This window comes from Limnohabitans sp. (assembly GCF_030158565.1).
GTDB lineage: Bacteria > Pseudomonadota > Gammaproteobacteria > Burkholderiales > Burkholderiaceae_C > Limnohabitans_A.
In genome coordinates, this window is sequence record NZ_JAOASQ010000057.1 from 1 (window position 1) to 56,706 (window position 56,706).

Consider the following 56,706-nt stretch of genomic DNA (forward strand, 5'->3'; position numbering starts at 1 on the left):
AGGCGTGATCCACGAGGAAATCGCCCGCGCCGACCTGAGCTTTTCTTACCTGAACTTGCTGGCATCCCTTAACAGCCAGATCCTTTACAAGTACGGCAATCCCGACGTGGTGCGCCCCTGGCTCGACAAGATCCGCGAAGGTCGCGCCATTTGCGCCATTGCCCTGACCGAACCACGCGGCGGCTCGGACGCGGCCAACCTGCGTTTGCGGGTCGAACGCGACGGCGACTTCTACGTCATCAACGGCGAGAAAACCTCCATCTCGGCTGCTGACCAGGCCGACATCACCGTGGTCTTTGGCCGCACCGGCAAGCCCGAAGACGGCGCACACGGCGTCACGGCCCTGCTGGTGCCCATGGACACGCCCGGCCTGAGCACCAGCCGCTTTGACTGCCACGGCCAGCGCTCGATCGGTCGCGGCTCCATCTTTTTCGAAAACGTGCGTGTGCCCGTCAGCCACCGACTGGGCGACGAGAACAAGGGTTTTGTGCAGGTGATGCACGGCTTTGACTATTCCCGCTCGCTCATTGGCCTGCAATGCCTGGCCGTGGCCCGCGCTGCGCTGGATGAAACCTGGGAATACATCACCCAGCGCCAGGCCTTTGGTCAGCCGTTGTCGGCTTTCCAGGGCGTGACGCACCCGCTGGCCCAGTACGACACCGAGGTCGAAGGTGCGCGCCTGGTCTGCCTGCAAGGCCTGTGGCTAAAGGACCAGGGCTTGCCTCATTCGGCCGAAGCCGGCATGGCCAAGTGGTGGGGCCCCAAGCTGGCCTACGACGTGATTCACCAATGCCTGCTGTGCTTTGGCCACGGCGGCTACGACCGGGGCCTGATGGAGCAACGCCTGCGCGATGTGCTGGGCTTCCAGATCGGCGACGGTACGGCCCAGATCATGAAAACCATCATTGCGCGCACCCGTGCGGGGCGCAAGAACGTGCCCGCCTGACATCCAAAAAAACATTTCACCCCCAAGGAGACAAACATGGAATTCGATGCCGTTTTATTGCCCGCTCGCCGTGCTGCGATGATCGCCCAAGGCCTGTGGCACGACCGCACCATCAACGGTGAGCTGGACGCCTGCGTCGCGGCTTGCCCCGACAAGCTGGCCCTGACCGCCTACCGTGTGGAAGCCGGAGATGTGCGCCGCTTCACTTACCGCGAGCTGGCGCAAATGGCCGACCGCGTGGCAGTGGGCTTGACGCGACTGGGCGTGCAAAAGAACGACATCGTGGCCTGCCAGTTGCCCAACTGGTGGCAATTCACCGTGACCTATCTGGCCTGCTCGCGCATCGGTGCGGTCATCAACCCGTTGATGCACATCTTCCGTGAGCGCGAACTGAACTTCATGCTCAAACACGGCGAGGCCAAGATCATCATCGCGCCCAAGACTTTCCGGGGTTTTGACTTCGAACAGATGATCACCGCCATTCAGCCAGGCTTGCCCGAGCTGAAGCACATCGTGGCGGTGGACGGGCAAGGCGCCAACAGCTTTGAAGCGCTCCTGAGCGGCCCCGAATGGGAAAAGCAAGCCGATGCGGCGGCCATTTTGAACGCGCACCGCCCCGGCCCCGACGACATCACCCAGCTCATCTATACCTCGGGCACCACGGGTGAGCCCAAGGGCGTGATGCACTCGGCCAACACCGTGATGGCCAACATCATTCCTTATGCTGCACGACTGCAACTGGACGCCGAAGACGTGGTGCTGATGGCCTCGCCCATGGCCCACCAAACGGGGTTCATGTACGGCCTGATGATGCCCATCATGCTCAAGGCCAGCGCGGTGCTGCAAGACATCTGGGAGCCCAAAAAGGCAGTGGAGGTCATCAACACCGAAAAAGCCAGCTTCACCATGGCCTCGACACCTTTCCTCACGGACCTGACGCGTGCGGTCGTCGACAACAAAACGCCCGTGCCCACGCTCAAGACCTTCCTGTGCGCCGGTGCCCCCATCCCCGGCCCGCTGGTGGAGCAGGCCCGCGCTGCGCTGGGCACCAAGATCGTGTCCGCCTGGGGCATGAGCGAAAACGGTGCTGTCACGCTCATCCAGCTAGACGACCCGGACGAGCGTGCTTTCACCACCGACGGTGTGGCGCTGCCTGGCGTTGAGCTCAAGGTGGTGGAATCGGATGCCTCCGGCCCAGCCCTGCCAGCCGGTTCGCCTGGCAAGTTGTATGTGCGTGCGTGCTCCAACTTTGGCGGCTACCTCAAGCGCGCACATCTGAACGGCACCGATGCCGAGGGCTGGTTCGACACCGGCGACCTGGCCAGCATGGATGCACAAGGCTACATCCGCATCACCGGCCGCAGCAAGGACGTGATCATCCGGGGCGGCGAAAACATCCCCGTGGTCGAGATCGAATCCTTGCTTTACCGCCACCCTGCCGTGGCCTTGGCGGCCATCGTGGCCTACCCCGACGAGCGACTGGGCGAGCGTGCTTGCGCCGTGGTGGTGCCCAAGCCTGGCCAAAGCTTTGACATGCCCACCATGGTGACCTACCTGAAAGAGCAGAAGGTCGCGATCCAGTACATCCCCGAGCGACTGGAAGTGCGTGAGGCCATGCCCTCCACCCCCTCAGGAAAGATCCAGAAATTCAAGCTGCGCGAGGATTTGCGCAACGGTGCAGCTTAAGTCCTAGCGCTCAACTTTTCATCACACCCAACAAGAGACAAACCATGAAAACCTCGACACATTCAAAACTTCGTCGCAGCATGACGATGGCCGCAATTTCAGTGCTGGGCTTGAGCGCCAGCCTGAGCAGCCAGGCCCAGTCCTGGCCGAGCAAGCCCGTACGCATCGTCGTGGGATTTGCGCCCGGTGGCACCACCGACGCCATGGCGCGACTGGTCGCGCAAGGCTTGGCTGAAAGCCTGGGTCAATCGGTGGTCGTTGACAACAAACCCGGAGCCAGCGGCAACATTGCTGCGGCTGAGGTGTCTCGCGCCACCCCCGATGGTTACACCTTGTTCATCTCGCCCACCTCGGTGGAAACCGTCAACCCGCACTTGATCAAATCCACCCTGCTTCCTTCTCGGGACCTCACGCCCGTCGCCGGCGTTGGCAAATCGCAAATGTATTTGGTCACCAAACCCCAAAGCACCGCCAAGGATGTGCGCGAACTGGTTGCACAGGCCAAGGCCGGAAAAATGGCCTACGCCTCGGCTGGCGCAGGCACGCCGCCCCACCTCGCTTGCGAGCTCTTCAAGCAAGCCACAGGCACCAACATCCTGCATGTGCCCTACAAAGGCGCAGCGCCAGCCTTGCAAGATGTTCTGGCAGGACAAGCCGACATGGTGTGCGACCCCGGCATTGCCTTCCCTCACATCCGCACCGGCAAGGTCAAATTGCTGGCTGTGGTGAGTGAGAAGCGCTCGCCCTTCTTTCCTGATGTGCCCACCGTGGCGGAGCAAGGCTTCAAAGGGGCCAATCTGGACATCTGGTTCGGCATGTGGGCGCCCAATGGCACACCGGCGGAGGTCATCGCCCGTTTGAACCGCGAAGTTGGCAAAGCATTGGCCTCCCCCACGCTCAAGGTCCGCTACGCCGACCTGGGTGGTGAAAACGTTGCCTTGGACACCGCCGAATTCAAGGCCCTGCTGGCCAACGAAGGCAAGGTGCTGGGCAATCTGATCCGCGACCAGAAAATCACCGTCGAGTGAGCAGGAAAGCACGATGTCCGAGTCCCCCATCCTGACCGCACGGCAAGGCCGTGTCGGACTCATCACCCTCAATCGCCCGGCGCAACTCAATGCCCTCAACGACGCCCTGATGGACGCGCTGGGTGAGGCTCTGCTCGGCCTGGACCAAGACCCGGACATCGGTGCCATCGTCATCACCGGCAGCGACAAGGCTTTTGCCGCCGGTGCCGACATCGCCGTGATGGCCGACTGGACCTACATGGATGTGTACCAGAGCGGCTTCATCACCCGCAACTGGGAAACCATTCGCCAGGTGCGCAAGCCGGTCATTGCCGCCGTGGCCGGTTACGCCATGGGCGGCGGCTGCGAGCTGGCCCTGGCCTGCGACATCATCTTGGCGGCAGAGTCTGCGCAATTCGCATTGCCTGAAATCAAGCTCGCCATGCTGCCAGGCGCAGGGGGCACGCAGCGCCTGCCTCGCGCCATTGGCAAAGCCAAGGCCATGGACATGTGCCTGTCGGCCCGCATGTTGTCGGCACAAGAAGCCGACCGCTATGGCCTGGTCTCGCGCGTGGTGCCAGACGCCGATCTGCAAACCACCACACTGAAACTGGCCACACAAATTGCGGGCTACTCATTGCCCGCCCTCATGGCCATCAAGGAATCTGTCAACCGCGCCCACGAGAGCAGCCTGAGCGAAGGCATCCTGTTCGAGCGGCGTGAGCTGCATGCCCGCTTTGCCAGCGACGACGCGCACGAAGGCATGCACGCCTTCCTGGGCAAACGCAAACCTGTTTTCCAACACCGCTGAACCGACTTTGACCATGGCCCTCGACACCGAATCTTTTGAACTCCTGCTGCCCACCCTCCAGCGCTTCATCCAGGAGCGCCTGATCCCTGCCGAAGACCACCTCGAAGAGCACGACGATGTGCCACTGGACATCGTGCAGGACATGAAAGACATGGGCCTGTTTGGCCTGACGGTGCCCGAAGAATTTGGCGGCATTGGCCTGTCGGTCAGCCAGGAAGTACTGGTCAATTACGAGCTGGGCCGCACCGCGCCCGCCTTCCGCTCTGTCTTTGGCACCAACATCGGCATCGGCTCGCAAGGCATCCTGATGGACGGCACGCCAGAGCAAAAAGCCACGTATTTGCCCCGCGTGGCCAGCGGCGAGCTGATCATGTCCTTCGCACTGACCGAGCCCGATGTCGGCACCGATGCCGCCTCGCTCAAGACCCGAGCGGTGCTGGACGGCGACCATTACGTGCTCAATGGCACCAAACGCTACATCACCAACGCACCCCGCGCCGGTGCCTTCACGCTCATGGCGCGCACCGGTGGCCCGGGTGCGGGCGGGGTGTCGGCCTTCATCGTTCCGGCCGACCTGCCAGGCATCACCTTGGGCAAGCCCGACAAGAAAATGGGCCAGCGCGGCACCAAGACCTGTGACGTGATTCTGGAAAACGTGCGTGTGCCCGCCGCCAACATCATCGGTGGCGTGCCCGGGCAGGGCTTCAAGACCGCCATGAAGGTGCTTGATCGTGGCCGCTTGAACATTTCTGCCGTTTCTTGTGGCTTGGCCTCGCGCATCCTCGACGAAGCTCGCCGCTACGCCCGCGACCGCAAACAGTTCGGCAAACCGATTGGCGAGTTCCAGCTGATCCAGGCCATGCTGGCCGACAGCCAGGCCGAATTGCTGGCAGGCTGGTCCCTCGTCAAGGACGTGGCGCACCGCTTTGACGGCAAGCCTGCGCATGTGTCCGCCCCTGAAATTTCCATGCAAGTGTCTTGCGCCAAATTGTTCTCCACCGAGATGGTCGGACGCGTGGCCGACCGGGGCGTGCAGATTCATGGCGGTGCGGGCTACATCAACGAATACCCGGTGGAGCGCTTTTACCGCGACGCCCGCTTGCTGCGCCTGTATGAAGGCACGACCCAAGTGCAACAAATCATCATCGGCCGCGAGCTGCTGCGCACAGCGTGAACGCAGGCTTCACACACATTTTTAAATCGGAGTGAGCTCATGAAAATTCTTGTTCCCGTCAAGCGGGTGGTGGACTACAACGTCAAAGTGCGCGTCAAGTCCGACGGTTCCGGTGTGGACATTGCCAACGTCAAGATGAGCATGAACCCCTTTGACGAAATCGCCGTCGAAGAAGCCGTGCGCCTGAAAGAAAAAGGCCTGGCCACCGAAGTGATCGCTGTGTCCTGCGGCGTGAGCCAGTGCCAGGAAACCCTGCGCACCGCCATGGCCATCGGTGCCGACCGCGGCATTTTGGTCGAGACCCCAGCCGATCTGGATCTGCAGCCCCTGGCCGTGGCCAAGCTGCTCAAGGCCTTGGTCGCCAAAGAGCAACCCGGCCTGATCATTTTGGGCAAGCAAGCGATTGACGACGATTGCAACCAGACGGGCCAGATGCTGGCTGCTTTGGCCGACTTGCCCCAAGCGACGTTTGCCTCCAAGGTCGAGATCGTGGACGGCAAGGCCCAAGTGACCCGCGAGATCGACGGCGGCCTGGAAGTGCTGTCCATCAGCTTGCCAGCGGTGGTGACCACCGACTTGCGTCTGAACGAGCCGCGCTACGTGACGCTGCCCAACATCATGAAGGCCAAGAAAAAGCAGCTCGACACCTTCAAGCCAGAAGACCTGGGCGTCGATGTGGCACCCCGCATCAAGACCCTCAAGGTGATGGAGCCTGCCAAGCGCAGCGCCGGCATCAAGGTGCCCGATGTCGCCACCTTGGTGGACAAGCTCAAGAACGTGGCCAAAGTGATCTAAGGACTGAAGAACATGACTTCCCTCGTTATTGCAGAACACGACAACGCCTCCATCAAAGGCGCCACCTTGAACACCGTGACAGCCGCTGTGGCTTGCGGTGGTGACGTGCACGTGCTGGTGGCTGGCCACAACGCCGCTGCCGCCGCGCAAGCCGCAGCGCAAATCGCTGGTGTGTCCAAAGTGATCCACGCCGACAGCGAAGCCCTGGCCCATGGCCTGGCCGAGAACGTCGCAGCACAAGTCTTGGCGATCGCTGCCAACTACAGCCACATCTTGTTCCCCGCCACTGCGGCTGGCAAAAACGTGGCCCCCCGCGTGGCGGCCAAATTGGATGTCGCGCAAATCAGCGATGTGACCCAAGTCATCTCGGCCGACACCTTTGAGCGCCCGATTTACGCAGGCAATGCCATCGCTACGGTGCAGTCCACCGACGGCACCAAAGTGATCACCGTGCGCACCACCGGCTTTGACGCCGCAGCCGCCACCGGTGGCGCAGCAGCCGTTGAAAGCGCAGCCGCCCAAGCCGACAGCGGCAAGAGCAGCTTCACGCGCAGCGAGATCGCCAAGAACGACCGCCCAGAACTCACCGCAGCCAAGATCATCGTCTCCGGTGGCCGCGCTTTGGGCAGTTCGGAAAAGTTCAACGAAGTGATGACGCCGCTGGCCGACAAGCTGGGTGCAGCGATTGGCGCCAGCCGCGCAGCAGTGGATGCTGGTTATGCCGCCAACGACTTGCAAGTGGGCCAGACCGGCAAGATCGTTGCACCTCAGCTGTACATCGCCGCAGGCATCTCGGGTGCGATCCAGCACCTGGCGGGCATGAAGGACTCCAAGGTGATCGTGGCGATCAACAAGGACCCAGAAGCCCCGATCTTCAGCGTGGCGGACTTTGGCCTGGAGGCCGATCTGTTTGCCGCTGTGCCTGAGCTCTCGGCCGCTTTGTGAGTTTGAATGCCCCATGCTGAATAACATGGGCGCTTTCCGTCTGGCACACAAGTCCTCACGGAGCAAGCCTTGCGAGCGACGCTCAAAAATGGGTCTGCGCTTCACTGCCCATTTGTGCGAGCGACTTGGCTCGGTAGGCTTTGGGTGTCATGCCGATGTGTTTGCGAAAGAAACGGCTGAAATAAGCATCGTCCTCAAAACCGAGTTCGGACGCCAATTGCTTGATGGGCAAAGCGGTGTAGACCAACTCGCGTTGCGCTTCCTGGATCAAACGGTCATTCATGACCTGCAAGCTCGATTTGCCCAAGACCTCACGGCACAGGCGCGAGAGTTGCCCGACCGTCACACCGACCTGGTTGGCGTAGCTTTGCAAGGAATGGTCGGTGCGGAAATTTTTGTCGATCAAGCTGCGGAATTTTTCGATTTGCCTCGACTTGCGCGAAATGCTGTAGTGGGTTTGGGTGTCGCCCAGATCGGACAATTTGCAAATGCGGTGCACTTGCACCATCAGCGCCAACAACAAAGACGTCCCCGCGGCCACCTGGCCTTCAGCCGGTGTGTGCGATTCTTGCTCCAGCGCCAAAAACAAAGGCATGAGCTGGTCGATGTAGCGCATCTCCGACTGCAAAGAGAGCAAACGTGGCGTGCGTATGGTCTCGAGCAAAGGCGGCATCATCAAGGCAGCCGCCGATTCCAGCGCCTTTTGCATAGCCGTGACCACCGGGCCATTGGTATCTTGAGAAAACCGGAACCCGTGCACATGACCTGCCGGGATCAACATCACGCAGGGCGCATGCAGTGTTTGCTGAACATGCTCAATCTGCACATCCACATGCCCCTCAGTGAGGTAAAGCACCTGGATGAAGGAGTCGTGCCGATGGGGATGGATCAGCCAGTTGTACAAGGTCGAACGCTGTGGAATCCATTCGAAATTGAATGCCGCCGATTCTTCATGTCGGCTCGAATCGCCATACAAATCGTAACTCGGGATAACCCTAGAAACCGCCATTTTCACACTCCAGTTCGCACGAATTGTCCTGTTCTTCGAACGAATCGTCAAAAAAATTTTCGACCCTCATTCCAACAATCTTGGGCAGAGAACAGGAACAAGGACATGGTCATGAGTGGAGACAAAAACTGGCTTGAACTGCAGGGCCGCGTGTGCGTGGTCACCGGTGCGGCTAGCGGCATCGGCGCATCGGTGGCCCAGCGTTTGACGCAAGTAGGTGCACGCGTGGCAATGCTCGATCGCGATGCACAAGGCTTGCAGCGCATGCACGATCAGTTGCAAGCACAAGGCGCGCAAACCCTGGCGGTGAACTGCGACATCAGCGATGCGGCCAGCGTGCAGGCGGCCTCAGAAAAAGTCCAGTCCACATGGGGCACCGCCTACGCACTGATCAACAACGCGGGCCTGCTGCGTTCTGGCGGCTTGGCCGATGTGAGCCTGGACGACTGGAACGCCGTGCTGGCGGTCAACCTGACCGGCTACCTGCTGTGCGCCCGCGCCTTCGGTGCGGCCATGCGTGCAGCCGGTGAAGGCTGCATCGTCAACGTGGCCTCCATCTCGGGCCTGTTCCCGCAAAGCCACAGCGGTGCCTACAGCGCCAGCAAGGCCGGCGTGCTGCAGATGTCCCGCCAACTGGCCGTCGAATGGGGCCCACAGGGCGTGCGCAGCAACGCGATCTGCCCCGGCATGATCCGCACCGCTTTGTCGGCCAAGTTTTACGAAGAGCCTGGTTTTGAGGCCAAGCGTTCAGCCGTCACCGCCAGCCGCCGCATCGGCGAGCCGCAAGACATCGCCGATGTCGCGATCTTTCTGGCCAGCCCCCGTTCGAGCTATGTCAACGGTGCCGAGCTCGTTGTCGACGGGGGCATGTCCTGCATGTTGATGGACATGGTGCCGCGTCCTGGCTTCAACCAAACCGCTTGAGGAAACAAAAATGACAAACCATTCCGAATGTGATTTGCTGGTGGTGGGCTCTGGTGCCGCAGGCTTGTCTTGCGCCATCACGGCCAAAAAACGGGGCCTGGATGTGGTGGTGATCGAGAAAGAACCCGTGTTCGGCGGCACCACCGCCCTGTCGGGTGGCGTGCTCTGGGTGCCCCTGAACGCGCATGGCCGCAAGCAAAACCCGCAAGACACGCTCGATGCGGTGCGCACCTACATGATGCAAGAGACCGGCACTTACTACGACGAAGCGGCCGTCGCCGCTTTCATGGACCAGGGCCCCAAGATGGTCGACTTCTTTGAGCGCGAAACCGAGATGAAATTCATCCCCACGCTCTACCCGGATTACCACCCTGACGTGCCTGGCGGCGCGCCGATTGGCCGCTCCATCCTGGCGCAGCCCTACGACATCCGAGGTCTGGGCAAAGACATGCCGCGCTTGAAGCCCCCGCTCAAGACCATCACCTTCATCGGCATGATGTTCAACTCGTCCAATGCGGACCTCAAGCACTTTTTCCAGTTCACGAAATCACTGACGTCCTTTCTGTACGTGGCCAAACGGTTGGTCAACCACCTCAAGGAACTGGCGTTGTACCAACGCGCCATCAACGTGACCAGCGGCAATGCGCTGGCCGCGCGTCTGGCCAAATCGGCGCTGGACCTGGGCATTCCGATCCTGACCTCGACACCGGCCAAACGGGTGTTGACCGAGAACGGCCAAGTGGTCGGTATGCAGGTGGGTGGCGAAGGCGGTGAGCGCGACATCCGCGCACGCCGTGGCGTGGTGCTCGCTTGCGGTGGCTTTCCGCAAGACGTGCAGCGCATCGCCAAGGCTTATCCGCACCTGCAAAGTGGCGGGGAACACCTCTCACCTACCCCCGAAACCAACACAGGCGATGGCGTGCGCATGGCCGAGACTGCAGGCGCCGATGTGGACTTGCGCTTCAAGGATGCAGCCGCCTGGATGCCCGTGTCCAAAGTGCCCTATGACAACGGCGAATTTGGTGTGTTCCCCCACTTGCTGGACCGTTACAAACCCGGCGTGATTGGCGTGCTGCGCAACGGCAAGCGCTTCACGAATGAATCGAACTCGTACCACGATGTGGGCGTGGCCATGATCGAAGCCTGCAAAGGTCAAAAAGAAACCGTGATGTGGCTGGTCTGTGACAAGACCACCTTGGGCAAATACGGACTGGGCTTCGTCAAACCCGCGCCCATGCCCTTTGGCAAATACATCCGCAATGGTTACCTCTTTGAAGGCAAGACCTTGGCCGATCTGGCCCAGGTCACCGGCATCGATGCGGCGGGTCTGGAAGCCACCGTGCGCGAATACAACACCGGTGCTGTCAAAGGTGTGGACGAACAACACGCCCGTGGCACCACCGCCTTCAACCGCTACCTGGCCGACCCCAACCACCAGCCCAACCCCTGTGTGGCACCGGTTGAAAAAGGTCCGTTCTATGCGGTCAAACTGATGATGGGCGACCTCGGCAGCTTCGATGGCATCCAGACCAGCGTGGTGGGTGAGGTCAAGAAAAGCGATGGCTCGGTCATCCCGGGTCTGTACGCCGTGGGCAACGACCGGGCCAGCATCATGGGTGGCAACTACCCGGCCGCAGGCATCACGCACGGGCCCAACATGGTGTTTGCCTATGTGACGGCCAACCACATCGCCGACAAGGCGGGGGCCTGACATGCGCACGCTCATCAAGCCTTTGGTGGACCACCGCATTTACACGATTGCGCTGCGCAAGATGCCGGAGTTTCTGGACGTCTTCAACCGCCTGGCCATGCCCATATTGGTGGACACGTTGGGCCACCCCATTGGCTTTTACACCAGCTTGGTGGGGCCGCAAAACCAGTTTGTGCACCTGTGGGGCTATGACGATTTGGCGGACTACGAACGCCGATGCCGTGCACGCGACAGCCATCCGGACTTTGCTGCTTACTTGCAGGCTTCGGCACACCTGATCACGGCGCAAGAGACGCGACTGATCCGCAGCGCCACCATGCCGGGATGGAGCGTTGCATGAGCGCCGCACCTGTGGCCATCGTCACCGGCGCCGCTGAGGGCATCGGCTGGGCCACGGCACAGCAGCTGGCCCATGCGGGTTGGAGCGTGGCCTTGTTCGATCTGAACGGTGCGCTCGCGGCTGAACGTGCGCAAGCCCTAGGTGCCCAGCACTCGGGCTGGGCCTGCGATGTGACCGATGCGGACGCGGTGAAAGCGCAGGTGAGCGATGTGGTGGCACGCCATGGCCGCATCGATGGACTGGTCAATAACGCCGGTATCGCCGACCAAACGGCCCCGACATTGAAGCAGGACATCGACGCGTTTGACAAAGTCTTGGCTGTGCATTTGCGAGGGGCCTTTGTGATGTCGCAACACGTGATTGCGCAGATGAACCAGCAAGCGCGTGATGCCCACGGCAACCGAGGCGCCATCGTGAACATCGGCTCCATCGCCAGCTTTGGCGGCATTCCCGGTCGCAACGCTTACTGCGCGGCCAAAGCCGGCGTGCTCGGCATGACCCGGGCTCTGGCCACTGAATGGGCGCGCCGAGGCATCCGCGTGAATGCCGTGGCACCCGGTTATGTGAAGACCGCCTTGGTCGCCAGCCTGACCGAACGCGGCGCGATCGACGCCCAGGCGATTGCCCGCCGAACCCCTATGGGACGCATGGCCGCCCCCGAAGAAATTGCCCAGGTGATCGCCTTTTTGGCCTCACCCCTTGCCAGCTACATCACCGGTGCGGTGTTGCCAGTCGACGGTGGCTGGGCCGCCTTGGGTGCGCCCGAGGCGGCACTTGGCCCTCTTCAAGAAGATTAAAAAAGGAGACAACCCAGATGTTGACGATCAATTTATTCAACGGCCTGGTCTACGGCGCATTGCTCATCGTGATGTGCTCGGGACTGGCCCTCATTTATGGCCTGCGCCGGGTGGTGAACTTCGCCCATGGCTCGCTGTACATGTTGGGCGCTTACCTGGGCTATTCGATTTCACTGCACAGCAATTTCTGGGTGGCATTGGTCGCTGCACCCGCCATCATGGCCGTGTTCGGAGTCTTTCTGGACCGCTATGGGTTTCGCTTGCTCCAAGACCGCGACCCACTCACGGTGGTGCTGGTCACTTTCGGCTTGCTGCTCGTGATTGAGGATCTGGTGCAAACCACTTGGGGCAAAAGCAACTTGTCCGTGCCGGTGCCTGAAGCCCTGGCTTTCAGCGTCGACTTGTTGGGCACGCCTGTGCCGGCCTATCGCTTGTCTGTGATCGTGATCGGTTTGCTGGTGGCGCTGGGCTTGAGTCTGTGGTTGCGCTTTTCCAAGGTGGGTTTGTTTGTCCGTGCCGCCAGCACCGACCCTGTGACCACCTCCATGCAAGGCGTGAACACCGACTTTCTGAGCGCAGGCGTTGTGGGCCTGGGCACGGCGCTGGCGGGTCTGGCCGGTGTGGTGGCTGCGCCCTTCCTGTCCTTGTCGCCAGCCATGAGCTCTGACGTGATCATCGACTCCTTTGTGGTGGTCGTGATTGGGGGCTTGGGTTCTTTGGCAGGAGCCTTCATCGCGGCACTGGTCTTGGGCATGGTGCAGGCCATTGGCGCGGTGTACCTGCCCGATGCCGCCGTGTTGCTGCCCTTCGTGTTCATGATCGGCATCCTGATCTGGAAGCCCTCCGGTTTTGCCGGCAGCCGTACTTAAGCAGGAGTGGATCAACATGAGTTTGAAGAATTCTTCTTTGGGTGCCCTTGCAGCCTTGGGTCTGGGGGCCGTGGTGGCCTTCGGTGTGTCGTCGAGCACGCTCTTGTCGCTGCTCACCCAGTCCATCATTTATGCGGTGTTTGCACTGGGTGTAGGCGTTTTGCTCAAGCAAAACGGCATGGTCAGCTTTGGCCACGCCTTGTTCTTCGGCGGGGCCAGTTACCTGATCGGCATCTTGCTGCAGCTGCAGCTCATGTCGGCCGAACTGGCCATTTTGGTGACCTTGCTGGCCGTGACGGCGGCAGCCTTCCTGATCGGGCTGGTGATCGTGCGGGTGCCGGGCGTGGCCTTTGGCATGTTGACACTGGCCATCGGTCAGATGTTTTTCCTGTCGGCATCACGCGCCCGCGGTTTAACCGGCGGCGCTGACGGCATGAACATCGATTGGCCGTCGCGTCTGTTTGGTTTTCCGATGTCGCAAATGCTCAAACCCGCCACGATGTTCTTGGTTTGCTGGAGCACCCTGGTGGTGGTGATGTTCCTCTTGGCATGGCTGATGCGAACCCGCTTTGGCGGCATCACCGAGGCGGTGCGCGACAACGAAGAACGCGCACGCTTCATTGGCATCACCACCTTGCTGCCTCGCGCTGCGGTCTATGCATTGTCCGCCTTGGTGACCTCAGTGGCCGGCGTGCTCTCGGCCATGAACACCGGCTTTGTCTCCCCCGAAAGCATGCACTGGAGCCTGTCGGGTGTGGCTTTGATGATGGTGGTTGTGGGTGGCTTCAAGGCGCTGTGGGGGCCTGCAGTGGGTGCGGTGGTTTATTTCATGTTCAAAGACATATTGGGTGAACACGCCACGCACTGGATGACAATTTTCGGCATGGCCCTGATCGCGGTCATCGTGTTCTCGCCCACAGGTGTGGCGGGATTGTTTGACCGCTGGGTTCTGGGCAAGAAGCCCTCGATCAAGGTCGGCGGCCACTGAGTGGGAGAACAAGATGACAAATTACGTATTGCAAGCAGACGACGTGGCCATCCACTATGGTGGTGTCAAAGCGGTCGATGGCGTGGCCATCACGCTTGAAAAAGGCCAAATCCGAGGCCTGATTGGCCCCAATGGCGCAGGCAAATCTACCGTGATCGACGCGATCACCGGCAGGCGCAAGCTCACCAGGGGCAAAGTCAGTTTGCTGGGGCAAGACGTTTCAGCGCTTGGCGTGGTTGAACGGCGCATGCGCGGCTTGTCGCGCAGCTTTCAGCGCACCAGCATCTTCGGGCAAATGACCGTGCACCGCCAGATTGAGCTGGCCTCACACAAGATGGGCGTCAAAGATTCCGCTGCCGACGCCGAAGCGGTACTCAAGGAACTGGACCTGTGGGCGCTCAAAGATTCGACGGCCGAAGATCTGGGCTACGGCGAGCAGCGCCGACTGGATCTGGGACTGGCTTTGGTGGGTCGCCCCACAGTGCTGCTCCTCGACGAGCCGATGGCGGGTCTGTCGGTCAAGGAATCTCTGGATCTGGCGCAGCATTTGAAAAAACTCACCGCCAGCTGGGACGTGTCGGTCTTGCTGGTGGAGCACGACATGGATGTGGTGTTTGGCATCTCCGATGTGGTGACGGTGTTTGAGTTGGGCCGTGTGATTGCCAGCGGCGCGCCAGCTGAAGTGCGCGCCAATCCACGTGTACGTGAAGCTTATTTGGGGAGCGCAGCATGAGCGCCTTGTTGAGTCTGAAAAACGTCCACGCCTACTACGGTGCGGCGCACATCCTGCACGGCCTGGATCTGCATGTGAACCCGGGTGAGCGGGTGGCCCTCATCGGGCGCAACGGGGTGGGCAAGACCACGGTGGTCAACACCATCCTGGGGCTGGCCAGTCTGCAAGATGGGCATGTGGCTTTTGGTGGCAAAGAGCACACCAAGCTGCGCGCCTACATGGCGGCGCAGCATGGCATAGCGGTGGTGCCGCAAGGTCGGCGCATTGTGGCCAACCTGACGGTGGAAGAAAACCTGATCCTGGGCGCCGCCGTGGGCCGCAAGGGGCCTTGGTCAGTGTCCGAAATCTACAAAATTTTCCCGATCCTGCAAGAGCGCGCCCACACACCGGGCACGGCGCTGTCGGGCGGCCAGCAACAGATGTTGGCGGTCGGGCGTGCGCTGATGGCCAATCCAGCCTTGATCTTGCTCGACGAGCCCACCGAAGGTCTGGCCCCCGTGATCGTGGACCAGCTGGCCGTCATCTTCAACCAGGTGGCTGACCAAGGCACGGCGCTTTTGTTGATTGAACAAAACATGAGTCTGGTCGTGCGTGTGGCTCGGCGTTACCTGGCCATGGCCAAGGGCGCCATCGTCGCGCAGGGCGAAGTCGTCAATTCCCGTGATGGTCTGCATGCACTTGAAAACCACGTCATGGTCTGAGCGTCCCATTTTCCCCAACCGATGTCCGGACGGTTTCCGGCAAATTCCCACAAAAGGAGACAAGCATGTTCAAAATGAAAACCATCCAGCGTTCCCTCGTCGCTGCGGCCCTGATCGCTGCGCTGCCCATGGCGGCTGTGGCACAAGGCAAAGAGCCGGTCAAGGTCGGCCTGGTGTCGTCCAAATCGGGCGTTTTTGCTCAACAGGGTGAAGAGGTCATGCGCGCCATCAAGTTCGCCATCGACGAAGCCAACGCCAAAGGTGGCGTGGACGGCCGCAAAATCGAAGTGAAAGAAGCCGACGACGAAGGCACACCGGATGCGGGTCGTCGCGAAGCTGAAAAACTCGCCCGGGATGGCTACAACCTCTTGATCGGTGCGATCCCCTCCTCCATCTCTCTGGCCATTGCCCAGAACCTGGACCGCTGGGATGCCGCTTACTTTGTGGTGGCCAGCAAGTCTGACAAGTTGACCGGCGACACCTGCAAGCCACGGAGCTTCCGCACCAACCACTCCGACGCGATGGACATCGCGATGATCAACGCTTGGGCCAAGAACATCAAGGGCAACAAATTTGCCGTGATCGCTGCCGACTATGTCTGGGGTCGTGACTCTGGCGAGTCGTTCAAAAAAGCGGCCGAAGCTTCCGGCAAAAGCGTTCCATTGAGCTTGTACGTGCCCATGGGCACCAAGGACTTCTCGCCCTACATCGCCCAACTCAAGGCCGCCAATGTGGACGGGATTTGGGTGGCCGAAGTCGGTCGTGACGCCATTGCCTTCGTCAAGCAAGCCGAAGAGTTTGGCCTGATCCCCAAGACACCTTTGATCGGTCACTCTCTGATCTTGAACTTCATGATCAATGCGACCGGCAAGGCCCTGGAAGGCACACCTGGCACAACCGGCTACACGCCCGACATTGACACGCCCAAGAGCAAGGCTTTTGTGGCCGCCTGGAAAGCCAAGTTCAACCGCCTGCCCACCGACAACGAAGGTCAGGCCTACAACGGAGCCCAGGTCATGCTGGAAGGCGTCAAGCTGGCCAAGAGCAACAAACCTGAAGAGGTCAGCAAGGCCCTGCGTGGTGCCCAACTGGACACCATCTATGGCAACGTGACCATGCGTGCGGCTGACAACCAACTGGTCTTGCCCAACTACGTGGGTCGCGCCAAGATGGCCGATGGTGTTTTGCGCCCTGTGGTCGAGCAAACCTTCCCCGCGTCCATCGTCCCCGCACCTTCGCCACTGTGCAAGATGTGATGCCCGGATGATGTGAAAACCAAGCCGCCTGTGCTTCATCGCCAGGCGGCTTTTTTACGGGAGATCAAGCATGCATATTTTGGTGACCGGCGCGACCGGAGGCATTGGCCAAGGCATCTGCGAGGTGCTGGCCTCGCAGGCAAAGCAAGAACTCAAGCTGACGGTGGCCAGCACGCAAAACGGCGAACGCCTCTCACACTTGCTTCAGGCCCTGCGTGACATGGGCGTGCAAGCGCAAGGCGTGGTGGGCGATGTGACCCGCCCCGAAGATGCAAGGCGCATGGTGCATGAGGCGCAGACTGGCCATGGCGATCTGGACGCCTTGGTCTGCGTGGCGGGTGCATCAGGGCCAGGCCAACTGGCCGATTTGTCGGTGGAGCAATGGGACTTGACCTTCAACCTGAACACCCGCTCGGTGTTCCTGATGGCCCAAGCGGCCTACCCCTCGCTCAAGCGCACACGCGGCAGCATCACGGCCATTGCCTCCATGTCGGGCTTGCACCCGCATCCCGGTTATGGCGCTTATTCGCCGGCCAAAGCGGCGCTCATCATGCTGTGCCGTCAACTGGCGCAAGAGTGGGGGCCAGAAGGCATACGAACCAACACGGTGTGCCCGGGCATGGTCCGAACCCCGCTGACCGAAGCGGTCTACCAAGATGCTGACACCAAAGCGCGGCGCGAAGCCCTGGTGCCCATGGGGCGCATCGGTCGGCCCGATGACATTGGGCAAGCCGTGCATTACCTGATCAGCGCGGGCGCAAGCTACGTCAATGGTCAAAACCTCGTGGTCGATGGCGGCGTGGCCGACCACATGCTGACCATGATCCCGGGGCGCCCCGGCAAACCAGCCGTGAAAGACTGACATGAATCCGACCTATCTCTCGCAATCGTTTGGCCTGCAAGGCCGCACCGCTTTGGTCACCGGCTCGGCCAGAGGCATTGGCCTGGCCATCGCCACCGCGCTGGGGCACGCTGGGGCGCGGGTGCTGATCAATGACCTGCACCCGCAAGCCGCCGACGATGCTGTGCACAGCCTGCAAGCGCTGGGCATTGAGGCGCGTGCAGCCTGTTTTGATGTCGCCGACATGGCCGCTGTTCAGACGGCAGCACAAGCGCTGGACACGGCGGGTTGGTCGGTCGACATCCTGGTGAGCAATGCCGGCAACCAAAATCGCAAAGCCCTGGTGGAGATGAGCCGGGAAGAATGGCAAAAAATTCAGGACGTGCATGTGGGCGGAGCGTTCAACTGCTCCCGGGTGTTTCTGCCGGGCATGTGTGCACGGGGTTTTGGCCGGGTCGTCATGACCTCGTCGGTCTCGGGCCAGTCCACCATGCCGCTCATTGGCGCTTATTCCACGGCCAAGGCGGCCTTGGGGGCCATGGCCCGGGCGATCGCTGTGGAGTACGGCGCCAGCGGCATCACGGCCAATGCGATTGCGCCAGGCTTTGTGCGCACCGAATTCACAGCCGGTTTGCAACAGCGCGCAGGTTTCGAGGATTTCTTGCGCCAAGAAGTGCCGCAAGCGCGTTGGGCCACGCCCGAAGACATCGCCCCAGTGGTTTTGTTTCTGGTGTCCCCCGCAGCTTCGTATGTGAATGGCCAGACACTGGCCATTGATGGCGGCTTGCTGGCCCAGATGTGAAAGGTCACAACTCAAAGCCTGTGTTTTCAGCAGCAAGCCACACGCTGCTTCAAGCGCTGGGAATGAAGCCTGCAAAACCGCAGCAGCATCGGTGACATGACCGGCCCTCGATTTATTCCATACTTGCACCCTTCCTCATCGGAGCACGCATGAAAACAATCGGCATGATCGGCATTGGCATGATGGGCCATGGCATCGCGAGCAATTTGCTCAAACACGGGCACAGCCTGACGGTGCTGGAACACCCCGGCAACCAGCCGCTGGACGCCCTGCTGGCCGCAGGCGCACACACCTGCACCACGCCCCAGGCGCTGGCCGCGCAATCGAATGTGATCATCTTGTGCGTGACCGGCACGCCACAGGTCGAGGCGGTGCTGCTGGGCGAAGACGGCGTCTTGAAGGGCATGCGGCCGGGCACCATCGTCATCGACTGCTCCACGGCCGTGCCCGCCTCCACCGAAAAGGTCGCAGCCCTGGTCATCGCTCAAGGCGGTCAGTTTCTCGACTCGCCCATGACGCGCACCCCCAAAGAGGCCGCCGAAGGCCGATTGAACTTGCTGGTGGGCGGCGATGCGGCTTTGTTCGAAACCTGCAAACCCATCCTGGCCTGCTTTGCAGAAAACATCGTGCACACTGGCCCCATTGGCTCGGGCCACCGCATGAAGCTCTTGCACAACTACGTGTCGCTGGGCACCGTGACCTTGCTGGCCGAAGCGGCTGCTTGCGCCCAACGTGCGGGCGTGGACGCCCACACGTTTGTGGAAGTGCTGTCCAAAGGCGGGGGCTGGGGTGCGGCGCTTGACCGCCTCAAGCCCACGCTGGCCACAGGCGACACCTCGGGCTTGCGCTTTTCCATGAGCAACGCGCTCAAGGACCTGAGCTACTACAACCAAATGGCCATCGACACGCAGGCCGACCACACCGTGGCGCAGGCCGTCAAAAACACGCTGGATTTCGCCTGCAAAGAAGGCGACCCGAATGCCCTGGTGCCGGAGTTGATCGGGCTGCTGGTCAAGCGCCAAGCGAGCTGAACAAAGTCCCTGCGGAAGGGGCTCGTTTCAGACCAAAGGCACGGTGAGTTTTTCGATCACCGCCGCAGTGTCCGGGCGCACGCCGCGCCACCATTCAAACGCCTCGGCCGCTTGCTCGGCCAACATGCCCACACCGTCGGCCAAGCGGGTGACGCCCGCTTGCTGCGCCAACTTCAGGAAAGGCGTCAAGCCCTTGCCATAGGCCAGCTCATAAGCCAAACAACCCGGCGCAAAGGCCGCAGCGCTCAGTGGCGGCAATTGCGCCGTCAGGCTGGCCGATGTGGCGTTGAACACGACATCGAAAGTTTGCCCGCCCAGATCGGCGTAACCCACACCGCGCACCGGCACGCTGGCGCTTTGGTGCTTGCGGGCCAACTCGGCCAATTCTTGGGCTTTGGCCACCGTGCGGTTGACGATCACCACCTCGGCGGGGCCCTGCGCCAGCATGGGCAGCAAAGCGCCCCGCGTGGCACCGCCTGCACCCAAAATCAAAATCCGGCGGCCCTGCAAAGGGCAGCCCAAGTTGTGCACCACATCGCGCACCAGGCCCACACCGTCAAAGTTTTCGGCATAGACCTTGTCGCCATCAAACTTCATCGCGTTCACGGCACCGGCCATTTGCGCACCGGGCGCCAGGTCGGTCGCATAGGCAAAAGCGTCCAACTTGAACGGCGCCGTCACGTTCATGCCCCGGCCACCGGCCGCACGGAAAGCGTCCACCGTCTGGGCAAACTCGCCCAAGGGGCTCAGCACTTTGGTGTATTCGATGTCCTGCCCAGTCACTTGGGCAAAAGCGGTGTGGATGAGCGGCGACTTGCTCTGCTCGATGGGGTTGCCGATCACGGCGTAACGATCTGTCATGAGGATTTCCAGCCAACAATCCGGCCATCTTATCGCCGCTACCAGCCGAAACGACGGCCGAACCCATGACAATGCCATTTTGTTCAACGAACATGTCCATGTCCGATCCTGAATTTGCCATCGATTGCCACGTGCATGTGTTCGACCCGCTGCGCTTTCCTTACGTTCCGGATGCGTGGTACCTGCCCTCGCCTGCCGAGACCGGCACCCCCGCACTGCTCGACCAGGTGTTGACCGCGCACGATGTGCGGCACGCCCTGATCGTTGGCCCCAACTCGGGTTATGGGCTGGACAACCGGTGTTTGCTGGACACTTTGGCGCATGGCCACGGGCGCTACAAAGGCATCGCAGTGGTCAGGAACAGCGCCAGCCTGACCGAATTACAAGACTTGAAAGCCGCTGGCGTGGTGGGGGTGGCCTTCAATGCCGCATTGCTGGGCACCGATTTTTATGCCGACACCGGGCCACTTTTGCAGCACCTGCGGGATCTGGACATGTGGGCGCAAGTACAGGTGGAAGGCGATCAGCTGCTTGCTTTGAACGCTTTGCTGAAAGCCAGTGGCGTCAAGGTTTTGTTTGACCATTGCGGTCGCCCCAACGCCGCTGCGGGGCTGCATCAAGCCGGGTTTAAGACCCTGCTGTCATGGGCAGACACCGGCCGCATTTGTGTCAAGCTCTCAGGCTGCGCCAAGTTTGCGGCCCTGCCCTTTCCCTATGCCGATGCCCGGCCTTATGTAGATGCCTTGATCAAAGCCTTCACGCCACAGGCCCTAGTCTGGGCTTCGGATTGGCCGTTTTTGCGGGCACCCGCACGCATCGACTACGGTCCTTTGCGTGCGCTGGTGCATGACTGGTTACCCGATGAAGACGACAGGCGCGCCGTGTTGTGGGACACACCCAAGCGTTTGTTTGGCTTTGGGGATTGACCGAGGGCTGACACGCAGGCGTCAGCGCTTGCTCCCAAGCTGTTCTAGATTGCACGATCCCATCAGGAGACACAATATGAACATGGTTCAACGCATCGGCCAAGGGCTGATCGCACTGACACTCGGTGCAGGCGCCACAACGCACGCGCAAGAAACCCCACAAAGCAGCAACTGGGTCGTCAAAGACTTCAAGTTCCACACTGGCGAGGTGCTGCCGGAGCTGCGCCTGAACTACACCACATTGGGTGACCCCAAAAACGAGGCGGTGCTGATCTTGCACGGCACCACCGGCTCTGGTGCGGGCATGCTGGGCGCAGCGTTTGGCGGCGAGTTGTTTGGCCCCGGCCAGATCCTGGACGCCAAACGCTACTTCGTGATCTTGCCGGACGCGATTGGCACCGGCAAATCCAGCAAACCTTCGGACGGCTTGCGTGCCAAGTTCCCGGCCTACAACTACGACGACATGGTTTCCGCCCAACACCGCTTGGTCACAGAGCATTTGGGCATCCGCCATTTGCGCCTGGTGCTGGGCAACTCCATGGGCGGCATGCAAACCTGGATGTGGGCCATGAAATACCCCGAGATGATGGACATTGCCGTGCCCATGGCTTCACTGCCCTCGGCCATGTCGGGCCGCAACTGGATGCTGCGCCGCATGCTGACCGAATCGATCCGCAAAGACCCGCTGTGGATGGGCGGCAACTACAAAGAGCCGCCACCGAGCTGGCAGTTCGCTTCGGTGTTTTATTCAACAGCCACCAGCGGCGGCAACCAGGGTCTGCAGAAAATAACGCCCTCCAGCGACAAGGGCGATGCCCTGCTCAAACAACGACTCACAGCGCCCATACCGGGTGATGCCAACGACCACCTCTTCCAGTGGGAGTCTTCCAAAGACTACGACCCCTCTGCAGGGCTGGAAAAAATCAAGGCCTCCGTGCTGGTGATCAACTCGGCCGATGACGAACGCAACCCGCCCGAGCTGGGCGTTCTGGAAAAAGCTTTGGCACGCATCAAAACGGCCAAGGCCTTGATCATCCCTGGCAGCCCCGACACCTTCGGGCACGGCACGACCGGCAATGCACGCTTTTGGAAAAAAGAAGTGGGCGAACTGCTGCAGTCCGCCCCACGCCTGACGCGCTGAGACGGGCACACGGGCAGCGCTGCCCAGCCCTGCCCTGCCCTTTCCTTCGCCTTGCAAGGTGCAGGGCGAACGGTCAAGCCCTGATCAGCGGCACGATGTTGTCGCCGCCTGTGGCCCCGAAGGCCTGCTCTTTCAAAATGGTCAGCTGGTCCCGCACCTGCGCCGCTTTTTCGAATTCCAGATTGCGGGCATGTTCCATCATCTGCTTTTCGAGCTGCTTGATGGCCTTGGCGATGTCTTTCTCGCTCATGTCCTCGACCTTGGCCTTTTGCAGCGCGGCCTGCTCCAGGCGCTCGGCCTCTTTGCCCGATTTTTCGCTGTACACGCCGTCGATCAAGTCCCTCACCTTCTTGACGATGCTCTTGGGCGTGATGCCGTGTTCTTCGTTGAAGGCCACCTGTTTGGCCCGGCGCCGCTCGGTCTCGCCCATGGCTTTTTTCATGGATTCGGTGATGCGATCGGCATACAGGATCGCCTTACCGTTCAGGTTACGCGCCGCCCGGCCGATGGTCTGGATCAAACTGCGCTCGGCGCGCAAAAAGCCCTCCTTGTCCGCGTCCAGAATCGCCACCAGCGACACCTCGGGGATGTCGATGCCCTCACGCAACAGGTTGATGCCCACCAGCACATCAAAGGCTCCCAAACGCAAATCGCGCAAGATTTCCACGCGCTCGACCGTGTCCACATCGCTGTGCAGATAACGCACCTTGACGCCGTTGTCGCTCAGGTAATCGGTCAGCTGCTCGGCCATGCGCTTGGTCAGCGTGGTGATCAGCACCCGCTCGTGCTTGTCCACCCGGATGCGGATTTCCTGCAACACATCGTCCACCTGGTGTGTGGCCGGGCGCACTTCCACCAGCGGATCGACCAGGCCTGTGGGCCGCACCACCTGCTCGACCACTTTGCCCGCGTGGGTCTTTTCGTAATCGGCCGGGGTGGCCGAAACGAAGATGCATTGGCGCATGCGCTTTTCAAACTCTTCGAACTTGAGCGGCCGGTTGTCCAGCGCGCTGGTCAGGCGAAAGCCGTATTCCACCAGCGTGGTTTTGCGCGCCTTGTCACCGTTGTACATGGCGTTGAGCTGACCGATCATCTGGTGGCTCTCGTCCAGGAACATGATGGCGTCGGGCGGCATGTAATCGGTCAAGGTGCTGGGCGGATCACCAGGGGCGGCACCCGACAAATGCCGGGTGTAGTTCTCAATGCCCTTGCAGTGGCCCACCTCGGACAGCATCTCCAGATCAAAGCGGGTGCGCTGCTCCAGGCGCTGGGCTTCGACCAGCTTGCCCATGCCCACCAGCTCTTTCAAGCGCTGGTCCAGCTCCAGCTTGATGGTCTCCACCGCCGCCAGCACCTTGTCGCGCGGCGTCACATAGTGGCTCGATGGGTAGACCGTGAAGCGCGGGATCTTCTGGCGGATGCGGCCGGTGAGCGGGTCAAACAGCTGCAGGCTTTCGATCTCGTCGTCAAACAGCTCGATGCGGATCGCCAGCTCGGAGTGTTCTGCCGGGAACACGTCGATCGTGTCGCCGCGCACCCGGAACTTGCCCCGGCTGAACTCCATGTCGTTGCGCTGGTACTGCATGCGGATCAGCTGGGCGATCACGTCGCGCTGGCCCAGTTTGTCGCCCGTGCGCAGCGTCATGATCATGCGGTGGTAGCTCTCGGGCTCGCCAATGCCATAGATGGCCGACACCGTGGCCACGATCACCACATCGCGCCGCTCCATGATGCTTTTGGTACACGACAGGCGCATCTGCTCGATGTGCTCGTTGATGGCCGAGTCTTTTTCGATGAACAAATCGCGCTGCGGCACATAGGCCTCGGGCTGGTAGTAGTCGTAGTAGCTGACGAAATACTCCACCGCGTTTTTGGGGAAGAACTCGCGGAACTCGCTGTACAGCTGAGCGGCCAAAGTCTTGTTGGGCGCAAACACAATGGCCGGCCGCCCCAGCTGGGCGATCACATTGGCCATGGTGAAGGTCTTGCCCGAGCCGGTCACGCCCAGCAGGGTCTGGAACACCTCGCCGTCGTGCACGCCCTCGACCAGCTGCTCAATGGCCACAGGCTGGTCGCCTGCGGGCGGGTACGGCTGGTACAACTCAAACGGGGAGCCGGGGTAACTGACAAACTTCCCCGCTGCGTACTTGTCCGCATCAGACACAACTTCAACAACAGGAACTTCGGGCACGGTGGACATCTTTGTAGGCGCGGCCTGGCTAAACCAGGCGGCGGGGGCCGTTAAAATCAGGAATAACCCGAAAGCCTAACCGAGGAACGGGTTTCCTGCCACCACTGAACACAATCCAAGGACTTTCCATGTCTCTGTTTTCCGCCGTCGAAATGGCCCCCCGCGACCCGATCCTGGGTCTGAACGAACAATTCAACGCCGACACCAACCCCAACAAGGTCAACCTGGGCGTGGGTGTGTATTTCGACGACAACGGCAAACTGCCCCTGCTGCAATGCGTGCAAGCCGCCGAAAAAACCATGATGGCCACCCCTTCGGCCCGCGGCTACCTGCCGATTGACGGCATCGTGGCCTATGACAACGCCGTCAAGGCGCTGGTGTTTGGCGCTGAATCCGACGTGGTCAAGTCCGGCCGCGTCTCCACCGTGCAAGCCATTGGCGGCACCGGTGGCCTGAAAATCGGCGCCGATTTCCTGAAAAAAGTCAGCCCCAACGCCAAAGTGCTGATCTCTGACCCCAGCTGGGAAAACCACCGCGCCATCTTCGTGAACGCCGGTTTTGAAGTCGACACCTACGCCTACTACGACGCGGCCAAGCGCGGCGTGAACTTTGACGGCATGCTGGCCAGCTTGAACGCGGCTGCCCCTGGCACCATCGTTGTGTTGCACGCTTGCTGCCACAACCCCACCGGCTACGACATCACCGACGCCCAGTGGGACCAGGTCATTGCTGTCGTCAAGGCCAAGGGCCTGACCGCCTTCCTCGACATGGCTTACCAAGGCTTTGGCCACGGCATCGCCGAAGATGGCGCCGTGATCGGCAAGTTCGTGGCTGCGGGCCTGAACATCTTCGTGTCCACCTCGTTCTCCAAGAGCTTCAGCTTGTATGGTGAGCGCGTGGGCGCCTTGTCGGTGGTGGCTTCAGACAAAGAAGAAGCTTCGCGCGTGCTGTGCCAGCTCAAGATCGCGATCCGCACCAACTACTCCAACCCGCCCATCCACGGCGGTGCGGTGGTGGCTGCCGTGTTGAACAACCCCGAGCTGCGTGCCCAGTGGGAGCAGGAATTGGCCGAAATGCGTGTGCGCATCAAAGCCATGCGTCAAAAACTGGTCGACGGTCTCAAAGCCGCAGGTGTGAAGCAAGACATGGGCTTCATCACCAGCCAGATCGGCATGTTCAGCTACTCGGGCCTGACCAAGGACCAGATGGTGCGTCTGCGCAATGAATTCGGTGTGTACGGCACCGACACCGGCCGCATGTGCGTGGCCGCGCTCAACAGCAAGAACATCGACTACGTCTGCCAGGCGATCGCCAAAGTCGTTTAAAACCGGCCAAAACCAGCAAAAAACCGCCCTCGTGGCGGTTTTTTTGTGGGGTCTCCGAGTCGACACCGGATTAGGGAGAACACTCGAAAAATTTCGGGCCAAGTCCTGTACGATTGCTGCACCGCACCATATCTTGGTCACGACACAAGGAAAACTGTCACATGCTCTACCAGATCTTCGAAACACAACGCTCGATCATGGAACCTTTTTCCGATCTGGCGCAGGCTGCAGCCAAGCTCTACAGCAACCCGCTGAGCCCCATTTCGCAGACCCCTCTGGCGCAGCGTGTGTCGGCAGGCTACGCCCTGATGCACCGCCTGGGCAAGGACTACGAAAAGCCCGAATTCGGCATCAAGACAGTCAAGGTCAACAAGACCGACGTGGCCATCCATGAGCGCATCGAGATCGACAAGCCTTTTTGCGAGCTGCGCCGCTTCAAGCGTTTCTCGGACGATCCCGCCACCCTGACCCAGCTCAAGGCCCAGCCTGCCGTGCTGATCGTGGCGCCCTTGTCGGGTCACTACGCCACCTTGCTGCGCGACACCGTCAAGACCATGCTGCAAGACCACAAGGTCTACATCACCGACTGGAAAAACGCCCGCCTGGTGCCCCTGTCCGAAGGTGAATTCCACCTGGACGACTACATCAACTACGTGCAGGAGTTCATCCGCCACCTGCAATCGATCTACGGCAACTGCCACATCGTGAGCGTGTGCCAGCCGACCGTGCCCGTGATGGCCGCGGTCTCCCTCATGGCCAGCCGTGGCGAGAAGACCCCGCTGACCATGACCATGATGGGCGGCCCGATCGATGCACGCAAATCACCCACTTCGGTGAACAACCTGGCCACCAACAAGAGCTTCGAGTGGTTCGAGAACAACGTGATCTACCGCGTGCCACCGTACTTCCCCGGCGCGGGTCGCCGCGTGTACCCCGGCTTCTTGCAGTACACCGGCTTTGTGGCCATGAACCCCGATCGCCATGCCACCAGCCATTACGACTACTTCAAAGACTTGATCAAGGGTGACGACGCCAGCGCCGAAGCCCACCGCAAGTTCTACGACGAGTACAACGCCGTGCTCGACATGGACGCCGATTACTACCTGGAAACCATCGCCACCGTTTTCCAGGACTTCAAACTGGTCAATGGCACTTGGGATGTCAAGGGCGTGGACGGCAAAGTCGAACGCGTGCGCCCACAGGACATCAAAGGCACCGCCTTGATGACCGTCGAAGGCGAACTGGACGACATCTCGGGCTCGGGCCAGACCCGTGCTGCGCAAGACATGTGCACCGGTGTGGCCGCCAGCGACCGCCTGCACCTGGAAGTGCCCGGCGCTGGCCACTACGGCATTTTCAGCGGCAGCCGCTGGCGCTCCATCGTGTATCCACAGGTGGTGAATTTCATCAAGGGCCACGCTGCACCTGCAGCCAAAGCCGTGGTCAAAGCTGCCCCTGTGCAAGCGACTCCGGTCAAAGCTGCGACTGTCAAGACGGCCCCCGTCGTCCAAGCCAAAGTGGAAGCTGCCAAGCCATCGGTCCCCAAAGCTGCCGCCAAGCCCGCAGCCAAGGCCCCTGTAAAGGCAGCCGCCAGCAGCAAGGCCAAAGTCGTGGCCAAGCCTGCGGCCAAAGCCAGCACGCCGGCCGTCAAGACCAGCTGGGTTGAGCCCAAGAAAAAAGCCTGAGGCCCATGCCCGCTTCACAAGAAACAGCGCCTGAGATCCAGGCGCTTTTTCAATGCCTGAACGATGCGCTGCCGCAAACGCAGTGCACGCGTTGTGGCTTCCCCGACTGCGCCAGTTACGCCATGGCCATGGCGCGTGGCGAGGCGGCCATCAACCAATGCCCACCCGGCGGCCAAGCGGGCATCGAGCGGCTAGCCCAACTGACTAAACAGCCCGTGGTGCCACTGAACCCCGAGCACGGTCAAGAAGGCCCCCGCCAAATGGCCATCATTGACGAGGCTTGGTGCATCGGCTGCACGCTGTGCATCAAAGCCTGCCCGACCGATGCCATTTTGGGGGCCAACAAACTCATGCACACCGTGATCGAGCCCAGGTGCACCGGCTGCGAACTGTGCATCCCGGTGTGTCCGGTCGATTGCATCCAGCTGGAAAATGTGACGGGCGACAAAACCGGCTGGTCAGCTTGGACCGCCGAGCAAGCCCACACCGCACGCGAGCGCTACGCCTCGCGTCAGCAACGCCTTGTGCGTGAAGATCAGGCCCACCAAAAGCAGCTTCAGGCCAAAGCCGAGCACAAACTGGCCGATTTGGCCGCCCACACCAAGGGCACCGAAAGCACGCCCGAGGTGGACCGCAAACGCGCCATCATCGAAGCGGCACTCGCCAAAGCAAAAGCCCGCCAGACCGAGGCCTGACGGGCGCGAGGTCAAAAGGGTCACAAGGGCTGGAGGGCTTGAGCGGATTCGTCCGCTCAACGCCAGGCTTGGTCACCCCCGACTTGATCGGGGGTCCATGGCTTCGGCCACCATGGATACCCGCATTCGCGGGTATGACACCTTCTGGCTGATCGGACCGTCAGGCCCGACACCTCATCAATGCGCGTTGGCGGCCAAAGCCGCAAAGGCCTTGACCACTTCAACCGGCGCCTGCACCAGCTCGATCAACACACCCTCGCCGCCAATCGGGAACTCCTCGTTCGCCTTGGGGTGCAAAAACGTGATGTCGAAACCGGCCGCACCCTTGCGGATGCCGCCGGGTGCAAAGCGCACGCCTTGTGATGTGAGCCATTCCACCGCGACCGGGAGGTCGTCGATCCACAAGCCGATGTGGTTGAGCGGCGTGGTGTGCACGGCGGGCTTTTTCTCGGGGTCCAGCGGCTGCATCAGATCGACCTCGACCTTGAACGGGCCGGTGCCGATGGCGCAGATGTCTTCGTCCACGTTCTCGCGTTCGCTTTTGAAGGTGCCGGTCACCTCCAGGCCGAACATGTCGACCCAGAGCTTTTGCAGGCGGGCCTTGTCAGGCCCACCAATGGCGATTTGCTGGATGCCCAAGACCTTGAAAGGACGTGTCATTTATTCAAACTCCACAATCATCTGATCCACCGTGAGCGATTCGCCCTTGGCAGCGACCACTTTCTTGACCACGCCGTCTTGCGCCGCGAACAGCACGTTTTCCATCTTCATGGCTTCGATCACGGCCACGCGCTCACCGGCTTGCACCTTCTGGCCAGGCTGCACCGACACCTCGACCAAGAGGCCGGGCATGGGCGAAATCACAAAACGGCTCAGATCCGGTGGGGCCTTGAAAGGCATGAGCTTGTGCAGCTCGGCCATGCGAGGCGACATCACCAGCGCTTCGATGCGGGTGCCGTTGTGCTGGACCTGCAAGGCCAGCGGGTTTTTGAGGGTGCCGCGTTCGACCTGCGCCGTGAAGGGCTTGCCGTTGCAAATGCCTTCGATGCGGATGTCGTTCAGGCGCGAGTTGCTCTCGATCGCGTAGGACTTGCCGTCCACGGTGATCTGCGCCACGCCGGACTTGCCGACGAACTCGTCCACATGCACCTGCACATAGCGGTTGTTGCCGCCCTGGCCGAGTTCAACCACGGTGTAGTCCTGACCGACCTTGACGTCGTAACCGGGCAGCTGGCCACTCAGGTTAGCGGCGCGTTCGCGCGACTTGCGGCGCACAAAGGCTGCCAATGCGGCCAGGAAGTCGTGGTCGTCGTGCGGCACGTCTTCGGCGCGGAAGCCATGGGCGTAGTGCTCAGCGATGAAGCCGGTGTTGAACTGGCCGGTCACGAACTTGGGGTGCGCCAGCAAAGCGGCCTGGAAGGGGATGTTGGAGCTGATGCCGCGGATCACAAAGCCGTTCAAGGCTTCACGCATCTTGGCAATGGCTTCGTTGCGGTCCTTGCCGTGCACGATGAGCTTGGCGATCATCGAGTCGTAGAACATCGGGATCTCGCCGCCGTCCTGCACGCCGGTGTCCACACGCACGCCCTGCAAGGCGCTGGTGTTGCCCTGGAACATGCTCTGCTTGGGCGTCTGGAAACGCACCAAACGGCCTGTGGAAGGCAGGAAGTTGCGGAAGGGGTCTTCGGCGTTGATGCGGCACTCGATGGCCCAGCCGTCGCGCTTGACGTCAGCCTGGCCAAACGCCAGCTTCTCGCCTGCGGCCACGCGGATCATCTGCTCGACCAGGTCCAGACCGGTGATGCATTCGGTCACCGGGTGCTCCACCTGCAGGCGGGTGTTCATTTCGAGGAAGTAGAAGTCTTGGTCTTTGCCGACCACGAATTCCACCGTACCGGCGGACTGGTACTTCACGGCCTTGGCCAGGGCCACAGCCTGCTCCCCCATGGCCTTGCGGGTGGCATCACTGATGAAGGGCGACGGCGCTTCTTCGATCACCTTCTGGTGGCGACGCTGGATCGAGCACTCGCGCTCGTTCAGGTACACCACGTTGCCGTGGCTGTCGCCCAAGATCTGGATCTCGATGTGGCGGGGCTCCAGCACGTATTTCTCGATGAACACGCGGTCGTCGCCGAAGCTGTTGCGGGCTTCGTTACGGCAAGAGGTGAAGCCTTCGAAAGCTTCTTTGTCGTTGAAGGCCACGCGCAGGCCCTTGCCACCGCCGCCAGCCGAAGCCTTGATCATGACGGGGTAGCCAATGCCTTTGGCGATCTCGACCGCTTGCTCTGCGGTGTCGATGGCGTCGTTGTAGCCGGGGATGGTGTTGACCTTGGCTTCGTTGGCCAATTTCTTGGATGCGATCTTGTCGCCCATGGCCGCGATCGAGTGGGCCTTGGGGCCGATGAAGGCGATGCCTTCGTCTTCGCAGCGCTTGGCGAATTCGGTGTTCTCGCTCAGGAAGCCGTAGCCGGGGTGGATGGCCTGGGCACCGGTGGCCTTGGCGGCCGCGATGATCTTGTCAGCGACCAAGTAGGACTCACGCGAAGGCGCAGGGCCGAGCAAAACGGCTTCGTCGGCCAGTTGCACGTGGCGTGCTTCTTTGTCCGCTTCGGAATAAACGGCCACGGTTTTGATGCCCATTTTGTGGGCGGTGGCGATGACACGGCAGGCGATTTCGCCGCGGTTGGCAATCAGGATTTTGGTAAACATCTTGTTCTTCTCCTTGGCAATCACAGTGGAATGTTCCCGTGCTTGCGCCATGGGTTGTCAATCTTCTTGTCTTTGAGCATGACCAGCGAGCGGGCAATGCGCTTGCGGGTTTCGTGCGGCTGGATGACGTCGTCAATGAAGCCACGGGCACCGGCCACAAAGGGGTTGGCAAAGCGGGCTTTGTATTCGGCTTCTTTGGCGGCCAGTTTTTCGGGGTCGCCTTTGTCTTCGCGGAAGATGATTTCCACCGCGCCCTTGGCACCCATCACCGCGATTTCGGCATTGGGCCAGGCAAAGTTCACGTCGCCGCGCAGGTGCTTGGAGGCCATCACGTCGTACGCGCCGCCATAGGCCTTGCGGGTGATGACGGTGATTTTCGGCACGGTGCACTCGGCGTACGCGTACAGCAGCTTGGCGCCGTGCTTGATGATGCCGCCGAACTCCTGGCTGGTGCCGGGCATGAAGCCGGGCACGTCCACGAAGGTGATGACGGGGATGTTGAACGCGTCGCAAAAACGCACAAAGCGGGCAGCCTTGATGGAGCTCTTGATGTCGAGGCAACCGGCCAGCACCAGCGGCTGGTTGGCCACGATGCCGACGGTCTGGCCGTCCACACGGGCAAAGCCGATCAGGATGTTCTTGGCGTAGTCGGGTTGCAGCTCGAAGAAATCACCATCGTCCACGGTCTTGACGATGAGTTCCTTCATGTCATAAGCCTTGTTGGGGTTCTCGGGCACCAGGGTGTCCAAGCTCATGTCCATGCGGTCGGCCGGGTCACCGCTCTTGCGCACCGGGGCCTTCTCGCGGTTGTTGAGCGGCAGGTAGTTGTAGAGGCGGCGCAGCATCAGCAGCGCTTCCACGTCGTTTTCAAAGGCCATGTCGGCCACACCGCTCTTGGTGGTGTGGGTCACGGCGCCGCCCAGCTCTTCGGCGGTCACTTCTTCGTGGGTCACGGTCTTGACCACGTCAGGGCCGGTCACGAACATGTAGGAGGTGTCCTTGACCATGAAGATGAAATCGGTGAGCGCTGGCGAGTACACCGCACCACCGGCCGAGGGACCCATGATCATGCTGATCTGGGGCACCACACCGCTGGCCATGACGTTGCGCTGGAACACTTCGGCGTAGCCGCCGAAGGACGCCACGCCCTCCTGAATGCGGGCGCCGCCCGAGTCGTTCAGGCCAATCACAGGAGCGCCGACCTTCATGGCCTGGTCCATGACCTTGCAAATCTTTTCAGCGTGCGTTTCGGACAGGGCACCGCCGTAGACCGTGAAGTCCTGGCTGTACACGAAGACCAGACGGCCGTTGATCATGCCGTAGCCTGTCACGACGCCGTCACCGGGGATCTTGTTGTCTGCCATGCCGAAGTCGGTGCAACGGTGTTCGACGAACATGTCCCACTCTTCGAAAGTGCCTTCGTCCAGCAAGACCTCGATGCGCTCACGGGCCGTGAGCTTGCCTTTGGCGTGCTGCGCGTCAATGCGCTTTTGCCCGCCACCCAAGCGGGCCGCAGCGCGCTTTTTTTCCAATTGTTCAAGGATGTCTTGCATGGTGGTTCTCTCTTTTCTCCAGGAAGATTTCAAATTCAGCTCTGTGCCTGGTAGGCGCTGAGCAGTTGACGGGCAGCCGTCGATGCGGCCAGCTGGCCCGCCGCGACGTGTTGACTCAGTTGGGGCAGCAGCGTTTGCACACGCGGCTGCGCTCGGAAATTTTGTTTCAGACCGGCGTCGATGCGCTCCCACATCCACGATAAAGCCTGCTGCTGGCGGCGCGTCGCAAAGCGCCCGTTCTTCAATTGGATGGCCTTGAATTCGCTCACGGCCGCCCAGAAGCTGTCCACGCCCTGGTTCAGCAAGGCACTGATCTGCACCACCTTGGGGTGCCAGACGCTGTCGTCGCCATGCATATGGCCCGAGGACGCATGCATGCCCAGCAATTGCAGGGCACTTGTGATTTGAAGTTGCGCACGGGTCGCGGCGATGGCGTCGATGTCGGCCTTGTTGATGACGACCAGATCGGCGATCTCCATCACGCCCTTCTTGATGGCCTGCAGATCGTCGCCCGCGTTGGGCAGCTGCAAAAGCACAAACATGTCGCTCATATTGGCCACCGCCGTCTCGCTCTGGCCCACGCCGACGGTTTCGACGATCACCACGTCGTAGCCAGCGGCTTCGCACACCAGCATGGCTTCGCGGGTTTTTTCGGCCACGCCGCCCAGCGTGCCGCTGCTGGGGCTGGGGCGAATGTAGGCCTGCGGGTGCACCGACAGGTGCTCCATGCGCGTCTTGTCGCCCAGAATCGACCCGCCCGACACGGTGGACGACGGGTCCACCGCCAACACGGCCACACGGTGACCCTGCGCGATCAGGTACAGGCCCAAAGCCTCGATGAAGGTGGACTTGCCCACGCCCGGCACACCGCTGATGCCCAAGCGAAACGAGTTGCCCGTGTGCGGCAGCATGGCCGTGAGCAGTTCGTCTGCCTGCGCACGGTGGTCCGCACGGGTGGATTCGAGCAACGTGATCGCCTTGGCCATGGCGCGGCGCTGCACGGGCGCGTTGCCCTGCAGCAGTCCCTGGAGCAATTGCTCAGGCGTCATTGCACGCGATCTCGCTCAGCCAGCTCACCCTCGCGGGGGATCAGGCCACGGCCTTCTTGATCTGCTCCAGCACATCCTTGGCGCTGGCGGGAATCGGGGTGCCGGGGCCGTAGATGCCCTTGACGCCTGCGTCGTACAGCATCTCGTAGTCCTGACGCGGGATCACACCGCCCACGAACACGATGATGTCGTCCGCGCCTTGTTTCTTGAGCTCGGCAATGATGGCGGGCACCAGGGTTTTGTGACCAGCAGCCAAGGTGGACACACCCACGGCGTGCACGTCGTTTTCAATCGCCTGGCGGGCGCACTCTTCGGGGGTCTGGAACAGCGGGCCCATGTCCACGTCAAAGCCGAGGTCGGCATAGGCGGTGGCGACCACTTTGGCGCCCCGGTCGTGACCGTCCTGGCCCAGCTTGGCGATCATCACGCGGGGACGACGGCCGTGCTGGTCGGCGAATGCCGCGATTTCTTTTTGCAGTTGTTCCCAGCCTTCGGCCGAGTCGTAAGCGGCAGCGTACACACCGGTCACCTTTTGCGTGTCGGCGCGGTGGCGGCCAAAGGCCTTTTCCAACGCGTCAGAAACTTCACCCACGGTGGCGCGCAGGCGGATGGCTTGGATCGACAGGTCCAGCAGGTTGCCCTGGCCGGATTCGGCCGAAGCGGTCAAAGCGTCCAGCGCAGCTTGCACCTTGGCGCTGTCTCGGCTGGCGCGAATGGCTTTGAGGCGTTCGATCTGGCCGTCGCGCACTTTGACGTTGTCGATCGACAGGCTGTCCACCGGGTCTTCTTTGGCCAGCTTGTATTTGTTGACGCCGACGATGACGTCTTTGCCCGAGTCGATGCGGGCCTGCTTTTCAGCGGCGGCCGCTTCGATCTTCAGCTTGGCCCAGCCGCTGTCCACGGCTTTGGTCATGCCGCCCATGGCTTCGACTTCTTCGATGATCGCCCAGGCCTTGTCGGCCATTTCCTGCGTCAGGCTCTCCATCATGTAAGAACCCGCCCAGGGGTCGATCACGTTGGTGATGTGGGTTTCTTCCTGAATGATCAGCTGCGTGTTGCGGGCGATGCGCGAGCTGAATTCGGTGGGCAGCGCAATGGCTTCGTCCAGCGAGTTGGTGTGCAGTGACTGGGTGCCGCCAAACACGGCCGCCATGGCTTCGATGGTGGTGCGCACCACGTTGTTGTAGGGGTCTTGCTCGGTGAGCGACCAGCCCGAAGTTTGGCTGTGCGTGCGCAGCATCAAGCTCTTGGGGTTCTTGGCGTCAAAGCCCTTCATGATGCGGCACCACAGCAAACGGGCGGCGCGCATCTTGGCGATTTCCAGGTAGAAGTTCATGCCCACCGCCCAGAAGAAGGACAGGCGACCCGCGAAATCGTCCACGTCCATGCCCTTGGCAATCGCCGTCTTCACGTATTCCTTGCCGTCGGCCAAGGTGAACGCCATTTCCAGCGCCTGGTTGGCACCGGCCTCTTGCATGTGGTAACCCGAGATCGAGATCGAGTTGAACTTCGGCATGTTCTTGGCCGTGTACTCGATGATGTCGCCGATGATCTTCATCGACGGCTCGGGCGGGTAGATGTAGGTGTTGCGCACCATGAACTCTTTCAGAATGTCGTTCTGAATCGTTCCGCTCAGTTTGTCTTGCGAGACGCCCTGCTCTTCGGCAGCCACCACATAGCCCGCGAGCACCGGCAGCACCGCGCCGTTCATGGTCATCGAGACCGACACTTTGTCGAGCGGGATTTCGTTGAACAGGATCTTCATGTCCTCGACCGAGTCAATCGCCACACCGGCCTTGCCCACGTCGCCTTCCACACGGGGGTGGTCGGAGTCATAGCCTCGGTGCGTGGCCAGATCGAACGCGACGGACACGCCCTGCCCGCCCGCAGCCAAAGCCTTGCGGTAGAAAGCATTGGACTCTTCGGCGGTCGAAAAACCGGCGTATTGGCGGATGGTCCAGGGGCGCACTGCGTACATGGTGGCCTGAGGGCCGCGCAGGAAAGGCTCAAAGCCGGGCAACGTGTTGGCGTAAGGCAAATTGGCCGTGTCTTCGGCGGTGTAGAGCGGCTTGACGATGATGCCGTCGGGCGTTTTCCAGTTCAGTGCCGACACATCACCACCGGGGGCGGATTTGACCGCTGCTTTTTGCCAGGCTTCCAGGTTGGAGGCGTTGAATTCAAAAGATTTGGACGACATGGCTCACCGCTTTCGAGACAAAAATAACTTGTGCTGATTTTGGCAGCCCATGGCTGCCTACCCGCTTACAAGTACCGTGATTCATAATTATTGATGCAGAATATTTTAACCCGCTTACAATCCACAGCAAGAAACTGACCCGAATTTATCCATGTTTGCCCTGTCACTCGCCCCCCGCGCCCTGTACGAAGAAGTGGCCGAACTGCTTCGGCAACGCATCTTTGCGCGTGAACTGGAGCCGGGCAGCTGGATTGACGAACTGCGCATTGCCGAAGCCTTGGGCATCAGCCGCACGCCTTTGCGCGAAGCCCTGAAGGTGCTGGCCGCTGAGGGCTTGGTGACCATGAAGGTTCGCCGAGGCGCTTATGTCACCGAGGTGAGTGAAAAAGACTTGCGCGACGTGTATCACCTGCTGGCCCTGCTGGAGTCTGACGCGGCCCGCGTGGTGGCACAGCGCGCCAGCGCGGCCCAGCTGGCCCAGATCCAGACCCTGCACCAGGATCTGGAAAAAGCGACGGACAACCGAGACCGCTTTTTTGAGATCAACGAAGCCTTCCACATGCTGCTGCTGGAGATTGCCGACAACCGTTGGCGCGACCAGATGGTGGCCGACCTGCGCAAGGTGATGAAACTCAACCGGCACAGCTCCTTGTTCAAGGAAGGCCGGATTGAACAGTCACTGGCCGAGCACCAGGCGATTGTTCAGGCCCTGGCCGATCGCCAGCCCGAGGTCGCCGCCGAACGGATGTCGGCCCACTTCATGAGCGGCTTGCAAGCGGCGCAATGACAGGGGGGCAACACGCCGATCAGTCCTGTGGCAGCCATCCAGTACACACCCGGTTCAAGCCAGCACTTCTGCTGCCCCTCGCGCCAAGGCCTCACGCGCTTGCTGCCACACCTCGCGTGGGGGCAAAGGCTTGAGCTTGTGGTTGCTCCAGACCTGGCGCCAGTAACGTCCGCCACGTTGACCGTGGTACAGCCCCAGCATGTGGCGGGCAATGGCGTACCACGGGCAGCCGTCTTCGGCAAAGGCGCGTTCCATGTAGCTCACCATGGCCTCTTCCACCGCTTCGCGGCTGGGCACCTCGTGGTTATCGCCGTAAAACTCGGCATCCCAGGTGCTGAGCAGCCAAGGGTTGTAATAGGCCTCGCGGCCGATCATCACGCCGTCGGCCTGCTGCAAATGGGCTGCGATCTCTGCGTTGGTCTTGATGCCGCCGTTCACCGCAATCAGCAAGCCTGGAAAGTCTTTTTTCAGCTGGTAGGCCAGTTCATAGCGCAAGGGCGGAATCTCGCGGTTTTCTTTCGGCGACAGGCCATCCAACCAAGCGTTGCGGGCGTGCACGATGAACACCTTGCAACCCGCATCGCTCACAGTCCCCACAAAGTCGCGCACGAAGTCGTAGCTTTCGATCTTGTCGATGCCAATGCGGTGCTTCACCGTCACCGGCACATCCACCACATCCAGCATGGCTTTGACTCCATCGGCCACGGTGCGCGGCTCGTTCATCAGGCAAGCGCCAAATGCGCCACGCTGCACGCGGTCACTGGGACAGCCGCAGTTGAGGTTGATCTCGTCATAACCCCACTCCTGGCCCAGCTTGGCGGCATGCGCCAGATCGGCCGCATCGCTGCCACCCAGCTGCAGGGCCACGGGGTGTTCTTCTGCGTTGAAGCGCAGGTGCCGCTGCACACTGCCGTGGCGCAAGGCGCCGGTGGTCACCATCTCGGTGTAGAGCAAGGTGTGGCGCGTCAACAGACGGTGCAAAAAGCGGCAATGGCGATCTGTCCAATCCATCATGGGTGCAACAGACAAGCGCCAAGGATTGAAAGACGGGGTCGGCGAGGTAACTTCAGACATGGTGCCGATTATCCCAGCCGCCAAGGACCACACCGGCAGAAACAACAAACCCCGCCGAAGCGGGGTTTGAAACAGGGCGTCGAAACGACTCAACCCATGTGCAAACCACCGTTGACGGCGAAGTCGGCCCCTGTGGTGTAACCGCCGTCTTCGCTGGCCATCCAGGCGATGATGGAAGCGATCTCGCTGGGCTTGCCCAAGCGCTTGACGGGCACAGTGGCCACGATCTTTTCCAGCACGTCAGGACGGATGGCGTTGACCATGTCGGTGCCAATGTAGCCGGGCGACACGGTGTTGACCGTCACGCCTTTGGTGGCCATCTCTTGGGCCAAGGCCATCGAGAAACCGTGCATACCGGCTTTGGCAGCCGAGTAGTTGGTTTGACCGGCTTGGCCTTTTTCACCGTTGACCGACGAGATGTTGATGATGCGGCCCCAGCCTCGCTCGACCATGTCGGGCACGACCTGTTTGGTCACGTTGAACATGGAGTCCAGGTTGGTGCTCATCACGGCATCCCAGTCTTCACGGGTCATCTTCAGAAACATGCGGTCCTTGGTGATACCGGCGTTGTTCACCAGCACATCGATCGGACCGTGCTCGGCCTTGGCTTTGGTGAACGCGTCAACGGTGGAGTCCCACTCGGCCACGTTGCCCACCGAAGCGTAGAAGGTGTAGCCCAGTGCTTTTTGCTCGTCGAGCCATTTGTTGAAGTCACGGGTCGGGCCGCAACCAGCGATGACCTTGAAACCCTCTTTGTGAAGGCGCTGGCAAATGGCGGTACCGATACCGCCCATGCCACCTGTGACGTAAGCTACTTTTTGACTCATGGTTTGTCTCCTGGTTATGAGTGTTGTGGGATCAATGAAGTCCGCTCAACCCGCGATGATTGGCTGCCCTTATACGGTTGGACAGTGCGCCAAACAACGCAGCGTGAGCGGCGCAGGGTTTTAAACGCGCTCGACGGCCAGGGACACGCCCATGCCGCCGCCGATGCACAGCGCGGCAAGGCCTTTTTTGGCATTGCTGCGCTGCATCTCGTGCAACAAAGTCACCAAAATGCGGCAGCCGGATGCACCAATCGGGTGGCCAATGGCGATGGCACCGCCGTTGACGTTGACTTTGGCCGGATCGATGTCCAGCGCCTGGTTGACGGCGCAAGCTTGCGCAGCAAAGGCTTCATTCAGTTCGAACAGGTCCACGTCTTGCGCTTTCCAGCCGGCACGGGCCAGCGCTTTTTGCGAGGCAGGCACAGGGCCCATGCCCATGGTGGCCGGGTCCAGACCGCTGGTGCCAAAGGCCGCAATGCGGGCCAGAGGCTTGAGGCCCAAGGCAGCAGCTTTTTTGGCGCTCATGACCATCACGGCAGCAGCGCCGTCGTTGATGCCCGAGGCATTGCCTGCGGTCACGCTGCCGGCCTTGTCAAACGCGGGGCGCAGACCTGCCAGCACTTCTTCGCTGGTTTTCTTGTTGATGAATTCGTCGGTGTTGAACACCAGAGGATCGCCCTTGCGCTGAGGAATCAGCACATCGATGATTTCGTCCTTGAACTTGCCAGCTTCTTGTGCGGCCGCTGCCTTACGCTGGCTGCCTGCGGCCAGGGCGTCTTGCATTTCGCGGGTGATGCCGTGGGCCTTGGCCACGTTTTCGGCGGTGATGCCCATGTGGTACTGGTTGTACACATCCCACAGACCGTCCACGATCATGGTGTCGGTCATCTTCCAGTCACCCATGCGCTGGCCATCGCGGCTGCCGTTCAGCACATGGGGGCTGGCGCTCATATTTTCCTGACCACCGGCGATGACGATTTCGCTGTCGCCCCAGGCCACAGCCTGCGCCGCCAGCATCACGGCCTTCAGGCCCGAGCCGCACACGGCGTTGATGGTCAGGGCCGGAGTTTCTTTGGCGACACCGGCTTTCATCATGGCTTGGCGAGCAGGGTTTTGGCCCACGCCTGCGGCCAGCACTTGGCCCATGATGACTTCACCGATGGCATCCACAGGCAAACCGCTGCGCTCGAGCAGGCCCTTGATGACGATGCTGCCCAACTCGGTCGCAGGCGTCTTGGCCAATGAACCACCAAACTTGCCCACGGCGGTGCGAGCAGCTGAAACGATGACGATGTCTTCCATTTTTGTCTCCAGTAAAAAAATCAATCAGGCCTTGGCCTTCACATAACGACCTGGGGCCGCCTCGATGGCTTTAAACTTCGTGCCTTTGCCATAGGTTTTGGGTGCAGCAATTTGCTTGCCAGCGTGGCTCTTGAGCCAATCGGACCAGTCGGTCCACCAGCTGCCGGGCAATTCTTTGGCGCTGCCAATCCAGTCGTTCACATCGGACGGGAATTTGCTGCCTTCGCTCAACCAGTGGCTGCGCTTTTTGGCCGCAGGCGGGTTGATCACGCCGGCAATATGACCGGATGCGCCCATGACAAAACGCTTCTTGCCAGGCAAGACCTGCGTGCTGGCATAAGCGCCGCCAATCGGCACGATGTGGTCTTCACGCGAGCCGTAGATGTAGACGGGCATGTCCACTTTGCCCAGATCAATGCTCTCGCCGCAAACTTTGACTTTGCGTGGCTTGACCAAATTGTTTTCGAGGTAGGTGTTGCGCAGGTACCAGGCGTAGAAGGGACCGGGCAAATTGGTCGAGTCGCTGTTCCAGTACAGCAGGTCAAACGGCGGCGGGGTCTCGCCCTTGAGGTAGTTGCCCACCACATAGTTCCAGACCAAGTCGTTCGGACGCAGGAAGCTGAAGGTGGATGCGAGATCCTGGCCTTTGAGCAGGCCGCCTTGGCCCATCTGCATTTCACGGAACTTGACGAAGTTTTCATCAATGAAAACGTCCAGGATGCCGGTGTCGGTGAAATTGATCAAAGTCGTCAGGAAGGTCGCACTGGCCACGGGCTTTTCGCCACGCGCCGCGAGCACGGCCAATGCCGTCGAGAGGATGGTGCCCCCCACGCAGAAGCCCAATGCATTGATCTTGGGCGCACCGGTGATGTCTTGCACCGTGGTGATGGCTTTGATCGCGGCTTGTTCGATGTAGTCGTCCCAGGTCTTGTCCTGCATGGACTCGTCGGGGTTGCGCCAGCTGACCACAAAGGTACGGTGGCCCTGACTAGCCGCATAGCGGATGAAAGAGTTCTCTGGTTGCAGGTCCAGGATGTAGAACTTGTTGATGCAAGGCGGGATCAGCAAGAAAGGCTTTTCATAGACCTTGGCCGTCAGCGGCTTGTATTCGATGAGCTGGAAGAACTCGTTTTCAAAAACCACAGCGCCTTCGGTGGTGGCCACGTTCTTGCCCACTTCGAACAGGCTCTCGTCGGTCATCGACACATGGCCTTGCTGCATGTCGTGCATCAGGTTCTGCACGCCCTTGGCGATGCTCTCGCCTTTGGTTTCGACGGCTTTCTTTTGCGCCTCGGCGTTGAAGGCCAAAAAGTTGCTCGGTGCGGCAGCGGCGACCCATTGCTCGATGGCAAAACGGATGCGGGTGCGTGTTTTTTCGTCGGCATCGACCGCATCGGCCAAGCCCATCAAGGTACGGGCATTGAGCAAATACGTGGCCGCATTGAAAGCGGCCACGGGATTGGACATCCAGGCATCGCCCGAGAATCGGCGGTCTTTGACTTGCAAGCTGTTGTGCAGACTTTGGTTCCAGAGCTCAGAGGCGTCCTTGAAATACTGACCTTGCAAGGTTTGGAGCTTTTCAGGCGAAAATTTCAGGGCTGGCACAGCAGCGTCAGCACCTGGCTTCAAGCCGCCCAGATCCATGGTCTGAAAATGCTGCATGGCCTGGCCCCAGCTTTTGGACAGGTTCTGCTGAAAGCCTTCGGACATTTGGGTCCAGAATTCGGGGGAGGAAGCGCTCATCATGTCTCCTGAAATTACCGTATTTATTGACTTCTACTGGTTCCAGTATCTGTCAATTTGATGTCTCCTAAATTACAACCCGAGAACAAAATGTATTTGATCGTCATCGCATGGCTGTACGTCACCCTGCTCATGGCATTGGCCGAAGCCTTTAGTTCACAGGGTAGCGTCTTGGGCGCCATCATCACTTTCCTGTTGTATGGCGCACTGCCCATGTCACTGGTGGTCTACCTGTGGGGCGCGCCTTTGCGCCGCAAAGCAATTCGCAGACAAGAACAAGCAGCAGAGGCTCAGAGCAGCACATCGGCATCACCGCTCCAGCCAAATGCAAGCAGCCATGCGGCCGGATTGCCCGCGGAGGCGGCTGTCACGCCGATGAGAGAAAAACCGTAAGTCTTGGCTGACGGTACACCATGCGGCCTGGCTGTCGTTGCCATAAATCCGGGTGATGCCCATGTTCTGCAGGCGCTGACGGGCCAATCCAGCCAGATCGGCCAGATATTTGCCCTCTGTGTGCGACACAAAACAAGCGTCTGCTCGCGGGTCTGCATCGCAAAACGCAGCGTGAACTTCTGCGCCAACTTCAAACGCCTGCGGCCCGATGCAAGGCCCAAGCCAAACCAGGACATCGGCGTGCCCCTTGGCGCTTGGCGGCACACCTGCGAGCAAATTCTCCAACACGCCTGCACCGCCCTGCCCGGCCAAACCACGCCAACCTACGTGCGCTGCTGCCACCCAAGTGCCTTGTGTATCGCAAAACAAGACAGGCAAGCAATCGGCAACCATGATGGTGCAGGCCACATCCGCCGTTGTCGCCAGGCAGGCATCGGCTACCGTGCCATCTGCCGTCAATTGATCCAGCGCCACACAGTGGGCACCGTGGACTTGCTGCAGGAAAACAGGACGCCGCTGCAAAGCAGCTTGCAAACGGGATCGGTTGACAGCGACGGTATCGGGTCGATCTCCGACATGGTCGCCCAGGTTCAGGCTGTCATAAGGCGCGGTGGACACCCCACCGTGGCGGTCTGTCATCACCGCTCTGACATGGGCGGGGGCTGGCCACTCGGGTTGCAGCCAGGTCGCAGAAAAGTCAGGTTTCAACAAAAGGCACTCCTCAACACCCGGCGCGCGTCATGCACCGGGGCATCCAACATCACCTCACTTCATGCGCACCAGCATAAACCGAAAAGGGTCAGGCTCCGGCCTGTGTTCGGGGCAGGTGGCCACATTTATTGTGTAATCCAGGCATGCCCAGACCAGCACCATCTCCCGAACTCCCATGGCTCAAGGACTCAGAACCCTTGCCGCCCGTGCACTTGGCTTGGGGCGCCAACTCGCCCGCACCCGGACTGTTGGCGGCTGGCCAGGATCTGACGGCTGCCCGCTTGCTGGAAGCTTATGGCCACGGCATTTTCCCGTGGTTCAGTCCAGGTCAACCGGTGCTCTGGTGGAGCCCTGACCCACGGATGGTCTTGCCTGCGCACCGATTTCGGTTTCACCGCTCATTGCGGCAAAGCCTCAAGCGCAGCTTGCTGAATCCGGCATTTGAGCTGTGCTTTGACCGTGATTTTGCGCAAGTGATAGAGCGCTGCGCGAAGGCGCCTCGCGCCGGACAAAACGGCACCTGGATCGTGCCAGAAATGATCGCGGCCTACAAAAACTTGCACCGTCAAGGTCATGCCCACAGCACAGAAGTCTGGATCGACGGAGAACTGGTGGCAGGCCTTTATTTCGTCGCACTGGGTCATGCAGTGTTCGGGGAATCGATGTTCACCACCATCACCGATGGCTCCAAATTCGCACTGGCGAGTCTGGTCAGCGTGTGCCTTGAGCACGGTATCCCCCTGATCGACTGCCAACAAAACACAGGCCACTTGGCCTCCATGGGGGCGCATGAGATCCCCAGGGCGGACTTTGTGCACACCGTGACACAAGCGAGGCAACAAAGGGACATCGATTGGGCCCGCCAATCCCTATACTGGGATGCATTGATGGCCATCGACAACCCGGCGTGACACACCTGAACGACCTTCCCTTGCAGGCCTTGCAGTTTTATGCAACGGCGCCCTACGAATGCAGCTATTTGCCGCAACGCATGGCACGCTCGCAAGTGGCCACGCCCAGTCACCTGATTCAAAATGAGGTCTACTCAGAGCTGGTAGACCAAGGCTTTCGCCGCAGCGGGATGTTCACCTACCGCCCCTACTGCGACGGCTGTAACGCCTGCATGCCTTTGCGAGTTCGTGTGAAAGATTTCAAACCCGATCGCAGTCAAAGGCGTGCGCAACAACAACATAGGCATCTTCAAACCCGTGTGCTGGATCTGCAGTTTGATCCCGAACATTACGCTTTGTACTTGCGTTACCAAACCGCCCGCCACGTCGGTGGTGGCATGGACCAAGACAGCATCGATCAATACAGTCAATTTCTGTTGCAAAGCCGCGTCAATTCACGCATTGTCGAATTTCGTGAACCCGGGACCGATGGCAAAAATGGCACCCTGAAAATGGTCAGCATCGTGGACGTCTTGAACCAGGGCCTGTCTGCGGTCTACACCTTCTATGAGCCTGAAGACAAAGCCAGCTATGGCACCTATGGCGTACTTTGGCAAATTGAACAAGCGGCCCAATTGGCTCTGCCCTACGTTTACTTGGGTTACTGGATCGACCACAGTCCAAAAATGAAATACAAATCACGCTTTCACCCCTGCGAGATTCGAATCGACGGACAGTGGCAAAGCTTCATGCCTGCGTGATTATTTTTCACAGTATAAAATCAGCCCTCTCTGCTGAACCCCATGAAAAAAGAACACGTCCTCGCTCCCACGCCGACGATCCAGGTGATTGAACGCATGTTCTCGCTGATCGATGTACTCGCATCGCGCGAAGAAGCCATCTCGCTCAAAGAGATCAGCGAAAAAACCGGCCTTCACCCCTCCACAGCGCACCGCATCCTGAACGATTTGGCCACTGGCCGTTTCGTAGACCGCCCGGAAGCGGGCAATTACCGACTAGGCATGCGCTTGCTGGAGTTAGGCAATCTGGTCAAAGGAAGATTGAACGTCAGAGATGCAGCGCTGTCACCGATGCGTGAACTGCACAAGTTGATCCAGCAACCCGTCAATTTAAGCATGCGACAAGGGGATGAAATTGTCTACATTGAACGCGCCTACAGCGAACGATCGGGCATGCAAGTGGTACGAGCCATTGGCGGTCGTGCCCCGTTGCACTTGACCTCCGTCGGCAAATTATTTTTGGCTGCAGATGATCCTTTGCGCGTGCGCTCTTACGCCACCCGTACGGGTTTATCTGGCCAAACCAGAAACAGCATTACGCAATTGCAAGTACTAGAACGCGAACTGTCGCGCGTCAAGCAATACGGCATCGCGCGTGACAACGAAGAACTGGAACTGGGTGTGCGCTGCATTGCCGCTGGTATTTACGACGACCAAGGCAAGTTGCTTGCGGGTCTTTCGATCTCCGCTCCAGCTGATCGGCTCGATGAAAGCTGGCTGCCCAAATTACAAACAACTGCGCGCGAGATATCAACAACACTCGGATACAGCGAAAGCCTTTGAGTTGCTGCTACCGACTTTGCCACGAAAAAGGCCACCGCAAGGTGGCCTTTTAGCTTTGCAAATGTCTAAATCAATCAACTTGGCATCTGATCGGACAATGCCACATGCTTGGTGCCAGTAGACAAGGCTGAAGACTTCTCTACCCAGCGCCGCACACGTTCTGCATCGGCAATACGACTGAGTTTGCCTGCGGAATCGAGAAACACCATGATCAATTTTCGCCCGGAAACCTGCGCCTGCATCACAAGGCATTGACCTGCTTCATTGATGAAACCCGTTTTTTGGATACCAATGTCCCACTGTGGGCTTTTAACAAGTCGGTTGGTATTGTTGTACTGCAAGGTTCTGTGCCCGACAGCAATTTCACGGCCATGCGATGTCGACAGTTCACGCAACACGGGCTCTTTGTATGCAGCGCCGACCAAGGTCGCCAAGTCGTGTGCACTGGACTGATTATTGCTAGACAAACCGGTGGGCTCCACGTAGCGGGTATCTTTCATACCAAGCGATTTGGCACGACCATTCATTCGAGCAACAAAAGCATCAAGGCCACCAGGAAACGTACGACCCAAAGCGTGTGCAGCACGGTTCTCACTTGACATGAGGGCCAAATGCAACAAATCGCCACGGCTAAGAACAGTGCCAACGGCCAAGCGTGAAGAACTGCCCTTTTCGGTATCTACATCGGCCTGAGTGATCATGACCATTTCAGACATGGGCAACTGAGCTTCGGAAATCACAAGTCCCGTCATCAGCTTGGTCAATGACGCAATGGGCAAAACGGCTTGGTCGTTCTTGCTCAGCAACACTTCTCGGGTATCCTGATCAATCACCAAGGCCACACTGGAGCGCAAATCCAGTGGATCGGATGCAGCGTGCAAACCCGCTTTTTGCCCAAATGAAACACGCAAGGGGGCTGCCGCAACGGCCGCGAATTGGGTCGTGCGTTTAGCCAACTTGACCGCAGCTGATGTTTTTTTCTTGCTGCTTTTGAGTGTCTTGTGTGTCACCTCTTTTCGTTGCTTGGCTTCGGCAAAATCTGGCGCAAGCAAAAAAGCACCTACAAGTCCAGCGGTCATCATCGTGATGAATCGCCGCGACCACAGGTTGGAAACAGAAGAAATTACAGTTGAATTCAGGCGCATTGCGTTGTTTTGAAAAGCATTCACATTGAATATACCATCAGAGTCTACTGAAATAAAAAAAGTCACGCAAGAACAATAACTTGCGTGACTTTTGTAAAGTTAAATAATACCAATTAAGGATTACATCAACCCTGAGCGGCCACCCGATCAGCTTTGCTCTGAAGCTTATTAAGTGCGCTGAGGTAAGCCTTGGCAGAAGCGACTACGATGTCCGGATCAGAACCCACACCGTTAACCACGCGACCACTGTTTTGCAAGCGGACCGTCACTTCGCCCTGGCTTTCGGTCGAGCCGCTGATGGCATTGACCGAGTAGAGCACCATTTCGGCGCCACTTTTTACAATCGATTCAATGGCTTTAAGTGATGCATCAACGGGTCCATTTCCGTCAGAATTGCCACGGACCTCTTTGCCCCCCACAGTGAACACCACCGCCGAATGCGGACGCTCACCGGTTTCACTGTGTTGCGACATGGAGACAAAACCAAACTGCTCCTTTTCTGCCGTAACACTCTCATCGCTGACCAAAGCCAGAATGTCTTCGTCAAAAATTTCACTCTTTCGGTCAGCCAACTCCTTGAACTTGGCAAAAGCATTGTTGATTTCTGTTTCGCTCTCCAAGATCACACCCAAATCTTGCAAACGCTGCTTGAATGCATTGCGGCCACTCAGTTTGCCGAGCACGATTTTGTTGGCTGACCAACCGACATCCTCTGCACGCATAATTTCGTAAGTGTCGCGAGCCTTGAGCACCCCATCTTGATGAATACCGGATGCGTGTGCAAAGGCGTTTGCACCAACCACCGCCTTGTTGGGCTGAACCACGAAGCCCGTGGTCTGGCTGACCATACGGCTAGCAGCCACGATGTGGCTGGTGTCGATACCGATGTCCAAACCGAAGTAATCGCGACGGGTTTTGACCGCCATGACCACTTCTTCGAGCGAGCAATTGCCTGCGCGCTCGCCCAGACCGTTGATCGTGCACTCGACTTGGCGAGCACCACCAATTTTGACACCCGCCAAAGAGTTCGCCACGGCCATGCCCAAATCATTGTGGCAATGGACCGACCAAATGGCTTTGTCTGAGTTAGGAATGCGTTCGCGCAAAGTTTTGATGAAGTGACCGTACAACTCCGGTACGGCGTAACCCACCGTATCGGGCACGTTGATGGTCGTGGCGCCTTCTGCGATCACCGCTTCGAGGACACGGCACAAAAAGTCCATATCACTGCGGTACCCGTCTTCTGGACTGAACTCGATATCCCCCACCAAATTGCGAGCGAAACGCACCGACTGCTTGGCCTGCTCAAAGACTTGGTCAGGGGTCATGCGCAACTTCTTTTCCATGTGCAATGGCGATGTTGCAATGAAGGTGTGAATTCGGCCACTGTTCGCGCCTTTGAGCGCCTCTGCCGCTCGCGCGATGTCACGGTCATTGGCGCGCGACAAAGAACAAATTGTCGAGTCTTTGATCGTATTGGCGATGGCCTGAACAGCTTCAAAATCTCCGTTCGAGCTGGCAGCAAAACCCGCTTCGATCACATCCACTCGCAGACGCTCGAGTTGACGCGCAATGCGCAGCTTCTCATCACGGGTCATGGATGCGCCTGGCGATTGCTCGCCGTCGCGCAAAGTGGTGTCAAAAATAATCAATTTGTCAGACATATTCGCTCCTGGTCAATAACCGCAAATCCATGCACCAATGCAAAAGGCCCGTTGCGGATGGCATACGGGCCTTTGAGGACAATGTTCGCGTGCGCTACACATCCCGCCCGTGAGGCGTTAGCAGTAGTGCCAGCAAAAATTTGTTCATGCGTTCACTTTATCACAGAAAAATCAGCCCGCTGTCATGGGCATGACATCACTGATGAAGTCCGCGCTCTTCGGGTTCATCGGTGGAGGTGCTGATCATGCTGGCAGGCTGCCCTTTGGCTTTGCGCCAGACATAAATGGCATATCCGCTCAGGCCGTAAACCACAAAGATGGCGAACAGCACGGTAGGCGGATCAATGTTCACAACCGCAATGCCCAGAGCCACCAACACCAACGAAACAAAGGGGACCGTCTTTTTCATGTGCATGTCTTTGAAACTGTAAAACGGCACATTGGTCACCATGGTCAAGCCTGAGAAAAGGGCCACAGCAAACATCCACCAAGCCACACTCTGGGGATCAACAGCGTTCTCCATCATGATCCAGATGAACCCGGTGACCAAGGCTGCAGCGGCTGGTGAAGGCAAACCCTGGAAATAGCGTTTATCGACCACCGCCGTATTCACATTGAAGCGCGCCAAGCGCAGGGCTGCACAGGCACAGTAAACAAACGCGGCAATCCAGCCCCAGCGCCCCAGACTCTTGAGACCCCAGACATAGGCGATCAGCGCTGGCGCTGCACCAAATGACACCATGTCAGACAAAGAATCCATTTGTTCACCAAACGCACTTTGGGTATTGGTCATGCGGGCAACTCGGCCATCCAAGCTATCGAGCACCATAGCGCACAAGATGCCAACAGTGGCCAAATCAAAGCGCCCATTCATGGCCATGACAATGGCATAAAAACCGCCAAACAAGGCAGCCAAGGTGATCATGTTGGGCAACATGTAGATGCCTTTGGATGGCTTACGAGAAGACGCCATGATTTCAGCGTCATCAAATTTATCGGTATCGTTGTTCATCATCCATTCCTGTCAGAGGCTGGTCGAGCAAGGCGCCAAGTCATGAGTTTAAGTCAGTCACGACGCCCATGAAAAAAGGCCACCGCGGTGGCCTTTTTCAAGTTTGCAATATGCAAATCAGTTGCGGGTCTGGTCAACCAGCTTGTTCTTCGCAATCCAGGGCATCATGGCGCGCAGTTGAGCGCCCACTTGCTCGATCGAATGCTCAGCGTTCAAGCGGCGACGTGCCGTCATGCTTGGGTAGTTGGTCTTGCCTTCCAAGATGAACATCTTGGCGTATTCCCCGGTCTGGATGCGCTTCAAAGCTGCGCGCATGGCTTCGCGAGACTTTTCGTTGATGACTTCGGTACCGGTCACGTACTCGCCGTATTCGGCGTTGTTCGAGATCGAGTAGTTCATGTTGGCGATGCCGCCTTCATAGATCAGATCCACGATGAGCTTGAGCTCGTGCAGGCACTCGAAGTAAGCCATCTCAGGCGCGTAGCCGGCTTCTACCAGCGTCTCGTAGCCCATCTTGATCAGCTCGACCGCACCGCCGCACAACACGGCCTGCTCACCGAACAGATCGGTCTCGGTCTCTTCCTTGAAGTTGGTCTCGATGATGCCGGCCTTGCCGCCACCGTTGGCCATGGCGTAGCTCAGGGCCAAAGCGCGGGCCTTGCCGCTCTTGTCCTGGTGAATCGCCACCAGGTGGGGCACGCCGCCGCCTTGGGTGTAGGTGTTGCGCACGGTGTGGCCAGGGGCCTTGGGGGCCACCATCCACACGTCCAGGTCTTCGCGTGGAACGACCTGGTTGTAGTGCACGTTGAAACCGTGGGCAAACGCCAGCGAAGCGCCTGCCTTGATGTTGGGGGCGACGTTGTTGTTGTACACCTCGGCGATTTGCTCGTCGGGCAACAAGATCATGACCACGTCAGCGGCTTTGACAGCGTCGTTGACTTCCATCACGGTAAGGCCAGCTTTGGCGACTTTGTCCCAAGATGCACCACCTTTGCGCAGACCCACGACGACTTTGACGCCGCTTTCGTTCAGGTTCTGGGCGTGGGCGTGGCCTTGTGAGCCGTAACCAATGATGGCCACGGTTTTGCCTTTGATCAGGGACAGATCACAGTCTTTGTCGTAAAAAACTTTCATGGGGTTCTCCTTAGGAATAAACAGGTTCAACAAGTGGGTTTAGACGCGCAGGATGCGCTCGCCGCGCCCGATACCGCACGCACCAGTGCGCACGGTCTCCAAAATGGCACTGCGGTCGATCGCCTCCAAAAAGGCGTCGTTCTTCGATTGGTCACCGGTCAGCTCAATCGTGTAGCTCTTGTCGGTGACATCAATCACACGGCCACGGAAGATGTCGGCCATGCGTTTCATTTCTTCGCGCTCCTTGCCCACGGCGCGCACCTTGACCAGCATCAGCTCGCGTTCGGTGTAAGCGCCTTCGGTCAGGTCCACCACCTTCACAACCTCGATCAGGCGGTTCAGGTGCTTGGTGATTTGCTCGATCACATCGTCAGACCCTGCGGTCTGGATCGTCATGCGCGAGAGGCTGGGGTCTTCGGTTGGGGCCACAGTCAAGGACTCGATGTTGTAGCCACGTGCCGAGAACAAGCCCACCACACGGGACAAGGCGCCCGCTTCGTTTTCGATCAATACAGCAATGATGTGTTTCATGATTACAGGTCCTCCGCGCTCAACAGCATCTCGGTGATGCCTTTGCCAGCCTGAACCATGGGGAACACGTTCTCCGTGGGGTCCGTGCGGATGTCCAGGAAAACCGTGCGGTCCTTGAGTCTGCGGGCCTCGCGCAAGGCAGGCTCCACATCCTCCGGCTTTTCCACCAAGATGCCGACGTGGCCATAGGCCTCCGCCAACTTCACGAAGTTGGGCAAGGCATCCATGTAGCTGTGGCTGTAACGACCAGAGTAATCAATCTCTTGCCACTGGCGCACCATGCCCAAGTAACCGTTGTTCAGGGCCAGAACTTTGATGGGCGTGTTGTATTGCAGGCAGGTCGAGAGTTCCTGAATGCACATCTGCACAGAACCTTCGCCCGTCACGCAAAACACTTCGCTGTCTGGTTTGGCCAGTTTGATGCCCATGGCGTAAGGAATGCCCACACCCATGGTGCCAAGACCACCGGAGTTGATCCAGCGGCGTGGCTCGTTGAATTTGTAGTACTGCGCAGCCCACATCTGGTGTTGACCCACGTCAGATGTGATGTACGCATCGGCATCCTTGGTCATGTCCCACAAGGTCTCGATGACCTTTTGTGGCTTGATGACCGTGCTGTTGTTGCTGTCGTACTTCATGCAATCGCGTTTGCGCCAGCCTTCGACCGTCTCCCACCACTGCGCCAGCGCCTGGGGGTCGGGCTTGAGGCCTGATTCGCGGATCATGCCCATGAGTTCGGTCAGCACGTCCTTCACATCGCCCACGATCGGCACATCCACCTTCACGCGCTTGGAAATGCTCGACGGATCGATGTCGATGTGGATGATCTTGCGGTCCACCGAAGCGAAATGCTTGGGGTTGCCGATCACGCGGTCGTCAAAACGGGCACCCACAGCCAGCAGCACATCGCAGTTTTGCATGGCGTTGTTCGCTTCGAGCGTGCCGTGCATGCCCAGCATGCCCAGGAAACGGCGGTCCGTGGCCGGGAAAGCGCCCAAACCCATCAAAGTGTTGGTGACCGGCACATTGAGCATGTCCACCAAAGCGCGCAGTTCTGCGCTGGCATTGCTCAGCAGCACGCCGCCGCCGGTGTAAATGTAGGGGCGCTTGGCCGCCATCAGCAATTGCAGGGCCTTGCGGATCTGACCGCCATGACCCTTACGCACCGGGTTGTAAGAGCGCATCTCGACCGACTCGGGGTAACCCGAATACAAGGCCTTGTTGAAAGAAACATCTTTCGGAATGTCCACCACCACAGGACCAGGTCGGCCGCTGCGTGCGATGTGGAAAGCCTTTTTCATGACCTCGGCCATGTCTTTGGCGTCTTTGACCAGGAAATTGTGCTTCACGATCGGGCGCGTGATACCCACGGTGTCGCATTCTTGAAAGGCATCCAGACCAATGGCCGCAGTCGGCACCTGGCCGCTGATGATGACCATCGGAATGCTGTCCATGTAAGCGGTAGCGATACCGGTGACGGCATTGGTCAAGCCAGGGCCCGAGGTCACCAGCGCCACGCCCACTTCGCCCGTCGCGCGGGCGAAGCCGTCGGCAGCATGTACAGCCGCTTGCTCATGGCGCACCAAAACGTGCTGAATGGTGTCTTGCTTGTAAAAAGCGTCGTAAATGTGGAGCACGGCACCACCTGGATAACCCCAGATGTATTGCACGTTCTCTGCTTGAAGCGCCTTGACCAGGATTTCTGCGCCACGCAGCTCTTGTCCGCTGGCCGCGGCTTGTGCCGTTTCGGCTTTGTTCATGTCCATATTCAACCTTTGTGAATTTCTCTAACGAAAAACCTTGGGTGCCCCTGGGCTCGACTCTTTTGAAGTGGCTTTGGGACTTGAGACCACCGACATGGGCACCAAACTGTAAAAGTGCCGGACGGTGATCCGTTTGCTTTTTTTCAATTGCAATCGCGCATTATCGCATTTGTACAGAAGGTTTCCAAAAACCCGGGATCAAGCCAAAGCGCATCAACGCCCGGTGCGATAATCAGCGCGACCGTATGCAGACTCTTTGAAGAAATGCATACCCTTTCATGACAAACAGGCAAAAGCCTCGCCAACGCGAAGGCCGGAAATCAAGTTGGCATCCGACTCAGAACTTTCAGACTTTCTGAAGAACGTGGAAAAGAAGGCCTTCAAGCGCGCCTTCTACCATGTGCGGGACGAAGATGCAGCCTTGGACATCCTGCAAGACAGCATGATCAAGCTGTGCAGCAATTACGCCGACAAGCCTGTCGCCGAATTGCCCTTGCTGTTCCAGCGCATCCTGTCCAACACCGTTTTGGACTGGTTTCGCCGCAAAAAAACACGCAATGCCCTGTTCACCAACCTCAGTGACTTTGGATCGGACGATGCCGATGGGGACTTTGACTTGCTGGAAGTCAACGCCAGCGGGGATCAGGAGGCCAGCGTTGAGAGCGCAGAACAGTGGATTGGCAGGGTACAAACCCTCGAACACATCGAATCTGCTGTCATGGCGCTGCCCGCGCGTCAACGGGAAGCCTTCCTGCTGCGTTATTGGGAGGAGTTGGACGTGGCAGAAACCGCGGCCGTGATGGGCTGCTCAGAAGGCAGCGTCAAAACCCATTGTTCTCGGGCCATTCAGGCTCTGAGCAAAACTTTGGAAAACCAGGGACTGAGACCATGAAAAATCAAAATACATCAGAACAACTCAACATGGACCGTTTGGGCCGCCATTTTGCGGCTCAGCTGAGCATGGCCGCCCCTGGCTTGCCCCATGACATCTCCGAGCGCCTGCGCGTCGCCCGCCAACTGGCCATGGCTCAACGCAAACCGGTCATGCAGCTGGGGTTTGCCCAAAAAACAAGTATTCAAAACAATGGCACCCTGACCGCATCCGGCGATGAAGGCCTCAACATCTGGAGCATTCTGGCTTCTGCTTTGCCCTTGCTGGCTTTGGTGTTGGGCTTGAGCGCCATTCAATGGATCCAGCAAGACAGCCGGACCAACGAACTTGCAGCCATCGACTCGGCTTTGCTGACAGACGAACTGCCTCCTGATGCCTACGCAGATGCAGGCTTTGTTCAATTTTTGAAACAAGGGCTCAGTGACCGTGTCAAGAATGACTGAAGTTTCTAAAAACGCCATGCACTGTGCCGTCATGCACAAACTGTGCTGCGGCATCGCACTGGGCGCCTGGTTTTTCGTCAGTGCAGCTCAAACAGTGCCCGCTGTTACACCAGCTACCCCGAATGCGACCGCTGCGGGCAGCCACTGGCATGAGCTCAAGTCTCAACAAAAGCAAGCCTTAGCGCCCTTGGCTGCGCAATGGGGCAGCTTGACACCTCAGCAACAGAGCAAATGGCTGGCCATTTCCCAAAACTTCAGCCAATTGCCGGCCAATGAGCAAAGCACCATGCACACACGCATGGCCGACTGGGTCGCCTTGAGCCCCCAGCAACGCAACCACGCGCGGTTCAACTTCAACGCCATACAAAGCTTGCCCAAAGAGGACAAGAGAGCCAAATGGGAGGCCTATCAAGCACTGTCTGCGGAAGACAAGCGCTTGCTTTCTGTTGGAGCCACCGGCCCCACGAAAAGTGCGGCCACCATCTCCAAACCCGCTGAAACCCTTCGTTTGCTGGCTCCGCAAGCGCGCACAATCGACAGTGCCAAGGACATCACCCGCCCAGGCGCCAGTGCACAGCCATTGGACCGGAAAACCCTGCTACCCAAAGCCCCTAAAGCGGTCGACAGCCAGCAACCGATGGACTCTCCTGCGCACACCGAAGGCTCTTCCTCTTGACGAAACATGATCCCGTTGTGAAGACACTCACCGATTTGACTGCACCTTCCTTGAAACGTCGCATGGCCTGCTGGCTTTACGAAGGCATGCTGCTTTTCGGCGTTGTCTTCATTTCGGGTTACCTTTTCAGCACACTCAGCCAAACAAAACACGCCCTGGACCACCGCCCGGGCATGCAAGCGTTCTTGTTTCTGGTTCTGGGCATTTACTTCACCTGGTTTTGGTCTCGCGGCCAAACCCTGGCCATGAAAACCTGGCACATCCGTGCTGTTGATGCAAATGGCCAGCCTCTATCACAGGCTCGTGCACTGATTCGCTATCTGCTCAGTTGGGCTTGGTTCCTACCGCCTTTGGCGTTCACCGTGCCCTTTGCCTTGCCTGCTGCCGAAGTGGGTGTGATCACACTGGGATGGATCGTGATCTGGGCCTTGCTGAGCCGATTTCACCCTCAAAAACAGTTTTGGCATGATGCATGGGCTGGCACCCGATTGATCTCAGCCGCATAACGCATTTTTCCTGCACCATGTTTGACAAGACCCCATCCAAAGAATCCGTTAACGCTCAAAAAACACGCAAAGGCCTGAGCCGTGTTTTCCATGCCGGTGGCTATTCGATTCAGGGGTTGAAAGCGGGTTGGCACGAAACTGCTTTTCGCCAAGAAGCCGTGGCTGCGATGGCTCTGATACCCATGGCTTTTTGGCTCGGGCAAAGCTGGCCAGAGACAGCATTGCTGGTCGGCTCGGTTTTACTGGTCATGATTGTCGAGCTGCTCAACACGGGCATTGAGTCGGCCATCGATCGCATCGGCCCTGAGTGGCATGACTTGTCCAAACGTGCGAAAGACATGGGCAGCGCAGCCGTTTTGCTCAGCTTGTTGCTGTGCGTCGGCATTTGGACAGCGGCCATCCTCCAGGCCCTGCGGGCCTGAACAAGCGCTTCGACATGAAGGCACCTGCATTTTCCATCTGTGTTTACTGTGGCTCACGCAACGGCGATGAACCTCGCTTTGCCGAAATGGCAAGACAAGTCGGCACCTGGATCGGCGCGCACGGCGGGCAACTTGTTTACGGCGGTGGCCGCAACGGCCTGATGGGCATCGTCGCTCAGGCCACCCTGGCCGCTGGCGGACAAGTCGTCGGCATCATCCCCACCGCCTTGGTCGAGAAAGAATGGGCGCATCACGGCCTGACTGAACTGCATGTGGTGGACACCATGCATGAACGCAAAAGGATGATGGCCGAGAAAGCCGATGCGTTTTTGGCCTTGCCAGGCGGCATCGGCACCTTTGAAGAGTTGTTTGAAGTCTGGACCTGGCGCCAACTGGGTTACCACGACAAACCCATTGGCATCTTGAACTGCCATGGCTATTACGACAGCCTGATGACCTTCATCGATCAGGTTGTGTCACATGACTTCATGGGCAAGTGGCAAACCGAACTGGTGACCACGGCCACAGAGCCTCTGGCTTTGCTCCAGTCGCTGGTTGAACAATCGGGCATGAGCCTGCCCGCCCGCACTGAATTGATCTGACCCACCCAGTTGGGGCCGTGGCAAAACGCCATAGCCCACTGCATTGGTGGGGATCAGATGGCCGTGTCGTCTTGCTCACCGGTTCGGATGCGCACCACGCGCTCGACCGAAGTCACAAAAATCTTGCCGTCACCGATCTTGCCGGTGCGCGCTGCTTTGATGATGGCGTCCACGCAGCGGTCCACATCATCGTCCTTGACCACCACTTCCACCTTCACCTTGGGCAAAAAGTCGACCACGTATTCAGCGCCGCGGTACAGCTCGGTGTGGCCTTTTTGACGACCAAAACCTTTGACTTCCGTGACTGTGAGACCAGTCACACCACATTCGGCCAAACCTTCACGCACCTCCTCCAGCTTGAAAGGTTTGATGACGGCAGTGATCTGTTTCATGGGGAATCCTCTGGGAAAAGTTAAGCGCGAAATTTGTTGGTCATAGGATAACGCCAATCCTTGCCAAAACTGCGGTGTGTCACGCGAATGCCCACGGGCGATTGGCGGCGTTTGTACTCGTTGAGCTTGATCAGGCGGGTCACTTTTTCCACATCGGCACGCTCAAAACCATCGGCAATCAGCGCCTCCACGCCCTCGTCGTTTTCCATGTAGCGCTGGATGATCGCGTCCAGCACCTCGTACGCGGGCAAGCTGTCCTGGTCTTTTTGGTCGGGGCGCAGCTCAGCGCTGGGTGGGCGGGTGATGATGCGCTCGGGGATCGGCTGGCTGCCCGTGCCATACGGGTCATGAAGGTTGCGCCAGCGCGCCAGGTCAAACACGCGGGTTTTGACCACATCCTTGATCACTGCAAAACCACCCGCCATGTCGCCATAAAGCGTGCAATAACCGGTGGCCATCTCGCTCTTGTTGCCAGTGGTCAGCACAATCGCACCGGTCTTGTTGGACAGCGCCATG

56 protein-coding genes (1 of these 56 only partly in view) are annotated in these 56,706 nt (G+C 59.4%); 35 read left to right on the forward strand and 21 right to left on the reverse strand.

The genetic code is table 11. The features are described from left to right. From Q1W40_RS11925 to Q1W40_RS11955, 7 genes are all read left to right on the forward strand, one after another. A partial coding sequence (locus tag Q1W40_RS11925) for an acyl-CoA dehydrogenase family protein (RefSeq protein WP_300712238.1) occupies positions 1-946 on the forward strand: 946 nt, incomplete at its 5' end. A 36-nt stretch (positions 947-982) separates the two neighbouring features. Continuing rightward, positions 983-2,632, forward strand: coding sequence for a cyclohexanecarboxylate-CoA ligase (gene aliA, locus Q1W40_RS11930; RefSeq protein ID WP_300712241.1), 1,650 nt, complete (start codon positions 983-985; stop codon positions 2,630-2,632). Positions 2,633-2,676: 44 nt separating this feature from the next. Further along, positions 2,677-3,660, forward strand: a complete 984-nt coding sequence (locus Q1W40_RS11935; RefSeq protein ID WP_300712244.1) for a tripartite tricarboxylate transporter substrate binding protein — start codon at positions 2,677-2,679, stop codon at positions 3,658-3,660. 13 nt (positions 3,661-3,673) lie between these two features. Further along, a complete protein-coding gene (locus tag Q1W40_RS11940) occupies positions 3,674-4,450 on the forward strand; it encodes an enoyl-CoA hydratase (RefSeq protein WP_300712249.1) in 777 nt (258 codons plus the stop codon). A gap of 13 nt (positions 4,451-4,463) precedes the next feature. Continuing rightward, on the forward strand, positions 4,464-5,624 hold the full coding sequence (locus Q1W40_RS11945) for an acyl-CoA dehydrogenase family protein (protein ID WP_300712252.1): 1,161 nt from the start codon (positions 4,464-4,466) through the stop codon (positions 5,622-5,624). 39 nt (positions 5,625-5,663) lie between these two features. Next, a complete protein-coding gene (locus Q1W40_RS11950) occupies positions 5,664-6,419 on the forward strand; it encodes an electron transfer flavoprotein subunit beta/FixA family protein (RefSeq protein WP_300710547.1) in 756 nt (251 codons plus the stop codon). A gap of 12 nt (positions 6,420-6,431) precedes the next feature. Next, a complete protein-coding gene (locus tag Q1W40_RS11955) occupies positions 6,432-7,364 on the forward strand; it encodes an FAD-binding protein (RefSeq protein WP_300712255.1) in 933 nt (310 codons plus the stop codon). An 82-nt stretch (positions 7,365-7,446) separates the two neighbouring features. On the opposite strand, the gene Q1W40_RS11960 is transcribed toward Q1W40_RS11955, so the two are convergent. Beyond that, a complete protein-coding gene (locus tag Q1W40_RS11960; protein WP_300712257.1) occupies positions 7,447-8,373 on the reverse strand; it encodes a helix-turn-helix domain-containing protein in 927 nt (308 codons plus the stop codon). 105 nt (positions 8,374-8,478) lie between these two features. Here Q1W40_RS11960 and Q1W40_RS11965 point away from each other — a divergent pair, with 105 nt between their 5' ends. The 12 genes from Q1W40_RS11965 (at position 8,479) to Q1W40_RS12020 (ending at position 19,366) form a co-directional block, all read left to right on the forward strand. Continuing rightward, positions 8,479-9,297 (forward strand): SDR family oxidoreductase, encoded by an 819-nt coding sequence (locus Q1W40_RS11965; protein WP_300712260.1) that lies wholly within the window; start codon positions 8,479-8,481, stop codon positions 9,295-9,297. 10 nt (positions 9,298-9,307) lie between these two features. Then, entirely contained in the window at positions 9,308-11,008 is a 1,701-nt protein-coding gene (locus Q1W40_RS11970) for an FAD-dependent oxidoreductase (protein ID WP_300712263.1), read from the forward strand. A 1-nt stretch (position 11,009) separates the two neighbouring features. Next, entirely contained in the window at positions 11,010-11,348 is a 339-nt protein-coding gene (locus Q1W40_RS11975) for an NIPSNAP family protein (RefSeq protein ID WP_300712266.1), read from the forward strand. Further along, on the forward strand, positions 11,345-12,145 hold the full coding sequence (locus tag Q1W40_RS11980) for an SDR family oxidoreductase (protein ID WP_300712269.1): 801 nt from the start codon (positions 11,345-11,347) through the stop codon (positions 12,143-12,145). The genes Q1W40_RS11975 and Q1W40_RS11980 overlap by 4 nt, the downstream gene beginning before the upstream one ends. A 17-nt stretch (positions 12,146-12,162) precedes the next feature. Then, positions 12,163-13,014 (forward strand): branched-chain amino acid ABC transporter permease, encoded by an 852-nt coding sequence (locus Q1W40_RS11985; protein WP_300712272.1) that lies wholly within the window; start codon positions 12,163-12,165, stop codon positions 13,012-13,014. A gap of 16 nt (positions 13,015-13,030) precedes the next feature. Next, entirely contained in the window at positions 13,031-14,002 is a 972-nt protein-coding gene (locus Q1W40_RS11990; RefSeq protein ID WP_300712274.1) for a branched-chain amino acid ABC transporter permease, read from the forward strand. A 13-nt stretch (positions 14,003-14,015) separates the two neighbouring features. Then, the gene (locus tag Q1W40_RS11995) at positions 14,016-14,735 is read left to right on the forward strand and encodes an ABC transporter ATP-binding protein (protein WP_300712277.1); all 720 of its coding nucleotides are present in this window, start codon (positions 14,016-14,018) and stop codon (positions 14,733-14,735) included. Next, positions 14,732-15,436 (forward strand): ABC transporter ATP-binding protein, encoded by a 705-nt coding sequence (locus tag Q1W40_RS12000; RefSeq protein ID WP_108325227.1) that lies wholly within the window; start codon positions 14,732-14,734, stop codon positions 15,434-15,436. The genes Q1W40_RS11995 and Q1W40_RS12000 overlap by 4 nt, the downstream gene beginning before the upstream one ends. A gap of 65 nt (positions 15,437-15,501) precedes the next feature. After that, the gene (locus Q1W40_RS12005) at positions 15,502-16,692 is read left to right on the forward strand and encodes an ABC transporter substrate-binding protein (RefSeq protein ID WP_300712281.1); all 1,191 of its coding nucleotides are present in this window, start codon (positions 15,502-15,504) and stop codon (positions 16,690-16,692) included. A gap of 70 nt (positions 16,693-16,762) precedes the next feature. Then, positions 16,763-17,554: an SDR family oxidoreductase gene (locus Q1W40_RS12010; RefSeq protein WP_300712284.1), complete on the forward strand. Its 792-nt coding sequence runs from the start codon at positions 16,763-16,765 to the stop codon at positions 17,552-17,554. Position 17,555: 1 nt separating this feature from the next. Further along, positions 17,556-18,335, forward strand: coding sequence for an SDR family NAD(P)-dependent oxidoreductase (locus Q1W40_RS12015; RefSeq protein WP_300712287.1), 780 nt, complete (start codon positions 17,556-17,558; stop codon positions 18,333-18,335). Between the two features lie 149 nt (positions 18,336-18,484). Further along, entirely contained in the window at positions 18,485-19,366 is an 882-nt protein-coding gene (locus Q1W40_RS12020; protein ID WP_300712292.1) for an NAD(P)-dependent oxidoreductase, read from the forward strand. 27 nt (positions 19,367-19,393) lie between these two features. Here Q1W40_RS12020 and aroE read toward each other — a convergent pair whose 3' ends face one another. Beyond that, complete coding sequence (aroE, locus tag Q1W40_RS12025) at positions 19,394-20,227, reverse strand: shikimate dehydrogenase (protein ID WP_300712295.1); 834 nt, start codon at positions 20,225-20,227, stop codon at positions 19,394-19,396. 98 nt (positions 20,228-20,325) lie between these two features. On the opposite strand from aroE, the gene Q1W40_RS12030 reads away from it, so the two are divergent. Further along, positions 20,326-21,153, forward strand: a complete 828-nt coding sequence (locus tag Q1W40_RS12030) for an amidohydrolase family protein (protein ID WP_315168288.1) — start codon at positions 20,326-20,328, stop codon at positions 21,151-21,153. 82 nt (positions 21,154-21,235) lie between these two features. After that, positions 21,236-22,294, forward strand: a complete 1,059-nt coding sequence (locus Q1W40_RS12035; RefSeq protein WP_300712550.1) for an alpha/beta fold hydrolase — start codon at positions 21,236-21,238, stop codon at positions 22,292-22,294. 73 nt (positions 22,295-22,367) lie between these two features. Here Q1W40_RS12035 and uvrB read toward each other — a convergent pair whose 3' ends face one another. Then, positions 22,368-24,494, reverse strand: a complete 2,127-nt coding sequence (gene uvrB / locus Q1W40_RS12040; RefSeq protein ID WP_300712301.1) for an excinuclease ABC subunit UvrB — start codon at positions 24,492-24,494, stop codon at positions 22,368-22,370. Positions 24,495-24,613: 119 nt separating this feature from the next. On the opposite strand from uvrB, the gene Q1W40_RS12045 reads away from it, so the two are divergent. The 3 genes from Q1W40_RS12045 (at position 24,614) to rsxB (ending at position 28,190) form a co-directional block, all read left to right on the forward strand. Next, the gene (locus tag Q1W40_RS12045) at positions 24,614-25,810 is read left to right on the forward strand and encodes an amino acid aminotransferase (protein ID WP_300712304.1); all 1,197 of its coding nucleotides are present in this window, start codon (positions 24,614-24,616) and stop codon (positions 25,808-25,810) included. Between the two features lie 161 nt (positions 25,811-25,971). Continuing rightward, the gene (gene phaZ / locus Q1W40_RS12050) at positions 25,972-27,495 is read left to right on the forward strand and encodes a polyhydroxyalkanoate depolymerase (RefSeq protein WP_300712307.1); all 1,524 of its coding nucleotides are present in this window, start codon (positions 25,972-25,974) and stop codon (positions 27,493-27,495) included. A gap of 5 nt (positions 27,496-27,500) precedes the next feature. Further along, the gene (gene rsxB, locus Q1W40_RS12055) at positions 27,501-28,190 is read left to right on the forward strand and encodes an electron transport complex subunit RsxB (protein ID WP_300712310.1); all 690 of its coding nucleotides are present in this window, start codon (positions 27,501-27,503) and stop codon (positions 28,188-28,190) included. Between the two features lie 177 nt (positions 28,191-28,367). Here the strand turns inward: rsxB and Q1W40_RS12060 are convergent, their stop codons facing one another. From Q1W40_RS12060 to scpA, 5 genes are read right to left on the reverse strand one after another with little or no spacing between them, the layout of a single operon-like run. Next, positions 28,368-28,850 carry a VOC family protein gene (locus Q1W40_RS12060; protein WP_300712313.1) on the reverse strand — a complete coding sequence of 161 codons (483 nt, stop codon included), beginning with the start codon at positions 28,848-28,850 and terminating at the stop codon, positions 28,368-28,370. Continuing rightward, positions 28,851-30,899 carry an acetyl/propionyl/methylcrotonyl-CoA carboxylase subunit alpha gene (locus Q1W40_RS12065; RefSeq protein ID WP_300712316.1) on the reverse strand — a complete coding sequence of 683 codons (2,049 nt, stop codon included), beginning with the start codon at positions 30,897-30,899 and terminating at the stop codon, positions 28,851-28,853. 20 nt (positions 30,900-30,919) lie between these two features. Further along, a complete protein-coding gene (locus tag Q1W40_RS12070) occupies positions 30,920-32,452 on the reverse strand; it encodes an acyl-CoA carboxylase subunit beta (RefSeq protein WP_300712319.1) in 1,533 nt (510 codons plus the stop codon). Positions 32,453-32,487: 35 nt separating this feature from the next. Then, the gene (gene meaB / locus Q1W40_RS12075; protein ID WP_300712322.1) at positions 32,488-33,501 is read right to left on the reverse strand and encodes a methylmalonyl Co-A mutase-associated GTPase MeaB; all 1,014 of its coding nucleotides are present in this window, start codon (positions 33,499-33,501) and stop codon (positions 32,488-32,490) included. A gap of 40 nt (positions 33,502-33,541) precedes the next feature. Beyond that, entirely contained in the window at positions 33,542-35,698 is a 2,157-nt protein-coding gene (gene scpA / locus Q1W40_RS12080; protein ID WP_300712325.1) for a methylmalonyl-CoA mutase, read from the reverse strand. A 151-nt stretch (positions 35,699-35,849) separates the two neighbouring features. On the opposite strand from scpA, the gene Q1W40_RS12085 reads away from it, so the two are divergent. Continuing rightward, on the forward strand, positions 35,850-36,485 hold the full coding sequence (locus tag Q1W40_RS12085; RefSeq protein ID WP_300712328.1) for a GntR family transcriptional regulator: 636 nt from the start codon (positions 35,850-35,852) through the stop codon (positions 36,483-36,485). A gap of 54 nt (positions 36,486-36,539) precedes the next feature. On the opposite strand, the gene dusA is transcribed toward Q1W40_RS12085, so the two are convergent. From dusA to phaC, 4 genes are all read right to left on the reverse strand, one after another. Further along, complete coding sequence (dusA, locus tag Q1W40_RS12090) at positions 36,540-37,559, reverse strand: tRNA dihydrouridine(20/20a) synthase DusA (protein WP_300712331.1); 1,020 nt, start codon at positions 37,557-37,559, stop codon at positions 36,540-36,542. 89 nt (positions 37,560-37,648) lie between these two features. Continuing rightward, positions 37,649-38,386 (reverse strand): acetoacetyl-CoA reductase, encoded by a 738-nt coding sequence (phbB, locus tag Q1W40_RS12095; protein WP_300712334.1) that lies wholly within the window; start codon positions 38,384-38,386, stop codon positions 37,649-37,651. A gap of 120 nt (positions 38,387-38,506) precedes the next feature. Next, positions 38,507-39,688, reverse strand: a complete 1,182-nt coding sequence (locus tag Q1W40_RS12100) for an acetyl-CoA C-acetyltransferase (RefSeq protein ID WP_300712337.1) — start codon at positions 39,686-39,688, stop codon at positions 38,507-38,509. 24 nt (positions 39,689-39,712) lie between these two features. Beyond that, complete coding sequence (gene phaC, locus Q1W40_RS12105; protein WP_300712339.1) at positions 39,713-41,431, reverse strand: class I poly(R)-hydroxyalkanoic acid synthase; 1,719 nt, start codon at positions 41,429-41,431, stop codon at positions 39,713-39,715. 90 nt (positions 41,432-41,521) lie between these two features. Here phaC and Q1W40_RS12110 point away from each other — a divergent pair, with 90 nt between their 5' ends. Then, entirely contained in the window at positions 41,522-41,824 is a 303-nt protein-coding gene (locus tag Q1W40_RS12110; RefSeq protein ID WP_300712342.1) for a hypothetical protein, read from the forward strand. Here the strand turns inward: Q1W40_RS12110 and pgeF are convergent. Beyond that, a complete protein-coding gene (gene pgeF, locus Q1W40_RS12115; RefSeq protein ID WP_300712552.1) occupies positions 41,741-42,463 on the reverse strand; it encodes a peptidoglycan editing factor PgeF in 723 nt (240 codons plus the stop codon). The genes Q1W40_RS12110 and pgeF overlap by 84 nt on opposite strands. Before the next feature lie 215 nt (positions 42,464-42,678). On the opposite strand from pgeF, the gene aat reads away from it, so the two are divergent. Genes aat through Q1W40_RS12130 form a run of 3 tightly spaced genes read left to right on the forward strand, consistent with a single transcriptional unit; the run spans position 42,679 to position 45,008 of the window. Then, positions 42,679-43,446, forward strand: coding sequence for a leucyl/phenylalanyl-tRNA--protein transferase (aat, locus tag Q1W40_RS12120; protein WP_300712345.1), 768 nt, complete (start codon positions 42,679-42,681; stop codon positions 43,444-43,446). Beyond that, a complete protein-coding gene (locus tag Q1W40_RS12125) occupies positions 43,443-44,186 on the forward strand; it encodes an arginyltransferase (RefSeq protein WP_300712348.1) in 744 nt (247 codons plus the stop codon). The genes aat and Q1W40_RS12125 overlap by 4 nt, the downstream gene beginning before the upstream one ends. A 42-nt stretch (positions 44,187-44,228) precedes the next feature. Further along, positions 44,229-45,008: an IclR family transcriptional regulator gene (locus Q1W40_RS12130; RefSeq protein WP_300712351.1), complete on the forward strand. Its 780-nt coding sequence runs from the start codon at positions 44,229-44,231 to the stop codon at positions 45,006-45,008. Positions 45,009-45,082: 74 nt separating this feature from the next. On the opposite strand, the gene Q1W40_RS12135 is transcribed toward Q1W40_RS12130, so the two are convergent. The 6 genes from Q1W40_RS12135 to Q1W40_RS12160 form a co-directional block, all read right to left on the reverse strand. Next, complete coding sequence (locus tag Q1W40_RS12135) at positions 45,083-46,219, reverse strand: serine hydrolase (protein ID WP_300712354.1); 1,137 nt, start codon at positions 46,217-46,219, stop codon at positions 45,083-45,085. Positions 46,220-46,278: 59 nt separating this feature from the next. Continuing rightward, positions 46,279-47,817: a 2-isopropylmalate synthase gene (locus tag Q1W40_RS12140; RefSeq protein ID WP_300712357.1), complete on the reverse strand. Its 1,539-nt coding sequence runs from the start codon at positions 47,815-47,817 to the stop codon at positions 46,279-46,281. A gap of 196 nt (positions 47,818-48,013) precedes the next feature. Then, entirely contained in the window at positions 48,014-48,829 is an 816-nt protein-coding gene (gene pssA / locus Q1W40_RS12145; protein WP_300712360.1) for a CDP-diacylglycerol--serine O-phosphatidyltransferase, read from the reverse strand. Positions 48,830-48,946: 117 nt separating this feature from the next. Then, entirely contained in the window at positions 48,947-49,963 is a 1,017-nt protein-coding gene (gene ilvC / locus Q1W40_RS12150; RefSeq protein WP_300712363.1) for a ketol-acid reductoisomerase, read from the reverse strand. A 39-nt stretch (positions 49,964-50,002) separates the two neighbouring features. Further along, positions 50,003-50,494: an acetolactate synthase small subunit gene (gene ilvN, locus Q1W40_RS12155; RefSeq protein WP_019429372.1), complete on the reverse strand. Its 492-nt coding sequence runs from the start codon at positions 50,492-50,494 to the stop codon at positions 50,003-50,005. A gap of 2 nt (positions 50,495-50,496) precedes the next feature. Next, positions 50,497-52,260, reverse strand: a complete 1,764-nt coding sequence (locus Q1W40_RS12160; RefSeq protein WP_108325162.1) for an acetolactate synthase 3 catalytic subunit — start codon at positions 52,258-52,260, stop codon at positions 50,497-50,499. A 322-nt stretch (positions 52,261-52,582) separates the two neighbouring features. On the opposite strand from Q1W40_RS12160, the gene Q1W40_RS12165 reads away from it, so the two are divergent. From Q1W40_RS12165 to Q1W40_RS12190, 6 genes are read left to right on the forward strand one after another with little or no spacing between them, the layout of a single operon-like run. Beyond that, the gene (locus tag Q1W40_RS12165; protein ID WP_300712369.1) at positions 52,583-53,149 is read left to right on the forward strand and encodes an RNA polymerase sigma factor; all 567 of its coding nucleotides are present in this window, start codon (positions 52,583-52,585) and stop codon (positions 53,147-53,149) included. Continuing rightward, positions 53,146-53,592, forward strand: coding sequence for a DUF3619 family protein (locus tag Q1W40_RS12170; protein ID WP_300712372.1), 447 nt, complete (start codon positions 53,146-53,148; stop codon positions 53,590-53,592). The genes Q1W40_RS12165 and Q1W40_RS12170 overlap by 4 nt, the downstream gene beginning before the upstream one ends. Then, on the forward strand, positions 53,585-54,268 hold the full coding sequence (locus Q1W40_RS12175) for a DUF3106 domain-containing protein (RefSeq protein ID WP_300712374.1): 684 nt from the start codon (positions 53,585-53,587) through the stop codon (positions 54,266-54,268). The genes Q1W40_RS12170 and Q1W40_RS12175 overlap by 8 nt, the downstream gene beginning before the upstream one ends. A 35-nt stretch (positions 54,269-54,303) precedes the next feature. Beyond that, the gene (locus tag Q1W40_RS12180) at positions 54,304-54,774 is read left to right on the forward strand and encodes an RDD family protein (RefSeq protein WP_315237811.1); all 471 of its coding nucleotides are present in this window, start codon (positions 54,304-54,306) and stop codon (positions 54,772-54,774) included. Between the two features lie 17 nt (positions 54,775-54,791). Then, a complete protein-coding gene (locus tag Q1W40_RS12185; protein ID WP_108325152.1) occupies positions 54,792-55,196 on the forward strand; it encodes a diacylglycerol kinase in 405 nt (134 codons plus the stop codon). A gap of 14 nt (positions 55,197-55,210) precedes the next feature. Then, positions 55,211-55,798: a TIGR00730 family Rossman fold protein gene (locus Q1W40_RS12190; RefSeq protein WP_300712385.1), complete on the forward strand. Its 588-nt coding sequence runs from the start codon at positions 55,211-55,213 to the stop codon at positions 55,796-55,798. 53 nt (positions 55,799-55,851) lie between these two features. Here the strand turns inward: Q1W40_RS12190 and Q1W40_RS12195 are convergent, their stop codons facing one another. Further along, positions 55,852-56,190, reverse strand: a complete 339-nt coding sequence (locus tag Q1W40_RS12195) for a P-II family nitrogen regulator (protein WP_108325150.1) — start codon at positions 56,188-56,190, stop codon at positions 55,852-55,854. A 20-nt stretch (positions 56,191-56,210) separates the two neighbouring features. Further along, on the reverse strand, positions 56,211-56,706 hold the final stretch of the coding sequence (locus Q1W40_RS12200; protein WP_300712390.1) for an NAD+ synthase. The gene runs 1,178 nt beyond the window's last position; 496 of the gene's 1,674 nt are visible here — the last part of the coding sequence; its start codon lies beyond the right edge, outside the window; it ends in the stop codon at positions 56,211-56,213.

Bases quoted from the DNA above. Each gene is read 5' to 3' on its own strand.
- meaB (WP_300712322.1), bottom strand. From the start codon at position 33,501: ATGACGCCTGAGCAATTGCTCCAGGGACTGCTGCAGGGCAACGCGCCC.
- Q1W40_RS11955 (WP_300712255.1), top strand. From the start codon at position 6,432: ATGACTTCCCTCGTTATTGCAGAACACGACAACGCCTCCATCAAAGGC.
- Q1W40_RS12130 (WP_300712351.1), top strand. From the start codon at position 44,229: ATGAAAAAAGAACACGTCCTCGCTCCCACGCCGACGATCCAGGTGATT.
- dusA (WP_300712331.1), bottom strand. From the start codon at position 37,559: ATGTCTGAAGTTACCTCGCCGACCCCGTCTTTCAATCCTTGGCGCTTG.
- scpA (WP_300712325.1), bottom strand. From the start codon at position 35,698: ATGTCGTCCAAATCTTTTGAATTCAACGCCTCCAACCTGGAAGCCTGG.
- uvrB (WP_300712301.1), bottom strand. From the start codon at position 24,494: ATGTCCACCGTGCCCGAAGTTCCTGTTGTTGAAGTTGTGTCTGATGCG.
- Q1W40_RS11935 (WP_300712244.1), top strand. From the start codon at position 2,677: ATGAAAACCTCGACACATTCAAAACTTCGTCGCAGCATGACGATGGCC.
- Q1W40_RS12195 (WP_108325150.1), bottom strand. From the start codon at position 56,190: ATGAAACAGATCACTGCCGTCATCAAACCTTTCAAGCTGGAGGAGGTG.
- ilvN (WP_019429372.1), bottom strand. From the start codon at position 50,494: ATGAAACACATCATTGCTGTATTGATCGAAAACGAAGCGGGCGCCTTG.
- aliA (WP_300712241.1), top strand. From the start codon at position 983: ATGGAATTCGATGCCGTTTTATTGCCCGCTCGCCGTGCTGCGATGATC.
- Q1W40_RS12110 (WP_300712342.1), top strand. From the start codon at position 41,522: ATGTATTTGATCGTCATCGCATGGCTGTACGTCACCCTGCTCATGGCA.
- Q1W40_RS12170 (WP_300712372.1), top strand. From the start codon at position 53,146: ATGAAAAATCAAAATACATCAGAACAACTCAACATGGACCGTTTGGGC.
- Q1W40_RS11940 (WP_300712249.1), top strand. From the start codon at position 3,674: ATGTCCGAGTCCCCCATCCTGACCGCACGGCAAGGCCGTGTCGGACTC.
- Q1W40_RS12085 (WP_300712328.1), top strand. From the start codon at position 35,850: ATGTTTGCCCTGTCACTCGCCCCCCGCGCCCTGTACGAAGAAGTGGCC.
- phaC (WP_300712339.1), bottom strand. From the start codon at position 41,431: ATGAGCGCTTCCTCCCCCGAATTCTGGACCCAAATGTCCGAAGGCTTT.
- Q1W40_RS11975 (WP_300712266.1), top strand. From the start codon at position 11,010: ATGCGCACGCTCATCAAGCCTTTGGTGGACCACCGCATTTACACGATT.
- Q1W40_RS11970 (WP_300712263.1), top strand. From the start codon at position 9,308: ATGACAAACCATTCCGAATGTGATTTGCTGGTGGTGGGCTCTGGTGCC.
- Q1W40_RS12035 (WP_300712550.1), top strand. From the start codon at position 21,236: ATGGTTCAACGCATCGGCCAAGGGCTGATCGCACTGACACTCGGTGCA.
- Q1W40_RS11980 (WP_300712269.1), top strand. From the start codon at position 11,345: ATGAGCGCCGCACCTGTGGCCATCGTCACCGGCGCCGCTGAGGGCATC.
- Q1W40_RS12100 (WP_300712337.1), bottom strand. From the start codon at position 39,688: ATGGAAGACATCGTCATCGTTTCAGCTGCTCGCACCGCCGTGGGCAAG.
- aroE (WP_300712295.1), bottom strand. From the start codon at position 20,227: ATGACAGATCGTTACGCCGTGATCGGCAACCCCATCGAGCAGAGCAAG.
- Q1W40_RS11985 (WP_300712272.1), top strand. From the start codon at position 12,163: ATGTTGACGATCAATTTATTCAACGGCCTGGTCTACGGCGCATTGCTC.
- Q1W40_RS11950 (WP_300710547.1), top strand. From the start codon at position 5,664: ATGAAAATTCTTGTTCCCGTCAAGCGGGTGGTGGACTACAACGTCAAA.
- Q1W40_RS12045 (WP_300712304.1), top strand. From the start codon at position 24,614: ATGTCTCTGTTTTCCGCCGTCGAAATGGCCCCCCGCGACCCGATCCTG.
- Q1W40_RS12175 (WP_300712374.1), top strand. From the start codon at position 53,585: ATGACTGAAGTTTCTAAAAACGCCATGCACTGTGCCGTCATGCACAAA.
- Q1W40_RS11960 (WP_300712257.1), bottom strand. From the start codon at position 8,373: ATGGCGGTTTCTAGGGTTATCCCGAGTTACGATTTGTATGGCGATTCG.
- Q1W40_RS12065 (WP_300712316.1), bottom strand. From the start codon at position 30,899: ATGTTTACCAAAATCCTGATTGCCAACCGCGGCGAAATCGCCTGCCGT.
- Q1W40_RS11945 (WP_300712252.1), top strand. From the start codon at position 4,464: ATGGCCCTCGACACCGAATCTTTTGAACTCCTGCTGCCCACCCTCCAG.
- Q1W40_RS12030 (WP_315168288.1), top strand. From the start codon at position 20,326: ATGTCCGATCCTGAATTTGCCATCGATTGCCACGTGCATGTGTTCGAC.
- Q1W40_RS12185 (WP_108325152.1), top strand. From the start codon at position 54,792: ATGTTTGACAAGACCCCATCCAAAGAATCCGTTAACGCTCAAAAAACA.
- ilvC (WP_300712363.1), bottom strand. From the start codon at position 49,963: ATGAAAGTTTTTTACGACAAAGACTGTGATCTGTCCCTGATCAAAGGC.
- Q1W40_RS12010 (WP_300712284.1), top strand. From the start codon at position 16,763: ATGCATATTTTGGTGACCGGCGCGACCGGAGGCATTGGCCAAGGCATC.
- Q1W40_RS11990 (WP_300712274.1), top strand. From the start codon at position 13,031: ATGAGTTTGAAGAATTCTTCTTTGGGTGCCCTTGCAGCCTTGGGTCTG.
- rsxB (WP_300712310.1), top strand. From the start codon at position 27,501: ATGCCCGCTTCACAAGAAACAGCGCCTGAGATCCAGGCGCTTTTTCAA.
- phbB (WP_300712334.1), bottom strand. From the start codon at position 38,386: ATGAGTCAAAAAGTAGCTTACGTCACAGGTGGCATGGGCGGTATCGGT.
- Q1W40_RS12070 (WP_300712319.1), bottom strand. From the start codon at position 32,452: ATGCAAGACATCCTTGAACAATTGGAAAAAAAGCGCGCTGCGGCCCGC.
- Q1W40_RS12005 (WP_300712281.1), top strand. From the start codon at position 15,502: ATGTTCAAAATGAAAACCATCCAGCGTTCCCTCGTCGCTGCGGCCCTG.
- Q1W40_RS12140 (WP_300712357.1), bottom strand. From the start codon at position 47,817: ATGTCTGACAAATTGATTATTTTTGACACCACTTTGCGCGACGGCGAG.
- pgeF (WP_300712552.1), bottom strand. From the start codon at position 42,463: ATGACAGACCGCCACGGTGGGGTGTCCACCGCGCCTTATGACAGCCTG.
- Q1W40_RS12060 (WP_300712313.1), bottom strand. From the start codon at position 28,850: ATGACACGTCCTTTCAAGGTCTTGGGCATCCAGCAAATCGCCATTGGT.
- Q1W40_RS11965 (WP_300712260.1), top strand. From the start codon at position 8,479: ATGGTCATGAGTGGAGACAAAAACTGGCTTGAACTGCAGGGCCGCGTG.
- Q1W40_RS11995 (WP_300712277.1), top strand. From the start codon at position 14,016: ATGACAAATTACGTATTGCAAGCAGACGACGTGGCCATCCACTATGGT.
- Q1W40_RS12160 (WP_108325162.1), bottom strand. From the start codon at position 52,260: ATGGACATGAACAAAGCCGAAACGGCACAAGCCGCGGCCAGCGGACAA.
- phaZ (WP_300712307.1), top strand. From the start codon at position 25,972: ATGCTCTACCAGATCTTCGAAACACAACGCTCGATCATGGAACCTTTT.
- Q1W40_RS12015 (WP_300712287.1), top strand. From the start codon at position 17,556: ATGAATCCGACCTATCTCTCGCAATCGTTTGGCCTGCAAGGCCGCACC.
- Q1W40_RS12000 (WP_108325227.1), top strand. From the start codon at position 14,732: ATGAGCGCCTTGTTGAGTCTGAAAAACGTCCACGCCTACTACGGTGCG.
- Q1W40_RS12190 (WP_300712385.1), top strand. From the start codon at position 55,211: ATGAAGGCACCTGCATTTTCCATCTGTGTTTACTGTGGCTCACGCAAC.
- aat (WP_300712345.1), top strand. From the start codon at position 42,679: ATGCCCAGACCAGCACCATCTCCCGAACTCCCATGGCTCAAGGACTCA.
- Q1W40_RS12020 (WP_300712292.1), top strand. From the start codon at position 18,485: ATGAAAACAATCGGCATGATCGGCATTGGCATGATGGGCCATGGCATC.
- pssA (WP_300712360.1), bottom strand. From the start codon at position 48,829: ATGAACAACGATACCGATAAATTTGATGACGCTGAAATCATGGCGTCT.